The organism is Gymnodinialimonas sp. JB5-7 (assembly GCF_055693405.1).
The window spans coordinates 1,280,753-1,338,423 of sequence record NZ_JBVFUX010000012.1; the positions used below are offsets into that span (position 1 = coordinate 1,280,753).

Annotated in this window: 44 protein-coding genes and 10 pseudogenes (2 of these 54 running past the window's edge); 19 read left to right on the top strand and 35 right to left on the bottom strand. The window is 58.9% G+C overall.

The window, feature by feature from the left end:
- The 16 genes and pseudogenes from ACZ1HK_RS14810 to ACZ1HK_RS14885 form a co-directional block, all read right to left on the bottom strand.
- Window positions 1-1,623: the 5' portion of a bifunctional 2',3'-cyclic-nucleotide 2'-phosphodiesterase/3'-nucleotidase gene (locus ACZ1HK_RS14810; protein ID WP_472629341.1), read on the bottom strand. 333 nt of this gene lie to the left of the window's left edge; 1,623 of the gene's 1,956 nt are visible here — the first part of the coding sequence; it begins with the start codon at window positions 1,621-1,623; its stop codon lies off the left edge, out of view.
- Between the two features lie 167 nt (window positions 1,624-1,790).
- Entirely contained in the window at window positions 1,791-3,767 is a 1,977-nt protein-coding gene (locus ACZ1HK_RS14815) for a thiamine pyrophosphate-binding protein (RefSeq protein ID WP_472629342.1), read from the bottom strand.
- On the bottom strand, window positions 3,760-4,038 hold the full coding sequence (locus ACZ1HK_RS14820; protein ID WP_472629343.1) for a hypothetical protein: 279 nt from the start codon (window positions 4,036-4,038) through the stop codon (window positions 3,760-3,762). The genes ACZ1HK_RS14815 and ACZ1HK_RS14820 overlap by 8 nt, the downstream gene beginning before the upstream one ends.
- On the bottom strand, window positions 4,035-4,802 hold the full coding sequence (locus ACZ1HK_RS14825; protein WP_472629344.1) for a hypothetical protein: 768 nt from the start codon (window positions 4,800-4,802) through the stop codon (window positions 4,035-4,037). The genes ACZ1HK_RS14820 and ACZ1HK_RS14825 overlap by 4 nt, the downstream gene beginning before the upstream one ends.
- A complete protein-coding gene (locus ACZ1HK_RS14830) occupies window positions 4,799-5,110 on the bottom strand; it encodes a Rieske (2Fe-2S) protein (RefSeq protein ID WP_472629345.1) in 312 nt (103 codons plus the stop codon). The genes ACZ1HK_RS14825 and ACZ1HK_RS14830 overlap by 4 nt, the downstream gene beginning before the upstream one ends.
- Window positions 5,088-5,852 (bottom strand): ferric reductase-like transmembrane domain-containing protein, encoded by a 765-nt coding sequence (locus ACZ1HK_RS14835; RefSeq protein ID WP_472629346.1) that lies wholly within the window; start codon window positions 5,850-5,852, stop codon window positions 5,088-5,090. The genes ACZ1HK_RS14830 and ACZ1HK_RS14835 overlap by 23 nt, the downstream gene beginning before the upstream one ends.
- On the bottom strand, window positions 5,849-6,223 hold the full coding sequence (locus tag ACZ1HK_RS14840; protein WP_472629347.1) for a hypothetical protein: 375 nt from the start codon (window positions 6,221-6,223) through the stop codon (window positions 5,849-5,851). Before ACZ1HK_RS14840 ends, ACZ1HK_RS14835 begins: the two co-directional genes overlap by 4 nt.
- Window positions 6,220-7,248, bottom strand: a complete 1,029-nt coding sequence (locus ACZ1HK_RS14845; RefSeq protein ID WP_472629348.1) for an FMN-binding glutamate synthase family protein — start codon at window positions 7,246-7,248, stop codon at window positions 6,220-6,222. Before ACZ1HK_RS14845 ends, ACZ1HK_RS14840 begins: the two co-directional genes overlap by 4 nt.
- Window positions 7,212-7,829, bottom strand: a complete 618-nt coding sequence (locus ACZ1HK_RS14850) for a Rieske (2Fe-2S) protein (protein ID WP_472629349.1) — start codon at window positions 7,827-7,829, stop codon at window positions 7,212-7,214. The genes ACZ1HK_RS14845 and ACZ1HK_RS14850 overlap by 37 nt, the downstream gene beginning before the upstream one ends.
- 123 nt (window positions 7,830-7,952) lie before the next feature.
- A pseudogene (locus ACZ1HK_RS14855) lies at window positions 7,953-9,349 on the bottom strand (TRAP transporter large permease).
- Complete coding sequence (locus ACZ1HK_RS14860; RefSeq protein ID WP_472629350.1) at window positions 9,349-9,978, bottom strand: TRAP transporter small permease subunit; 630 nt, start codon at window positions 9,976-9,978, stop codon at window positions 9,349-9,351. The pseudogene ACZ1HK_RS14855 and the gene ACZ1HK_RS14860 overlap by 1 nt, the downstream one beginning before the upstream one ends.
- 60 nt (window positions 9,979-10,038) lie before the next feature.
- Entirely contained in the window at window positions 10,039-11,049 is a 1,011-nt protein-coding gene (locus tag ACZ1HK_RS14865; protein ID WP_472629351.1) for a C4-dicarboxylate TRAP transporter substrate-binding protein, read from the bottom strand.
- 120 nt (window positions 11,050-11,169) lie between these two features.
- Window positions 11,170-12,510, bottom strand: a complete 1,341-nt coding sequence (locus ACZ1HK_RS14870; RefSeq protein WP_472629352.1) for a sigma-54-dependent transcriptional regulator — start codon at window positions 12,508-12,510, stop codon at window positions 11,170-11,172.
- The gene (locus ACZ1HK_RS14875; protein WP_472629353.1) at window positions 12,507-14,276 is read right to left on the bottom strand and encodes a sensor histidine kinase; all 1,770 of its coding nucleotides are present in this window, start codon (window positions 14,274-14,276) and stop codon (window positions 12,507-12,509) included. Before ACZ1HK_RS14875 ends, ACZ1HK_RS14870 begins: the two co-directional genes overlap by 4 nt.
- 73 nt (window positions 14,277-14,349) lie before the next feature.
- A complete protein-coding gene (locus ACZ1HK_RS14880) occupies window positions 14,350-14,751 on the bottom strand; it encodes a DUF2147 domain-containing protein (protein WP_472629354.1) in 402 nt (133 codons plus the stop codon).
- A complete protein-coding gene (locus ACZ1HK_RS14885; RefSeq protein ID WP_472629355.1) occupies window positions 14,748-16,184 on the bottom strand; it encodes a sensor histidine kinase in 1,437 nt (478 codons plus the stop codon). Before ACZ1HK_RS14885 ends, ACZ1HK_RS14880 begins: the two co-directional genes overlap by 4 nt.
- A 152-nt stretch (window positions 16,185-16,336) precedes the next feature.
- On the opposite strand from ACZ1HK_RS14885, the gene ACZ1HK_RS14890 reads away from it, so the two are divergent.
- The gene (locus ACZ1HK_RS14890; protein ID WP_472629356.1) at window positions 16,337-16,984 is read left to right on the top strand and encodes a response regulator; all 648 of its coding nucleotides are present in this window, start codon (window positions 16,337-16,339) and stop codon (window positions 16,982-16,984) included.
- Window positions 16,985-17,284: 300 nt separating this feature from the next.
- Here the strand turns inward: ACZ1HK_RS14890 and ureG are convergent, their stop codons facing one another.
- From ureG to xylF, 10 genes and pseudogenes are all read right to left on the bottom strand, one after another.
- Window positions 17,285-17,896 (bottom strand): urease accessory protein UreG, encoded by a 612-nt coding sequence (gene ureG, locus ACZ1HK_RS14895; RefSeq protein ID WP_472629357.1) that lies wholly within the window; start codon window positions 17,894-17,896, stop codon window positions 17,285-17,287.
- Window positions 17,893-18,540, bottom strand: a complete 648-nt coding sequence (locus tag ACZ1HK_RS14900; RefSeq protein ID WP_472629358.1) for an urease accessory protein UreF — start codon at window positions 18,538-18,540, stop codon at window positions 17,893-17,895. The genes ureG and ACZ1HK_RS14900 overlap by 4 nt, the downstream gene beginning before the upstream one ends.
- Complete coding sequence (gene ureE / locus ACZ1HK_RS14905) at window positions 18,530-18,961, bottom strand: urease accessory protein UreE (protein ID WP_472629359.1); 432 nt, start codon at window positions 18,959-18,961, stop codon at window positions 18,530-18,532. Before ureE ends, ACZ1HK_RS14900 begins: the two co-directional genes overlap by 11 nt.
- An 18-nt stretch (window positions 18,962-18,979) precedes the next feature.
- Window positions 18,980-20,740, bottom strand: a complete 1,761-nt coding sequence (gene ureC, locus ACZ1HK_RS14910) for an urease subunit alpha (protein ID WP_472629360.1) — start codon at window positions 20,738-20,740, stop codon at window positions 18,980-18,982.
- A gap of 3 nt (window positions 20,741-20,743) precedes the next feature.
- Window positions 20,744-21,049: an urease subunit beta gene (locus ACZ1HK_RS14915; protein ID WP_472629361.1), complete on the bottom strand. Its 306-nt coding sequence runs from the start codon at window positions 21,047-21,049 to the stop codon at window positions 20,744-20,746.
- A 13-nt stretch (window positions 21,050-21,062) separates the two neighbouring features.
- Window positions 21,063-21,353 (bottom strand): annotated as a pseudogene (locus ACZ1HK_RS14920) (urease subunit gamma); the annotation flags it as partial.
- Between the two features lie 12 nt (window positions 21,354-21,365).
- Window positions 21,366-22,157, bottom strand: a complete 792-nt coding sequence (locus ACZ1HK_RS14925; RefSeq protein ID WP_472629362.1) for an urease accessory protein UreD — start codon at window positions 22,155-22,157, stop codon at window positions 21,366-21,368.
- A 256-nt stretch (window positions 22,158-22,413) separates the two neighbouring features.
- Window positions 22,414-23,151: an ATP-binding cassette domain-containing protein gene (locus ACZ1HK_RS14930; protein ID WP_472629363.1), complete on the bottom strand. Its 738-nt coding sequence runs from the start codon at window positions 23,149-23,151 to the stop codon at window positions 22,414-22,416.
- Between the two features lie 30 nt (window positions 23,152-23,181).
- A pseudogene (locus ACZ1HK_RS14935) lies at window positions 23,182-24,479 on the bottom strand (sugar ABC transporter permease).
- A gap of 94 nt (window positions 24,480-24,573) precedes the next feature.
- Window positions 24,574-25,602, bottom strand: a complete 1,029-nt coding sequence (gene xylF, locus ACZ1HK_RS14940) for a D-xylose ABC transporter substrate-binding protein (RefSeq protein WP_472629364.1) — start codon at window positions 25,600-25,602, stop codon at window positions 24,574-24,576.
- A 205-nt stretch (window positions 25,603-25,807) separates the two neighbouring features.
- Here xylF and ACZ1HK_RS14945 point away from each other — a divergent pair, with 205 nt between their 5' ends.
- The 3 genes from ACZ1HK_RS14945 to ACZ1HK_RS14955 are packed head-to-tail and all read left to right on the top strand — an operon-like array spanning window position 25,808 to window position 28,497.
- A complete protein-coding gene (locus ACZ1HK_RS14945; RefSeq protein WP_472629365.1) occupies window positions 25,808-26,998 on the top strand; it encodes an ROK family transcriptional regulator in 1,191 nt (396 codons plus the stop codon).
- Window positions 26,988-28,403 carry an FG-GAP repeat domain-containing protein gene (locus ACZ1HK_RS14950; protein WP_472629366.1) on the top strand — a complete coding sequence of 472 codons (1,416 nt, stop codon included), beginning with the start codon at window positions 26,988-26,990 and terminating at the stop codon, window positions 28,401-28,403. The genes ACZ1HK_RS14945 and ACZ1HK_RS14950 overlap by 11 nt, the downstream gene beginning before the upstream one ends.
- The gene (locus ACZ1HK_RS14955; protein ID WP_472629367.1) at window positions 28,321-28,497 is read left to right on the top strand and encodes an ASPIC/UnbV domain-containing protein; all 177 of its coding nucleotides are present in this window, start codon (window positions 28,321-28,323) and stop codon (window positions 28,495-28,497) included. The genes ACZ1HK_RS14950 and ACZ1HK_RS14955 overlap by 83 nt, the downstream gene beginning before the upstream one ends.
- On the opposite strand, the gene ACZ1HK_RS14960 is transcribed toward ACZ1HK_RS14955, so the two are convergent.
- The 7 genes and pseudogenes from ACZ1HK_RS14960 to ACZ1HK_RS14990 all read right to left on the bottom strand — a co-directional run bounded on the left by ACZ1HK_RS14960 (window position 28,494) and on the right by ACZ1HK_RS14990 (window position 38,809).
- Window positions 28,494-29,726, bottom strand: coding sequence for a cytochrome-c peroxidase (locus ACZ1HK_RS14960; protein WP_472630844.1), 1,233 nt, complete (start codon window positions 29,724-29,726; stop codon window positions 28,494-28,496). The two genes, ACZ1HK_RS14955 and ACZ1HK_RS14960, sit on opposite strands and share 4 nt — an antisense overlap.
- A gap of 111 nt (window positions 29,727-29,837) precedes the next feature.
- Window positions 29,838-31,151, bottom strand: a complete 1,314-nt coding sequence (gene xylA, locus ACZ1HK_RS14965; protein ID WP_472629368.1) for a xylose isomerase — start codon at window positions 31,149-31,151, stop codon at window positions 29,838-29,840.
- Window positions 31,148-32,603, bottom strand: a pseudogene (gene xylB / locus ACZ1HK_RS14970) (xylulokinase). Before xylB ends, xylA begins: the two are co-directional and overlap by 4 nt.
- Window positions 32,604-32,857: 254 nt before the next feature.
- Window positions 32,858-34,360, bottom strand: a complete 1,503-nt coding sequence (locus tag ACZ1HK_RS14975; RefSeq protein WP_472629369.1) for an ABC transporter permease — start codon at window positions 34,358-34,360, stop codon at window positions 32,858-32,860.
- 4 nt (window positions 34,361-34,364) lie between these two features.
- Window positions 34,365-35,415: pseudogene (locus ACZ1HK_RS14980) on the bottom strand (quaternary amine ABC transporter ATP-binding protein).
- An 87-nt stretch (window positions 35,416-35,502) separates the two neighbouring features.
- The gene (locus ACZ1HK_RS14985) at window positions 35,503-36,459 is read right to left on the bottom strand and encodes an ABC transporter substrate-binding protein (RefSeq protein ID WP_472629370.1); all 957 of its coding nucleotides are present in this window, start codon (window positions 36,457-36,459) and stop codon (window positions 35,503-35,505) included.
- 25 nt (window positions 36,460-36,484) lie between these two features.
- Window positions 36,485-38,809, bottom strand: a complete 2,325-nt coding sequence (locus ACZ1HK_RS14990) for a DUF1989 domain-containing protein (RefSeq protein WP_472629371.1) — start codon at window positions 38,807-38,809, stop codon at window positions 36,485-36,487.
- 100 nt (window positions 38,810-38,909) lie between these two features.
- On the opposite strand from ACZ1HK_RS14990, the gene ACZ1HK_RS14995 reads away from it, so the two are divergent.
- Window positions 38,910-39,929, top strand: coding sequence for a LacI family DNA-binding transcriptional regulator (locus tag ACZ1HK_RS14995; RefSeq protein WP_472629372.1), 1,020 nt, complete (start codon window positions 38,910-38,912; stop codon window positions 39,927-39,929).
- A 160-nt stretch (window positions 39,930-40,089) separates the two neighbouring features.
- Here the strand turns inward: ACZ1HK_RS14995 and ACZ1HK_RS15000 are convergent, their stop codons facing one another.
- Complete coding sequence (locus tag ACZ1HK_RS15000; RefSeq protein WP_472629373.1) at window positions 40,090-40,962, bottom strand: LysR family transcriptional regulator; 873 nt, start codon at window positions 40,960-40,962, stop codon at window positions 40,090-40,092.
- A 110-nt stretch (window positions 40,963-41,072) separates the two neighbouring features.
- Here ACZ1HK_RS15000 and ACZ1HK_RS15005 point away from each other — a divergent pair, with 110 nt between their 5' ends.
- On the top strand, window positions 41,073-41,849 hold the full coding sequence (locus tag ACZ1HK_RS15005) for a CmcJ/NvfI family oxidoreductase (protein ID WP_472629374.1): 777 nt from the start codon (window positions 41,073-41,075) through the stop codon (window positions 41,847-41,849).
- Window positions 41,850-41,895: 46 nt separating this feature from the next.
- On the top strand, window positions 41,896-42,678 hold the full coding sequence (locus tag ACZ1HK_RS15010; RefSeq protein WP_472629375.1) for an SDR family NAD(P)-dependent oxidoreductase: 783 nt from the start codon (window positions 41,896-41,898) through the stop codon (window positions 42,676-42,678).
- A gap of 58 nt (window positions 42,679-42,736) precedes the next feature.
- Here the strand turns inward: ACZ1HK_RS15010 and ACZ1HK_RS15015 are convergent, their stop codons facing one another.
- Window positions 42,737-43,402, bottom strand: coding sequence for a lipoate--protein ligase family protein (locus ACZ1HK_RS15015; RefSeq protein WP_472629376.1), 666 nt, complete (start codon window positions 43,400-43,402; stop codon window positions 42,737-42,739).
- Window positions 43,403-43,687: 285 nt separating this feature from the next.
- Between ACZ1HK_RS15015 and ACZ1HK_RS15020 the strand changes: the two genes are divergently transcribed.
- The 12 genes and pseudogenes from ACZ1HK_RS15020 to cysG form a co-directional block, all read left to right on the top strand.
- Entirely contained in the window at window positions 43,688-44,518 is an 831-nt protein-coding gene (locus tag ACZ1HK_RS15020) for a 2OG-Fe(II) oxygenase family protein (protein WP_472629377.1), read from the top strand.
- A 200-nt stretch (window positions 44,519-44,718) separates the two neighbouring features.
- The gene (locus ACZ1HK_RS15025) at window positions 44,719-45,303 is read left to right on the top strand and encodes an ANTAR domain-containing response regulator (RefSeq protein WP_472629378.1); all 585 of its coding nucleotides are present in this window, start codon (window positions 44,719-44,721) and stop codon (window positions 45,301-45,303) included.
- Window positions 45,304-45,329: 26 nt separating this feature from the next.
- Window positions 45,330-45,542, top strand: a pseudogene (locus tag ACZ1HK_RS15030) (ABC transporter substrate-binding protein); the annotation flags it as partial.
- Complete coding sequence (locus ACZ1HK_RS15035; RefSeq protein ID WP_472629379.1) at window positions 45,466-46,305, top strand: ABC transporter substrate-binding protein; 840 nt, start codon at window positions 45,466-45,468, stop codon at window positions 46,303-46,305. The pseudogene ACZ1HK_RS15030 and the gene ACZ1HK_RS15035, both read left to right, overlap by 77 nt.
- A gap of 452 nt (window positions 46,306-46,757) precedes the next feature.
- Window positions 46,758-48,116, top strand: a complete 1,359-nt coding sequence (locus ACZ1HK_RS15040; RefSeq protein WP_472629380.1) for a CmpA/NrtA family ABC transporter substrate-binding protein — start codon at window positions 46,758-46,760, stop codon at window positions 48,114-48,116.
- 207 nt (window positions 48,117-48,323) lie between these two features.
- Window positions 48,324-49,395: pseudogene (locus ACZ1HK_RS15045) on the top strand (ABC transporter permease).
- A gap of 11 nt (window positions 49,396-49,406) precedes the next feature.
- A pseudogene (locus tag ACZ1HK_RS15050) lies at window positions 49,407-51,085 on the top strand (ABC transporter ATP-binding protein).
- 5 nt (window positions 51,086-51,090) lie between these two features.
- Window positions 51,091-53,533, top strand: a pseudogene (nirB, locus tag ACZ1HK_RS15055) (nitrite reductase large subunit NirB).
- 93 nt (window positions 53,534-53,626) lie between these two features.
- Complete coding sequence (gene nirD, locus ACZ1HK_RS15060; RefSeq protein ID WP_472629381.1) at window positions 53,627-53,956, top strand: nitrite reductase small subunit NirD; 330 nt, start codon at window positions 53,627-53,629, stop codon at window positions 53,954-53,956.
- Window positions 53,956-56,580 (top strand): annotated as a pseudogene (locus tag ACZ1HK_RS15065) (molybdopterin-dependent oxidoreductase). Before nirD ends, ACZ1HK_RS15065 begins: the two are co-directional and overlap by 1 nt.
- A 90-nt stretch (window positions 56,581-56,670) precedes the next feature.
- Window positions 56,671-57,540 (top strand): glycosyl transferase family protein, encoded by an 870-nt coding sequence (locus tag ACZ1HK_RS15070; protein ID WP_472630845.1) that lies wholly within the window; start codon window positions 56,671-56,673, stop codon window positions 57,538-57,540.
- A protein-coding gene (gene cysG / locus ACZ1HK_RS15075; RefSeq protein ID WP_472629382.1) for a siroheme synthase CysG crosses the window boundary here: on the top strand, window positions 57,537-57,671 show its 5' end (the start). It continues 1,263 nt past the right edge of the window; the window shows 135 of its 1,398 coding nt (coding positions 1-135); the start codon lies at window positions 57,537-57,539; the stop codon falls past the right edge of the window. Before ACZ1HK_RS15070 ends, cysG begins: the two co-directional genes overlap by 4 nt.

Consider the following 57,671-nt stretch of genomic DNA (forward strand, 5'->3'; position numbering starts at 1 on the left):
GTCATAAGCCAGATCAACGATCCGATGCGTGTCAGATACGACTTCGCCGTCGTTGTTGTAGCGCGACGGCTGGCTCAAATCGATGCGGTAGGTCACTCCGTCAATCACATCGAAATTGTAGGAGGGAAAGTCTGGGTTCAAGAGAACTTGGTCTTCGACGCCCGGTTCGATCTGGTTGAACATGCCTGCACTTCGCTCCAGCCACTCTCTCACCTCGGCCCCGGAGATCCGCACAGCGCGCACCGTATTTGGATAGAGGTAAAGGTCGGCCACGTTGCGGATCGCCACGTCGCCTACGGGAACATCGGTGTAATATTCCGGTCCCCCACGCCCTCCGGCCTTGAAAGGCGCTGCTGCGGACAGAATAGGAAGCCCCTCATGTTCGGTGCCTTCCATCATCTGCTCGATGTACCAAGTCTGTGCATTCGAAACGATCTGTACCGAGGGGTCGTCAGCCACCAGCGCGAAATAGGAATGCAGAGGGGCATCCGTACTGCCAACTGCGCGGCGCACATAGGCTAGGGTCGCGTCGTGTTCTTCTTGCACAGCCGCAAGAATAGTTTCGTCGCTTTCCACAAGCGCCGTGACAGAGCGATCTTCTTCACGACGTGAAATAGGTCGCGCTTCCGAAGCATGGGTCATAACGCGCCAACCCGATCCATCACGTTCCAGCATCAGGTCGATCAATCCCATATGGCTGCCCCAATAACCGCCCATCGCAGCGGGCGTGCCCATAATGGTGCCCGCTTCGACATCGACGCCGGGCGTGTCGGCATAGTCTGGTCCCGGGAAGACACGGTGATGGTGACCGGTCAGGATCGCGTCAACGCCTTCGATAGCGGCCAACGGGATGGACGCGTTTTCCATCAAGTCCACAGCTTCTGCACCACCGATGCCGGAATGGCTCAACGCGATGATAATATCAGCACCCTCTTCGCGCATCTGGGGGATCCATGCCTCAGCCGCCTCAACGATATCGCGGGTTTGCACATTGCCTTCCAGATGGCGGCGATCCCAGACCATGATCTGAGGGGGAACAAAGCCGATCATCCCGATGCGAATTGGATGGGTCTCACCGGCGCCATCCGTGATCTCGCGGTCGAGGATCACATAGGGATCGAAGAGCAGACTGTCTTCAGTTGGGCTGCTGCCCAATTCACGGGCAACATTGGCCAGCACAACAGGGAAATCCGCACCCTGCATGGAATTCATGAGGAAATCGAGGCCGTAGTTGAACTCGTGGTTGCCGATGGTCGCGCCGTCGAAACCGACCGCGTTCATTGCGGTGACGATGGGATGCGCGTCTCCCTCAGACATGCCCCGCTCATAGGCCATATAGTCGCCCATTGGATTGCCTTGGAGGAAGTCACCATTGTCGAGCAGAAGCGAGTTTGTGGATTCAGCGCGGACATCGTTGATCAACGATGCAGTGCGGGCAAGGCCGACTGTATCAACCTCCCGGTCGCCGTAATAATCGTATGGGAAAATGTGAACATGGAGGTCCGTGGTCTCCATGATACGCAAATGTGCTTGTCCAGCCTGCGCCAGGGCCGAGAAAGGGTGAAGGGCGATGAAACCCGCGGTTGAGGCCAGAAAGGCGCGGCGATCTAGTAGCAATGGCATGACAGTCTCCCGTGTTGATCGTTCACCGGATTTATCCGGGTTCGATGACGTTCGAATGTCAGCCAGAGAAAGCGTGGCTGGCGATCCCCAACGCCAGACTCATGAGCCTATCACGGTTTGCCTCGTGCGCAGGTTGTATGTTTTGTGTCGGCGAAAACGGGCCGATCTCAGACCAACTCTGCGTCCGACATCACTTCGACCAATGCAGGCCCATCTACGGCCAATGCCTCAGCAACTGCACTTTCCAGATCATCTCGTTCGGTGACCTTTGTCCCATGGGCCCCGCAAAGTCGCGCGAATGCCGCGAACGACGGGTTTACCAAAGAGGTCTCCCACACTGGCCACTCGCCAGCGCGTTGTTCCTTGGAAATCTTCCCAAGCTCATCGTTGTGCAAAAGGATATGAGTGATATCCATCCCGTACTTCACGGCAGTCGTCAGCTCCATTGCGTACTGCCCAAAGCCGCCGTCTCCGGAAATCGAAATCACCTTACGGCCACGGAACGCCTCGAAATCCTGTGTGGCAGCCCAAGCCCCCATTGCGGCCGGAAGCGAGAACCCGATGGAGCCGAGATAACCTGACATCATGACCCGCTGACCCTTGGTTTCAAAATATCGCCCAAAGGAATAGGTGTTGTTTCCCACATCAACCGCGATAAGCGCGTCTTCCGGAACAAGCTTGGTAAGCGCGTCAAAGATGGCGACCGAATGGATGCCCTTGGAGCCTTCTTCTTTCAAACGGTTCTTCTTTTCGTCACGCCACATCCGCCAACGTTCGGCCAGATCGCTGATCTGATCCTCAGCGTCTGTCGGTCGCGTCAAACGCGGTGCAATGGCATCGCAGAAGGCGCTGATTTCGCCCCAGACAGGCAGCGTGACCGGATGGAACTTACCCAACTGCATCCGCTCGAAATCGACTTGTATGGTCGGTTTCTTCTTTTCGATACCGGTATGGTTGGAGAAGGACGCCCCCAGCACGATCTGAAGGTCGCATTCGTTCATGAACCAACTTGCAATTGGAGTTCCGGAGCGGCCCAGGACACCCGCCGCGTTCGGGTGGTTGTCGGGGATCAAGCCCTTGCCCTTGAAGGTTGTGACAACAGGCGCGCCAAGCGCTTCGGCCATTGCAATGATCTGGTCCCGTGCATCCCAGGCGCCATGGCCGATGATGATCATTGGGCGCTTCGAGTTTGAGATCAGGTCCAGCGCGGCGTCCAAGTCCGTGTCCGACGGTTTCACCACCGGCCCGCTGATGCGACCTTCTGGAGTTGCGGCCTCGGCATCGGATGGGATGGTCTGTACGTCGTCAGGAAAGATCAAATTTGCCACGTCGCGTTCAACAAGCGCTGTTTTCATGGCGAGCGAAACAAGCTCTGTGTGGTTCGACGAATGGAGCACCGGTTGCGAAAAGCGGCTGACCGCCTCAAAGGCTGATTTCAGGTCGATGTCCTGAAAGGCTCCGGGCCCAAACACTTGCGTCTGCACCTGGCCTGTCAACGCCAGAACCGGGGCACGATCTACCTTTGCATCCCACAACCCGGTCAGCAGGTTCGTGGCACCCGGCCCCGCAATCGCGAGGCAGGCGGCAGGCTTGCCGGTTAACTTTCCATAGGCCGATGCTGCGAAGGCGGCCGCCCCTTCGTGGCGAATGCCGACATAGGCCATTTCGCCATCCGCAACGCGTCGCCGGATTGCATCTGCCAATCCAAGGTTGGAATGGCCCACCATCCCGAAGACGCGCTTGAGGCCCCAATTTACCATGGTTTCGGCCATTGCGTCGGTCACGGTACGCTCATGGGGCGGCTCTGCCTCAAGCCCGACAAAAACCTCGCCGTCCCGCACTTCAACAGGATAGGTCTTCTGCCCCGTGTCCTCGTGTCCACCCGGAGGGGCACCCGTTAGCGGATCGAAGTCCCAGCCGTGCCAGGGGCAACGGATCCAACATTGGCCTTCTACGCCCTTTTCGATCGTACCCTCACCCAATGGGCCACCTTGGTGCGGGCAGCGATTGTCCATTGCAGCCCATTGGCCGTCGAAATGCGAAAGACAAAGGGAAGTGGTGCGTGCAGTAACGGTTTTCACACGTCCTTCAGGCAAATCCTCAACGTGACCAACCGAGATCCAGTCCAGTGTTTCATCAGTCATCGTGAGGCTCCTCGGTCGGTGTGAAAAAATCGAAGATTTTCTGCAAGATCGTGAGTGAAAGGAAAAGCGCGACGACCCAAATCAGCAGCTCATAGGGGGCAAGGTCGGTGCCGCGCAGCCATCGGGCTAGCAAACCGCCTTGTGGGCGCAAAGCCTCAATCCCGAACAGGCCTTCGCGGTCCCAAAGGCGAAGATCCCAGAACCGCGAGATGTAGTAGAACCACACACCAAGCGCAGCGCTTAGGCCAAGAAACAGAACGCGGCGGATCATTCGACCACCGTCACAGTGTCAGTATCCACGGTCAGAACAAGAAGATCGCCATGGCGTGACACATTGCCTTCAAGCGTCACATAGAGCCCAACATAATCCAAAAGGGCAGGTGGAGTTGTCTCCTCACCTTCGCCTGCAATCAGAAGAAAATCCTGACCCTCAATGGGCTGCGTGGTTACGAAAACCGGCGGTACGCCACCCAGCAGACACAGGTTTGCGCAAGCGCGATGGGCGATCCCACGACCAGGCCGCATGGCACCCGCCTCGCACTTGCCGTCGCAGATCTCGCCCGTGATTTCCCAGCGCCCCAGGGGCTCAGGCGCAGGAATGTCCGGCACAACACTCTGATCGTCGGCGGCGCGGAAGTTGTTGCCACCATTCAACTGCAACATATCCAGATCACCGCGTTGCAGAAGAATTCCGGTTGCTTGCACCAACTGCCCTTCCAAGGCGAGGGCACGGTCAACCGCGCCGTTTTTGCCTTGGCCGGACAACATCAGTGTATGACCTTCGGGGATGGCGTCGGTGCCTTGCGTCACATGAAGCACCGGCGAAGGTGTCATCTCCAAAACACCGATCACTGTTTGCGGCCCAAAGTCGAACCGCAACCGCCCTTCACCGGGATCATCCTGGGTCGATGCGATGGCATAACCCAGTACCCCCGCGCCCGCAAAAAGGACGAGGCAAGCCGCCAGGAGAAAAAGCCTCAACTCGGGTGGACACGGCAGATATCCCACGAAAAAGGGCCCGTCGCGATTGCTCATGGCATCACCTCTTGCGGAGCTGCAACCGGATCAACCGGAGTGCCGGGTTCATGTGCCACTGGGTCAACGAACACGTCATCGCCCTCCAAACGAAGCCGATAGGTCGGCACTTTCTCGGTGAACGGCGCAGGTGAACGCCCCGTTCGGACGTCATACTGGAACCCGTGCCAGGGGCAGGTAACAAGACAGTCGATAATCCGTCCCTCGCCCAATGGGCCATTTTGGTGTGCGCAGGCATTCGAGATCGCACTCAACTGGCCTTCGTGCCGGAAAACCGCAACGCGCTTACCGTCGGGCAAACGTGCCACAATTGCGCGTCCTTCGGCAATTTCTGAGGCTTGTCCAACCTTGACCCAGCCCCCCTATGGCGCGCGCATCGATCCGCCGTTCTCTCCATGCGGCGGTGATGTGCAATCCTGCAACCAAGAGCGCCCCAGCGCTGGCGACAACAGCCAGTGTTTCGTTGCCACGCGATTGGAACGCGCCGAGCGCAAGATGGCCGACGAGCGCGGCGTAGGCGGGGTAGATCAGAAAATGGATGGCCTTCCAGACGGGTGGCGTCAGAAATTTCAGCCAGAAATCATGGCTGGTTGCGGCAAGGATCAAAAGGCACAACAAGGCGAAGATGCCTAACGCCTCAAAAGGAAATCCTAATGCCTGAGCGTAGCTGGTATTGGCAAAAAGCACGGTCTCCCACCGTTCCGCTCCGTTGAAGAACGCGAAGTACCAGCCAAGGACAAAATAGGCATGGGTCAATGCAACGGCGGAAGTCATCACACCAAAATGGCGCCGGTTGTAAAGCAACGGCAAAAAGCGTCGGTCGAGGCGGGCGAGTGGCCCGATGCACAGGATCACGGTTAGCATCACAAACGCACAAGCTCCGAAAGCGCGCGCGTTCGCGATAGGCGGGTTCACTGGGAATTCATGGTTTAGCGCACCGGGTGCTGCGGAGATAAACACCCACAGGAACACCGCGATCCCGGCCAACATCACGGCATCATAGACCCATTTCGACGTGTTCCATTGTACGGGCGTATACTTGACGCTCATTCGCTCGCCTCAGGCGCTGAGAGCAGAGTTGGATGCAATTCAGCGGGCCACGTCTGCCGTATGCTGAACGCGATCAGAAGCGTTAAGACAATCAACACAGCCATGAATATGGCTGCCAGACCATGTGCTGTGCGAGGCGGGCTATACCTTGCTGCATGATTGGCGCGCCCGGTTTCCTCGCGCAGCCAGCGCCACAACACAAGCGGCCAGATCAGAAGGATTGCAGGGACCAGCAAAGGTCTGAAGGCGTAGGCACCGCGCGCGTCTTCGTCGATGCGATCAATGCCAATTGTCAGAAATCCCAGCGCGACGAGCGCACCGATCATGCAATACCCTTGGGCCAGCCAGATAAGTGTGGCCGCGATTGTCATGCCATCCCGCCATAGTTGACGCCGGACAAGTCAGCCATGTCTCTTTTCCAAGTGGTCAAGTCGTTGGAATTGAAGTCCAACAGATGCGAATGCCCGCATGCCCGCGCCATAACTTGCATCAATTCGACTGACGCGTTGAAGAAATTCGCAAGCTGCTGCGCGGATTTTTCCACGACAATGCGGCTGACCAGGTTGGGTTTTTGCGTGGCGATGCCCACGGGGCAATTGTTTGTGTGGCAAGCACGCATAGCCAGGCAGCCAATGGCTTGCATTGCAGAGTTTGATACAGCAATTGCATCTGCACCCAGGGCCATTGCCTTGATAAAGTCAGCTGGTTTGCGCAGGCCACCTGTAATGACGAGCGTCACGTCCCTGCGCTCCAATCGATCCAAATGCCGCCGTGCCCGCGCCAATGCCGGGATTGTGGGCACACTGATATTGTCGCGAAATAGGATTGGTGCCGCGCCGGTTCCGCCGCCACGTCCGTCGAGAATGATATAATCGACGCCGACCTCCAAAGCCGCGTCGATGTCCTTTTCGATGTGCTGCGCGCTCAATTTGTAACCGATTGGAATTCCGCCTGTGCGATCCCGGACTTCATCAGCGAAGTTCTTGATTTGCGCGGGTTCCGACCATTCCGGAAACCGTGCCGGAGAAATGGCGTCTTCGCCCTCTTTGATGCCACGAACTTCGGCAATCTTGCCTTTGTTCTTGGCACCAGGAAGATGCCCGCCCGTGCCGGTTTTCGCCCCCTGTCCTCCTTTGAAATGAAAGGCCTGAACGTGGTCAAGTTTGTCCCAATCGAAGCCAAACCGGGCTGACGCAAGCTCATAGAAGAAACGTGAATTCGCGGCTTGTTCTTCGGGCAGCATTCCGCCCTCGCCTGAGCAAATTCCGGTGCCTGCCATCTCGGCCCCCTGAGCCAACGCAATCTTGGCAGGTTCGGAAAGTGCGCCAAATGACATGTCGGACACAAAGAGCGGTATCTTCAGTCGCAGCGGTTTTTGTGCGTTCGGGCCAACCACAACATCCGTACCGACTGCGTCGTCTTCGAGAAGGGTGGTTTGTGAAGTTGGGCGGTTAGAAGCTGAATATCGTCCCAACTAGGAAGCTCATCTCGCGGCACCCCCATCGAGTCCATGACGCCATGATGGCCCGTCTTGGACAGCCCATCGCGTGCGTAGCGTTGGATGAGTGCGTTGTGGGGTTCTTCTGCCGTGCCGTGGGACGTGTCCGCATAAAGACCTAGATAGGCATCGCGGTTAAAGGGTTGCGGGTTGTCGTCGGCCCACGCGGCGATCTCCTCTTCATCGACAACGACGGCATCGCCCTCGATCCAGGACGTGAATTTCGGTAATTTCTCTTCATTGGCGTATTCGGAGACACCGGTGTCTAGTCGATAATCCCAATCATGCACCCCACAGATCAGGTTCTTTCCTCGAACGAAGCCGTCGGACATGAGCGCGCCTCGGTGAAGGCAGCGCCCGTAGAATACAGAAACCTCGTCGTCAAAACGCACCACAACCAAATCGACTTCTGCGACCAGCGCATATTGCGGGTCCCGGTCAGGCAAAGTGCCCAACTGCGCGACGACTGCTTTCTTCATACTGTGTCCCTCGGCGATTTTTCTGGGGAACATCCCTTTGTTCCAACTGCATCGTGCATGCCACGGGATCAGCCGTCCACCTGTATGCGGCTAACGGCTGATCACATTTATCGTTTTGGGCATTTAGGCTTGGCTCGGCAGCCAAAGCACAATCCCGGGGAACGCAACGAGCAATGCGATTGTGATCGCATCGGCAATAAAGAATGGCGTTACACCGCGAAACACGTCCTGAACGCTGAGATCATCGCGTACACCAGCCACAACAAAGCAGTTTAGGCCAATCGGTGGTGTGATCAGACAGAACTCCGCCATTTTAACCACAAGGATCCCGAACCACACAGCGCACATCGTCCCCGACATGCCGAAAGTGCTGTCGGCTGCGGACACGTCCAAGCCGCCGTTCAACGCCATGACCGCCGGGAAGACAACCGGCAGTGTCAGCAACAGCATCCCGATTGCATCCATGAACATGCCCAACACCGCATAGGCCAAGAGAATGCAAACGAGGATCAGCATAGGCGCCATCTCAAGGCTTGTGATCCAATCTGAGAACACGCCTGGAAGATCAGCGAACCCTAGGAAGCGCACGTAAATCAGCACGCCCCAAATGATCGAGAAAATCATAACGGATAGTTTCGCTGTTTCGATCAGGGCGCTCTTGAGCTCCGGCCAGCGCATGCCTTTGTAAAGAGCCATGCAGAAGACAATAAATGCTCCTATTGCGCCACCTTCGGTGGGTGTACCCCACGCGTCGCCGAACGGGTTGTAGACGAAGAAAATGATGATCACGACAACGGCAACGATCGGCAAGGCCGGGGAAGTGATGCGAAGCGTTGCCCCCATGTGAAGCCGGTAACAGGCGGGCCAAAGCCCTTGATGGTCAGCGCCATTCCGATAATCAAAAGCGCATAGACGAACGCCGAGAAGATGCCGGGAATGAACCCGGCCAGCAGCAACATGCCAACATCCTGTTCTACAATGATCGCGTAGATCACCAGGATCGCGGAGGGCGGGATCAGCGAGGCGAGCGTTCCACCGGCCGCAACGACACCCGCCGCAAAACGTTTGTCATATCCGACCTTCAACATTTCGGGAATCGCGATGCGCGCAAACACTGCCGCCGTCGCAACGGACGCGCCGGACACCGCCGCAAAGCCAGCAGTCGAGAAAACGGTCGAGACGGCAAGCCCGCCCGGAACCCAAGCGATCCAACGTTTCGCAGCCTCGAACAGCGCACGGGTCAGCCCCGCGTGATAGGCCAGAAAGCCGATCAGAATGAAGGTTGGTATCAGGCTGAGCGCTTGATTGGCGACCTTGGCATGGGGCACTTGCCCGGCAGTCTTCACGGCCACCTCAAGCGCCCACCAGATGTCGTCGCCACCGAAATCGCGCCTTGCCCAGTTGATCAGAAACAAGCCCACCAGACCGGCGATGGCCGTGGCATAGGCCACGCGCATACCAAGGAAAACCATCACCAGCATCCCGCCGGTGACCCAAAGACCGATTGTTGTGCTGTCCATCAGTCCCGCCCTGTCACTTGTTCCGCTTCTGCGGCAGCTTGTTCTTCGATGGTTGGCGTGAACGGTACGGCAGCCGGACGGTCGAGCCCCAGGAACAAGGCGCGTCCATACGCCCAGACTTGCAAGGCTGCGCGAAGTACCAACACTGCAAAAGCGACCACGACTGCAAGCTTCGCAGGCCAGATCGGCAGGTTTATGTCGATAGAGCTATCGCGCGACCAGTTGGGGCGGGAGAAATCAAACGAGCGGTCAAAATGCGCCCATGCGCCCCAAAGCAGAAGCGCGATCAGCAGGAAGATCATGATCGTCATGACTAGTTCGACCGCCCAAAGCGCGCGTCCCTTGAAGAAACCGATCACGATATCCATGCGAATATGGGCGCCTGAACGTTGGACGTAAGAAATGCCGAAAATGGCAATGAACGGCATCGCCATCTCGATCCAGTCCACGTAGCCGCGCAGGGGAGAGCCGAAAAATTCGCGCCCGCCGACGGAGAAAACGGCGAGAAACATCAAACCGAAGGTGAATAGCCCGCTTACGACGATCATCGCCGTCTCAACGGGAAGGAGCATGCGGTCCAAACGGCTGACGAGACTGTCATCCGTGAGTACCGAGGAGGCACTGGCCATGATAAATGTATCCCGAAATTGGGACGGCCCCGACGGTGAGGGTCGGGGCCGTCTTGGGGCTTAGTTGCCCTGTGCTTCGGCGAGGGTGGACAGAACCAGATCGTAGAGTTCCTGGGCCGGCAGCCCCTGAGCATCCATTTCCTCGATCCACGCGGCGTGAAGCGGTGTGGCAGCTTCGCGGAAGGCATCCAGCTCAGCTTGCGGCATCTCGACCCGTGCAACCTCGTTCTCTTCCAAGACACCATCCCAGCGCTCGATCAGTTCGGCGTAGTTGGCAAGGTAATGGTCAAGCGCTTCGCCCACGGCACCGTCCAGTGCGGCGCGGTGTTCGTCGGACAGGTCCTCATAGGCGTCAATGTTTACGACGACGGGGCAATTCACGGTGCCTGGGTTGAGGTTGGCAGTCCACCAATCGGCTTCGTTGATCGTGCCGAAAGATAGGTGCGCGTGCTGCGCGAAAGCGACTGTGTCGACGACACCGCCTTGCATGGCCTGAAACGCTTCTGTCGCGGTCACAGATGTCGGCACACCGCCCACGGCCTCAAATGCACGACCAAGACCGCCAGTCGCGCGCACACGCATACCGTCAAAATCTGCAAGCGTTGCAGGCGGCTCACCCGTGCCGACGAGGTTGTATTGCGGCATGGGCGAGGTCATCAAAAGCATCGCGTTCCACTGCGCCATTTCCTCGGCCACGGCGGGGTGGTTGTAGACGGCGGTTGCGACGGCAACTTCTTCCTCAAGCGTGTTCACGCCGAGAAACGGCAGTTCCAGAACAGTAATCGCCCGGTTCTTGTCGGCGTGGTAGCCCGCGCAGAACTGCGCCATTTCGAACGCACCGATGGAAATGCCATCAAGGTTTTCGCGGTTCGAACTCAGACCACCATACGAAATGTTCAGCGTGAATTCACCACCCGTGCGTTCATCCAGCAGCTCGGCCAAACGCTCGACATGCTCCGTGAAGGCGCGGCGCTGACCCCACAGGGATACGTTCCATTCAACGGCGAAGGCCTCGGAACCAATAGTGATGGCAAGGGTTGCGAGAGCCGTGCGGCTCAGAAGCTTTTGCATGATGTCCTCCCTAGATGTCATGCGATCAAGTTGTGACGCGAAGTATGCGGCCTGTTTCAGGCTCTGTTTATGAAGAAATCCGCGCCGCGTCGGCGTTGTGCCCTGCGGATTTCCGCAAAGCTATAGCAGAGCGTCCTTGTCGAGGCCAAGTTTCACGATTTTTTCGTTCAGGGTCCTACGACCAATGCCAAGCGCCTCGGCCACCTCATCCATTCGCCCGGCATGTGCGGTTATAGATTTTGCGATCATCTCGCGCTCCAGTTCCGCAACAGCCGTACGCAGCGACTCTTGCTTGGGTTTCCCATCAAGCCCGGGTTCAATCGCAAGCGCCAGGCTTCCTGTGCCTCTACGCGCTGCCAGAACCCTGCGTTCCGCAACCGCACGAAGTTCTCGAACATTGCCGGGCCAGTCATGCGCAAGGGCTGCGGCAAGATCGTCGGGTGTCAATTCAGGTGTCGCTACATCATACACAAGAGACAGCTGATCGATAAAATGAGTAAGCAATGGCCGGAGATCCTCCTGCCGAAGGCGCAGCGGCGGAATTTCAAGCGCAAAAGTATTTAGTCGGTAAAGTAGATCGCCGCGAAACCGCCCACTCGCAACGGCATCCGCAACGTCCTCGTTGGTCGCGGAAATCACTCTGAGGTTGACGGGGACAGGCGCGCTCGTGCCTTCCGGCGTGACTGCACCGTCCTCCAGAACACGCAGAAACTGCGCCTGAACATCCGGTGGGCATGCACAAACCTCATCAAGAAATAGCGTGCCCCCATCTGCTTGCAGAATGCGCCCGTTCGAGTGCCCGTCAGCGCCGAACATCTCGGCCACAAACGTATCGGCCGAAAGCAGCGCGCAATTGATGGCGACAAATGGTCTGTCGGGCGACGGACCAAGATCGTGCAAGGCGCGTGCCACCACATCCTTGCCCGTACCCGTTTCGCCTGTAATCAAAACGGGTGCGGCGGTGTCCGCCATATCTGCGATGTCGGCCCGCAACGCGCGGAGCGCGGGAGAATTCCCCACGAGAATGCGATCCAAACCGGACATTTGCACAAGTCGTTGGCGCAGCCGACTGTTGCTGTTGCGCATCCGTGTCCGTTCTGCGGCATGACGCAGAATGTTTAGTAAGCGGCGGGGTTCGTAGGGCTTTTCGACGAAAGAATATGCCCCGTTTTGCATCGCTTCCACAGCCATGGGAATATCGCCATGCGCCGTCACCAGCACAACAGGTATGGTGCGCGGCGATTCCACGGCGGCTAGCAAATCCAGGCCGGACATTCCCGGCATACGGACATCGGTTAGCACAACGTCTGCATTGAACTCATCCAGGGCTTGCAAGGCGAGATCTGCACGGGGCAAATCCCTGACACGCCACCCATCCGCTTCAAGCAAATCCACAACAGATTGGCGCATCGCCCGATCATCCTCGACCACCAGTGCCCGGAGCGGAGTGTCAGACGTCATTGGGCCGCAACTTCCTTGATCGTTCGTTCCGCAAGCACCATTCGGAACACAGCGCCAGGGTTTCCTTGGCGGTTGCGTGCTTCAAGCTTTCCACCGTGGTCGTCCATGATGCCCGATGAAATCGCCAAGCCCAAGCCCATGCCCTGACCGCTGGCCCGAGTTGTGACAAACGGTTCGCGAAGCTCGGCCAAGGTCGCTTCTCCCAAGCCGCTGCCCGTGTCTGATACTTCAACCCAAACCTTGCCATCACCGACCCCGTAGCTGACCAGAAGTGTTGGCGTTTCAGCCTCTTCCATCGCGTCAACTGCATTCCGCAGAATGTTGATCAGAACCTGCTCAAGGCGCAGACGTGCGCCGCGGACGATGATTGGAAGACCGGGCTTATCGTGCACAACAGCGACTTTTAACGCGTCTAGGCTTGGCACCATCAACTCAAGTGCTGCATCTACACAGTCCCTCAGGTCAATGTCTTCGAATGGCTCGACGCGCGGTCTCGCAAAGAACTTCAACTGCCGCGTGATCCCTTCCATCCGATCAACCAGCCCACCAATTGTTTGTGTCAGCTTGCCGGAACTGTGCTTGATTTCGTGGGCCGCGAGTTGATTGCGCATTGCTGCTATGGGTTGGCCCAGTTCATGAGTGACCGAGGCCGACAATTGCCCAAGAGCGGCCAATCGGCTTGCACGCTCCAGCTCGCCCCGTGTCTCTTCAAGCCGTTGTTCGGCGCGACGACGCTCTTCGATTTCCTGCGCCAACGCAGCGTTGGCGCGTCTTAGCTGTGCTTCCTCTTCCTCTGAACGTTTCAGTGCCTGACCCAACCGTTGGCTCCGTTGAAATTGTGCCAGAAAAAGACCCAATCCGGAGATCGCAAGAAAAGCGCCTGTAGCGAGCCATGCGCGCAATACCGCACTGTCGTTGCGACGCAGGTAGTGAAGTCGCCAGCTATGCGGAAGGCCAGCGCTCACAACATGAAGTCGCCATGAACCGTTGATTTCGGCCCATCGCGCGTCCTCGTCCGCGCTCCAGTTTAGCGCCTCCAGGACTTGCCCGGGGAATTGCCGCGCCGTTTCGATCCGCGAACGTTCCTCCTGCGAAAGCGGGTCTAGCGCGCGGTAGCGCCACATCGGATCCGACGCCAACAAGACAACGTCATGCCGGTCTGTCAGAAAGACCTGCTCTCCCGCATCTCGCCAAGCCTGTTCAAACGGGGCCAAACTCAGCTTCAATGCGACAACGCCTATGACCTCTCCGGCGTCGTTTCGGACAGGATCTGCGATGAAGTAGCCCGGAAGGCCGGTTGTGGCACCAATGCCATAGAACGTTCCGGTCTCTCCGTTTAGTGCTGTCTGGAAATAGGGCCGAAACGCGTAGGACTGACCCACAAAGCCGCCGGCATCTTCTACGTTAGAAGCCGCGATTGTGAGGCCGTCAGGTTCCATCAAGTATATGGCGTCCAGACCGGCCGCGCTCGCAAACACGGCAAGACGCGCATTCAAGGTTGCTAGTCCGTCGCCCTGGAGACCTGAAATGACGAACGGATCAACGGCGAGCACTTGCGTGAGATGCTCAAAGCGCTCGACTTCCGATAGAACCGTACTGTGATACAGCGACATCCTTGCTTCTGCGCGCTGAAGCTCTTGTGCTGTGAAATATCGGTAAGTCCCAACCCAAACACCAACGGCGACGCAAAGCGATAGAGCCACGAACAGCAGTGTTGCCGCCCCTCGCCGCGCAGGCTTGGCATTGTGGAAGGCGCTGAGCTTCACGGGATACTCTTTTCCGACACATTCGCACGGCTCGAAAACCTAGCCAAGAAAGACACATCCGCCGCTGCGGCCATCATTCCACCCTGTTCCACGTCTGGCCGCCACATATGACACCACCCAGGACACAACCTGACACCCTTAGTTGATCCGCACCACGAAATCGCATTCGAGAGTGATAGATGCGGCCAGTTTCAACGTCGAGCAGTGTTCCTCCTGCATATTGTGCACCATCCCAAACCATGTCTTGGATCAGAACGGTTCCGAAGAATTGAGGGTCGACGTTTTCTCCGCCACCATCGACGAGTGTGCCGCAATAATGCGTGCCGCAGGGGGCAAAGCTTACAAACCCCCAGGATCCATCACGCGCCCCGGTTTGCCAAAGACCGTCCAAGGAATGTGGCGGCGATGCAGTTTGCGCGAAGGCGGCCTGCAGCTGGAGCAATAGCAGCAACAATGACAGACAGAGGCGGTTCATATTGCGCCCATAGGCGCGGCAGATGGAACCGTGATTGCCACGCAAGTCACGTCTGGCCCGCAATCTGGCGTGCTAACCTGAAGGCCGGCTCGCTTTGCCTGCTCTTCGACGATCGCGAGGCCCAATCCGCTCCCCTTTGAGGCTTCGCCCTTTTGCCATTCCTTGTGCGAAAGATCCGCGCCGCCGGGGTTGCCAATTGTGAAAACGTACCCGTCCGACATTGAAATCCCATTCACCGTAACCTCGCCCGGTGTCCCATGAGCGATTGCATTGGACATCACATTGCAAAGAATGCGCATCAGCGCGAGCGGCTGGGTTGTCAACGCCGATGGGGCAATTGCCATTGCAAGGCGAAGATCGCGCTTCTCCGCATCACCTTCGAACATGCGCTTCAATGTTTCGCCAATCTGCTCGGCCTGGACCTCTTCGTGGCCCTCCGCAGTGATCCGTTCTTGTCTGGCCAGGGGTCGCGCATCACTCGCCGCCTCCTCAATGTAGCTTGAGGCCAACTCGTCGAGGTAGTCCAACGAGTGCTGCAAATGGTCTTTTGTTTCGCTTGGCATGTCTCGTGACAGTGACGCGAACGAAGTTCTGAGCGAAGATAGCGGCTGGCGAATGTCATGGGACGCCGTGGCCAAACGCATATTCCTGATATGTGCCACCTCAACTGCGGCTCGGTGGTTTTCCTGAGCGATCAACAGCTCCTCGTTAATGCGCGCCTTCTCTTCAGCTCGTTCGAGCGCTTCTTGCACGACAAGCTCCCGGTCAGATTTGAGGATGAAGATGTTCCGTATGAAAAGCGCCCCAAATCCAACCGTGATCGCCGCAATCAGAAAACGGTTGATCGCGACTGTCAGCTCCACGCCATCAAACCCGCCTGCGATCATGAATGATCCACCGATCAACACGCATGTCAAAAGCACCCAAATCAAATTTCGGATGATCGTGTCGTACCCCCCTCGCAATTTCGAGAAGGTAGAAACGGGCACGAAGTGCGCCACGGCCACTGAACACCCCGACAAGCTGAACAACAGGTACTGAAGATCTTGGGCCGCTTCCCGTCCCAAAAGCCATAGTGCCCAAATCCCAACAGCGCAGACCCGGTACGGCATTCTTAAATTGGCCCATTTGTGATCTCGCGGAATGGTTTGGGCAGCCACCAGAAAATTGACAGATAGCATTGCATAACCGCCAAGGATCAATTCTGCAGAAGAGACCTCAATGCCGGACCAGGCGATGCCTGTGATGTTTTGCTCGAACAAAGCAATGTAGATCAATCCAAGCAGGACAAGAACTGTGTATGCCGACCAGATCCACTGTCTGAGTGAGACCGCGATTGCGATCAGGACTCCCAAAGCGGATAGGTTTCCCAGAAAGAAGGCAGCCGCAGAAACCGCGCCCTGTGCCGCCTCAGCCAGAGTCTGTGGCGGCATGTCGAAGGTCACAGGGCCTACCGGTGGAGCGACTGAAACCGCGCATGCTAAAATTGCTGCGCCTGAGATTTTATTCAGCTTTGTCATAGGACTCCCGTCCTATACGATTTTGACAAATTCGCACGATCCGTTTGCAACAGGGCCGAACGACGATGAAACGCTATACTGCAATGCTTGCGGATGATCACAGGATTGTTCGAATGGGGCTCAGGGCTGCGATCGAACATGGTGAGATAGTTCACGATACGCCGATCGATATTGTGGCTGAAGCCGAGGATGGTCTCCAAGCCATCGAAGCCGTTAAGGCGCACCGTCCTGATCTGTTGATCCTTGATGTGTCTATGCCGGTGGCTTCTGGGGCCGAGATTGTTGTGGACATTCAGCGTTGGAGCCCTGACACAAAGATCGTTGTCTACTCTGCGGTGACGTCGCCCGGGTTGTTGGCGCATTTGATTGAAGCGGGCGTTCACGGCTTGTTTGCAAAAGGCTCTGATGCGTCTTTGATGCTTGATGCCTTGCCGCTGATTTTGCGAGGCGGGTCCAAAGTTGACCCCTCGATCCTCGATATTGTTCGCGAGGCGCCGGAACCTGCGGTTTTGACGGCACGCGAACGTCAGACACTCAACATGGTCCTTGCGGGGCGAACCAATGCCGAAGTTGCTGAGATGATGGGGATCAGCCCCAAAACTGCGGAGAAACACCGTGCCAGCATGATGGCGAAGCTGGATGTTCGGAGCCTGTCCGAGCTGATGGCCAAAGCCTTGAAGGACGGCCTGATCGAGCAACATGGTTTGATGTAAGGGCAAAGGACGGCTCCTGAATTTCACCCATCAGACCTATCCTTCGTTGCAAGTGGATCATATGGGAGTCCTCCCCATACGACGCAGATCCGATTGCAGATAGGTATGGTGTACCGGGCGCTGAGCCCGACCACATCAAGCCAAACTGACTATCGTGGAACCTCAAAAACGATGCCGCAATCCAGTCGCGGCTGTCCCAAGACCGGTCGCAGCGATCCTTTATTTGGCGATCCAAGTTTCGTCTGGCGCTAAGCCGGACGTTCCCTGCCCGCCGCGCGCTCCGGGGTGGCGGGCAGGGCCCTAAACTCCACCCATTTCACAAATCAGGGCTTTGACGTCCTCAACGCCCTGCCGCGATTTGAGAGACGCAAAGACAGTGGCCCGGTCCGGACGCATTCTTTTGGAATCTCGATCCATGACCGACAAATCAGCCCCGACATGTGGTGCCAGGTCCGTCTTGTTAATCACCAAAACGTCCGACCTTGTGATCGCTGGCCCACCTTTTCGCGGGATTTCTTCGCCTGCGGCCACGTCAATCACATAGATTGTGAAGTCCGCGAGTTCAGGACTGAACGTGGCTGACAAATTGTCACCGCCGCTTTCGATTAGAACCAGATCAAGGTCTGGGTGGCGTTCGGACATCTCGGCAACCGCGGCAAGATTGATGGATGCGTCTTCGCGAATTGCGGTGTGCGGGCATCCACCGGTCTCCACGCCGAGGATTCGATCCGAAGGGAGGATCTGCATCCGCATGAGCGCCTCCGCATCTTCCTGTGTGTAGATATCATTTGTGATAGCGGCGATCGAATGCGTATCCTTGAATACTTCACACAAAGCTGCTGTCAGCGTTGTTTTTCCTGCGCCCACGGGACCGCCTATTCCCACACGCAACGGGCCATTCGGGCTGGTCATGTTCTGAATATCCTTGAGTATTGGGATTCATGCCGCATCGATGCGATGTCGCCAATAAATGCGGATGAGGTCAGGACAGAAAGATCTCCGTCAGAGGCTTCCTGGGCAATCTCACAGCATAATTTGGTCAGGTCGCGAAGTATTTTTTGCGCCTCGGTCTGGCCGATCGGGGCAAGCCGTTGTGCGCAAGATATCAGGTTCGACAGCGTCGCCTGGGTTGCCATGCGGAGTGTGAGGTCCAGGGGTAATTCCTGCAACTTGGCAGCGCGCCCCAGCGCAACTGGATAGGTTAGCGAGGCAGGCTCTTGCTTCCAAATCTCATCGGTCACCAACCCAAACGCGGCCCCAATCTGAACCGTTTCCAGCGCACGTTCTTTTGAAGCTGCAAAAGCGCGAACTTTAGCATCGACCTTGGCCACGTCATCGCTGGTTTCTGCGTGCCATGCCGCTGCGATGAAACGTGCATCGCTTGCCCCGGCTCCAAACCGCAAGATATCCTCCAGCCATGCGCGCAGAGTGTTGGCATCCCGGACATAGCCATCCTCAACCAACGACTCCAAGCCATGGCTATAGGCAAAGGCACCGACCGGATAAGCGGGCGAAAGCCATTGGGTCAGTGTCAGAATTTGGTTTTCAGTGGTCATGGCTGTGCGTTCTTCCATGCCCGTAGGCACCACCTTCCGGGGTGAACGGTTCGTGCACGTCGCGTAGGCATGCACCAAGCTTTTCCAACATGTCCCGGATCACATGGTCGGGTCGGATCAATAGCCGATCCTCTTCGATCTGACATGGCATATGGCGATTGCCGATATGCCAGGCCAGTCGCGTCGTGTCGCCGGTCACTTCAAGCAGATCCTCTGGTGCCGCGACCACTTCGATCAATCGCCCATCTTCGAGCTTAAATGCGTCGCCATGGTTAAGGCTTGTGGTTTGCGCCAGGTCAACAAGAAAGCGTTCCCCCTCGTCCGAAGTCAGAACCTTCCGGCGGAGAAAACGCGCGTCGTAATCGAGGGTGACGCGGCCCGAACCGCCATGCGAATGAGTGATGCTATGACTTTTGATCATGGATATGGGAGGTCTCCTTCAAAACAGGAAATAACGCTGTGCCATAGGTAGGCTTTCCGCAGGCTGGCACGTCAACAATTCCCCATCAGCACGCACTTCGTAGGTTTCAGGGTTCACCTCAATCTCGGGCAGGGCGTCGTTGAGGATGAGGTCCTTTTTGCCGATTCCACGTGTGTTTGCGACGGCCACTGTCTGCTTGGCCAAGCCAAGCGTGTCGCTGATCCCAAGTGAGTGTGCGGCCGCGCTGACAAAGGTTACGGCGGAATGTTCGACGTTCCGTCCATAGGCCGCGAACATTGGCCGGGAATAGACCGGCTGTGGTGTGGGGATAGACGCATTCGGGTCGCCCATTTGCGCGCAAGCGATAGAGCCACCCAGTAAGACCATCTCGGGTTTCACGCCGAAAAAGGTGGGGTTCCAAAGGCAAAGATCTGCCCGTTTACCCACCTCGATACTTCCGATCTCGTGTGCGATGCCGTGGGCAATTGCTGGATTGATTGTGTACTTCGCCACATAGCGTCGCACACGCATATTATCGTTTTCTCCCTTTTCCTCAGGCAGGCGCCCGCGCTGCTTCTTCATCTTATCAGCGGTCTGCCATGTGCGGATGATGACTTCACCTACACGACCCATGGCCTGGCTGTCGGACGCTATTATGGAGAACGCGCCCATGTCATGCAGGATATCCTCGGCGGCGATGGTTTCGCGCCGGATGCGACTTTCCGCGAAAGCCACATCCTCAGGAATGGATTTGTCGAGGTGGTGGCACACCATCAGCATATCCAGATGTTCCTCCACCGTATTCACAGTGAAAGGGCGCGTTGGGTTCGTGGATGAGGGCAGCACGTTCGCATCGCCACAAATCTTGATGATATCTGGGGCATGGCCACCGCCGGCACCTTCGGTGTGGAACGCATGAATCGTGCGACCCTTGATTGCCGCGATCGTATTCTCCACAAAACCGGACTCGTTGAGCGTGTCGGTATGGATCATCACTTGCACGTCCATATCGTCCGCAACCGACAAGCAGCAATCAATGGCGCCCGGGGTGGTTCCCCAATCCTCATGCAACTTCATGGCGCACGCCCCGGCTTTGACCTGCTCTTCCAATGCGCGGGGGAGCGAGGCATTGCCCTTGCCGGCAAATGCGAGGTTCATCGGGAATGCATCAGCAGCCTGCAGCATCCGCCCGATATGCCAAGGACCGGGTGTGCAGGTGGTTGCGAGCGTGCCATGGGCGGGGCCGGTTCCGCCACCAAGCATGGTCGTTAGTCCTGAATGAAGAGCGTCCTCAATCTGTTGCGGGCAGATGAAGTGAATATGGCTATCAAACCCGCCTGCGGTCAGAATACGGCCTTCCCCGGCAATAGCCTCTGTCCCCGGACCTACAATGATGTTCACGCCGGGCTGCGTGTCGGGATTGCCTGCCTTGCCGATGGCCGCGATGCGCCCATCCTTCAAACCGATATCTGCTTTGATGATGCCGGTATGATCCACGATCAAGGCGTTTGTGATGACCGTATCCACCGCACCATCGGCGCGCGAGGTCTGAGCCTGCCCCATACCATCGCGGATCACCTTTCCGCCGCCAAACTTGACCTCTTCGCCATAGCTCAACGCATTTTGGCCTGAACCGCCGGTTACGGCTTGGCCAACGGCCTCGGCCGTCAGATCGCGTTCCACTTCAATGATAAGATCCGTATCGGCCAGCCGCACCTTGTCGCCCACGGTGGGCCCGAACATAGCAGCATAGTCGGCGCGTTTGATTGAAGTTGCCATGGCCTACAGATCTCCCATGATCTTTTGATTGAAGCCAAAGATCCGGCGGGCCCCGGCGATCTGGATCAGGGCGACCTCGCGCCGTTGACCGGGCTCGAACCGCACGGCAGTTCCAGCGGCAATATCCAAACGGTGCCCACGGGCGGCCTCACGGTCAAACTCCAGCGCCGCGTTGGCTTCGGCAAAATGGTAGTGGCTGCCAACCTGAACGGGCCTGTCACCTGTGTTGGCAACCATAAGCGTGATCGCCTGGCGGCTATCATTGAGGGTGATTTCGCCCTCGGCTGGAATGATTTCTCCGGGGATCATCGCACGGCCTCCATCATCGGATCGGTTGGTGGACGGTCACCAGTTTTGTTCCGTCTGGAAAAGTCGCCTCGACTTGCACCTCGTGAATCATCTCGGGCACGCCATCCATGCATTGCTCGCGCGTGATCACCCGCGCGCCCGCCTGCATCATATCCGCGACCGACCGCCCGTCACGCGCGCCTTCGACCACTGCGTCGGTGATCAGCGCAATCGCCTCAGGATGGTTTAGCTTCACGCCGCGGGCCAGACGTTTGCGGGCCACCTCGGCGGCCATGGCCACCAACAATTTGTCTTTTTCTCGGGGGTCAGATTCATCTTACAGCATCCAGCATCGGGGTAAGTCGGGTTGATAGAGTTGGTTCAACACGGGAATAAGGCTTTTGCGAAGCGCGAAGCCGTCAGGGGCCAACAGGCGCAACACAAGTACATCCGGCAAAAGAAGCGAGGCTCCGGCAGTCGCCGGAAGGAGGTCACGGACTGGATCAAACTGGCTTTCTGCATCAGCAGCGATGTAAACTAAAGAGGCCATTGCGCGGGCCGAATTGGCAACGAACGGGCGGTCCAACTGTTGCTGGATGTCACCTTCCAGACGTGTTGCATCCAGGTAAATGGGCGTGCCGTCGCGCACTATCTCAACTCGGTCTGAAAACACCCCAGCGTGCACCTTCTCTTGCATCGCAGTACGGCCAAAAACGACGGGCTCGCAAAAAAGCAGCTCTGCATTGTCTTGAAGGCTTATGTGCGTGCGACGGGTCAATGCGCAGCCGTCGAACAGGATGGTTTCCTGTGGAAGCCAATTCAGGCGCGCCGACGGACCAACGCTAATCCTGTTTGCGATGCGCCCGGGTTCCGATCCGATTGCGCGATAGGCCCGCTCAGCCGCCTGGGTCGTCAATGTACAATCGGAGGCGATTTCTGCAGTGCACGAGTAGGCATCACCGCCGGTCACACCGCCTGCGGTGTTCACAAGTACCGCATCCAGGTGCTTGCCCGAGCGACGGGGGAAGAGGCATTTCAGAGAACCGGATTGGCGGAGGTCCCCAATCTCGGATCGATTGCGCCTTGATTTCACGCCCAGAAATACGTCGCCAATGGCCCGCGGCTGCACGGGTGTCGCAGCAGCTGCGCTGATGTTTTTCGACTGAGTGATACGCGGGCCTCACGAATTCTTCCGCTCCCAATTTCATCGAGTCGCACAGGGATGGCTACTGATTTTGCCATATTCGGCGCGCCCGTCCTTGATCCGCCAACTTTTTAGGCAAAAGCTCACAGTGCGCTCAAAAAGCCATCAAGCAAATGCGACGGTTCGCACGGATCGTTGTACTCTGGTCGTCTCGGTCTGCAATGACTTCGCGGGCTCCGCCTTAAGCCGGCTCACTCACCGAATTTCGCTCATTCGGTGATTTTCCAAGAATGATCATGCCAAGCAGGTCGTCATCCGTGACGTCCGAAGTATTTACCGTTCCGACCAATTTGCCGTTTTTCATCACGCTCGCCCGATCGCAGAGCTTCAGAACTTGGTGCACATCGTGGTCGATCAGAAAGATGCCGATGCCCTCGGCCTTCAGTTGTTCGATCAACTCAGCCACCATCTGGGTTTCCTGAGGGCCAAGTGCGGCTGTCGGTTCGTCCATGATCAAGATGCGCGCATTGAAGTACACGGCACGCGCGATTGCCACGGATTGGCGCTGGCCGCCAGAAAGCGCTGAGACGGGTGCACTGAATTTCTGGAAATTCGGGTTCAGGCGGCCCATGATTTTGCGCGTTTCCGCTTCCATCGCATCGTCGTCGACGAGGCCGAGTTTGGTCGTTAGCTCGCGACCCAGAAACAAGTTAGCAGACGCATCGAGGTTATCGGCCAAAGCCAATGTCTGGTAGATCGTCTCGACGTTGTAGGATCGTGCTTCCCGCGGGTTGGTGATCGTGGCCTTTTTCCCGTCGATATAGATTTCGCCACTGTCGGGCGTGTAGGCCCCGGAAAGCATCTTTATGAGCGTCGATTTACCTGCACCGTTGTGGCCAAGTAGGCCCACAACTTCACCTGGATGGAGATCTACACTGACATCATCCACAGCGCGAACACCGCCGAATGAAATCGACATATTGCGCATTTCCACAAGGGGGTAGTCATCTCAGCGCGCTCCCAGACGTTTGCGGTAGATTGTGTCGATCAGGACAGCCAGCACCAAGACGACACCAACGACGATATTCTGATAGGGCGTCGGCATACCGACCATGGCCATGCCGGATTGCAGGCTCTGCATGATCAGTGCGCCAAGGATCGCACCATAGATCGTACCTGCGCCGCCTGCCAAAGCGGTGCCGCCGATGACAGCGGCGGCGATGACGCGCAATTCGTCCAGCGTGCCAATATCGTTGGTGTGGTTCGCCAGATCGCGCCGAGGCAACGACCGCGGACAAAGCGCATAGCACACCCATTATCGTGAAAATCTTGACGGTCAGTAGGCGTGTATTGATACCCGAAAGCTCGGCAGCATCCGGGTTGCCGCCGGTCGCAAAGATGTAACGCCCCAAGCGGGTTTTGCGCGCGATCACAGTCATGATGATGGCCACGGCGATCAGAATGAAAACGGAGATCGGCAAACCGTATCCTTGCGTGAAGCCCTCTGGCATCACTTCTCCGTTTGCCTCGAACATGCGCTCAAGCCGACGGGTTGGGATCTGGTAGGCGTTCAGGATTGCGATGAATCCGAGGATCGAGGACGCTGCCAAAGTGGACATGACAACTTCGGCCCAGACAGGCTTAACCTCAAAACCATGTCGCAGTTTCGCGCGTCGACCAGCCCACATCGCGGCAACGGCGGCCGTGGCCAGGATGACCCCCACGGCCCAAGACAGGCTTGGGCCGAGGGTGCCATTGGTTCCGCCAAACACCAGGAAGGTCGAGATCGAGCGGACCAATCGTTGCGCCGTTGGTCAGGAACCAGGCGACGTTGCGCCACACAAGGAACCCCCCAAGCGTCACGATGAAAGCCGGAATTGCGAGGTATCCAATCAAATAGCCCTGAAATGCGCCGATCACCGCGCCGGCCAAAAGACCCACAAGGATAGTTATAATCCACGTTGCGGGATGGTTAAGCCCGAAGCCAAGCATCTGAGGCAGAATGTCCGTCTGCGTCATCGCCATGATGGCCGAGCAGGTTGCCAGCAGCGCGCCGACTGACAGATCGATGTGTCGGTTAACAATCACAAACACCATGCCGCAGGCCATGATCGCGACCGAAACCGTCTGGATCGTCAGGTTGAATATGTTGCGGGGCGTCAGGAAACGACCTTCAGTGATCACGTTGAAGAGGATGCACAGCACCACGAAGGCGGCAACCATTCCAAGAAGGCGCGTATCCAATCCGAGCTTCTTGAAGAACGATGTCTCCGCAGGGGGCGGGGACAAGTCGGCGGTGTCAGTCATGGCCAGCTCCGGCGCGTTGTACGTTTGACAATAAAAGACGCCCCATCCCCCTTTGAGATGGGGCGTCTAATTCACTTAGCACCAATCAATGGGATCAGTTACAGGGCGCGGGGCCGTCCGTGACACCTTGGCAGAGTGCATCAAGCTCAATCCAGCCTGCATCCACGACGACCGACAGGTTCTCCGCTGTGATCGGGACAGGCGTCAGGAACATCGAGGTCATGGTCACGCCACCTGGCGAGGTCCATTCCTGTGCACCCTCAATGTCACCCATCGCAGCGCCGCCAGCCAATGCCACGGCGATTTCGGCCGCCGCGCGGCCCAAATCACGGGCATCTTTCCAAACCGAAACGGTCTGCGTGCCAAGAGCCACCCGGTTCAGTGCGGCATGGTCACCGTCCTGACCCGAGACAGGGATGCCGTCCATGCCCTGCGCAGCAAGAGCTGCGACAACGCCGCCAGCGGTGCCGTCGTTTGAGGCGACAACCGCATCAACTTCGTTGTCCACAGCGGTCAGGATCTGTTCCATATTGCGCTGTGCGTTCGCAGGCAGCCAACCATCCGTATAGGCCTCGCCAACAATGGTGATCGCGCCGGACGCAACGGCATCGGCAAGGATTTCATCCTGGCCGCCCCGCAGGAAGTCTGCGTTCGGGTCGGTGGGCGAGCCCATGATCATGACGTAGTTGCCTTCAGGTTGTGCCGCGAAAACCTCGCGTGCCTGCATCCGGCCAACCTCGACATTGTCAAACGTCAGATAGAAGGCGCGGTCATCCTCAATCAGTCGGTCATAGGCAATAACCGGGATACCCTCGTCAGCGGCCAGTTGAACGGCGGGTCCGATGGCTGCGGCGTCTTGAGCTAGGATAATCAGGGCATCAACGCCCTGTGCGATCAGGCTTTCAACGTCAGAAAGCTGACGTGAAGATGAGGATTGGGCGTCCGCCGAAAGGTAACCCGCACCAGCAGCTTCCAGCGCCGCAACAATCGCCGCTTCGTCGGTCTGCCAACGCTCTTCCTGGAAATTCGACCAGCTCACGCCAACGGTGATGTCCTGCGCGAAGACGGCGGTTGTAGCCATAATCGACATGGCCCCTGCGGCCAGAAGTGATTTGATATTCATGATGTCCTCCCATGGTTTTCGCGCAGGCCTTTTCGGCATTTGCCACGATGGGCTTTGCGCTCGCAAAACTTCTAGCATATTTTTTTCATGACACAAATTAAATATGCTACCTTGCGTCAGGCACTCGTGAAATCTCAGGGACTTCCGCATAAAAAGTGTGTATTTCGAGAAGGCTACGGAATGAGAAGGGGAGGGTCCGCAATCGATGCAAGATCAACGAGAAAGCGGTCGCCAGATGGTGTTCGAAGCGATTCGGAACGCCAACCAAATCGCAAGGATTGATATCGCCAAGGCCACCTCGATCAGTCCCGCCACGGTCACGGCGATCACATCGGAGCTCCTGTCAGCCGGTCTGATCACTGAGTTGCATTCTGATCCAGTTCCCGGGGTCGCAAAGCGTGGACGCCCGCGCGTCGCTTTGTCCGTGCGGGGCGATGCTTTTCTCATTGCCGGTATGAAGATTGCAGATCGGCATGCTTCCGTTGTGTTGCTCGATTTCGTCGGCGAGACGATTGGCGAATACTCGCAACCCATTCCGAATGGTCAGATGGGTGCGGATGAGTTCGCGGCGGTCATTCACGACGTTCTCCATGCTGCTTGCAACGAATGCGGAAGACGTCTTGAGGATGTTACCGGCCTTGGCCTCGGTATGGCTGGTCTGATCGATGCTGCGCGAAATTTCGTCTATTGGTCCCCGAGCCTGAAGGCCCGCAACGTTGAGTTTGGCGAAGCGTTGTCCAGCGTTCTGCCAATGCCGGTCTTTCTTGATAATGACGCGAACCTTGTCGCCAAGGCCGAACAGCATTTCGGTGAAGGGCAGGGTGAGACCGATTTCATCGTCATCACGATCGAACAAGGTGTCGGAATGGGCATCGTGATCGGCAACGAAATCTACCGCGGGGAGCGGGGCTGTGGCGCGGAACTGGGACACACCAAAGTCCAACTTGAAGGGGCGATGTGCCGCTGTGGTCAGCGCGGATGTCTTGAAGCCTATGTTGGTGACTATGCCTTGCTACGAGAGGCCTCGGTACACGGGCAAGGCATCCCGCACGATAGTGTCGCAGCCCTATACGCCCATGCGAAGGCCGGCGATGCGACTGCGCTGAGCATCTTTGAGCGCGCCGGTCGTATGCTGGGAATGGGATTGGTCAACGTGATCAACATCTTCGACCCCAAATTGGTCATTTTGTCAGGTGAGCAAGCTTCGCTGGATTTCTTTGACGGTGATCGTTTGCTGGAGTGGGTGAAATCCAGCGTGGTGCAAGTCGATGCCCCTCTGCCCGAGATCCGCGTGCACCGTTGGGGCGACCTTATGTGGGCCAAAGGTGCAGCCGCCTATGCGATTGAAGCCGTGACCCGGCAGAAAATTAAGGGGCTGTCGCGTGATGCGGCCTAAGATTGCGGCATTCGGTCTTTGCATCGCGCTGCCGGTATCGGCCGATCCGATTTTTGAGCCGCGAGAAATTGCGCCGCATATCTACACTGGCGGCTGGGAATTCTTTGTCGGTGGCGGGCTTTCAAGTTTTGACTGCAATGGTGACGCCTTGCCCGAACTCTTGGCGGCAGGGGGCGAAAACCCAGCACAGCTTTTCTTGAACCAAAGCGACGAGGATTTGCGTTTCGAAGCCATCGACAGCGCCCTGTCTGTTACGCAAGTGATCGGAACCTATCCGCTCGACATCGATAGTGATGGACACATGGACCTTGTGGTTCTGCGTGTTGGGCAGAACCAGATCTTTCGCGGTGTCGGCAACTGTGCATTCGAACTTTGGGACGGGGTTCCTTTGCCGGACGACGAAAGCTGGACAACCGCCTTTTCCGCCACGTGGGAACGCGACAATTTCATGCCCACACTCGCCTTTGGAAACTACGTAGATAGATCCGACCCAAGTGGCCCGTTTGGCACCTGCACCCCCAATCAGCTCTATCGCCCTGATGGAGATACCTATTTCGCTCCGGTGTTTTTGGAGCCAGGGTTCTGCGCCTTGTCCATGTTGTTTTCAGATTGGGCACGCCAGGGTCATTCGGACCTACGTGTTTCAAACGATCGGCACTACTACGTGCGTGATGGGGCTGAGCAATTGTGGGCGATGGAGGCTGAACCGCGCCTCTACTCTGAAGACGACGGCTGGATGCGCCATCAGCTTTGGGGCATGGGCATTGCTTCGCATGACATTAACGGCGACGGATGGTCGGAAGTTTATCTGACCTCCATGGGCGATCAGCGCTTGCAGCTGCGCGACCCCGAGGTCGGTACGCCGACCTACACGGATGCGCCCTTTGACCGAGGCGCGACCGCGCATCGTCCCTATACGGGCGGCGATGGACGCCCATCCACCGGATGGCACCCTGCCTTTGGGGACGTCGACAACGACGGCTTGATCGATCTGTTTGTCACCAAAGGTAACGTGGAGCAAATGCCTGGCAGCGCGATGGACGACCCGAACAACCTGCTGCGTGGACTGCCAGATGGTTCCTTTGTTGAGGTGGGACTTCAGGCTGGAATTGCCACGATGGAGCGCTCGCGCGGTGCGGTGCTGACTGATCTGAACAGCGATGGGTTGCTTGACATTGCTGTCGTCAATCGTGGTGCGCCGATGGAACTCTACCAAAACGTCACCGAAAATGTGGGAGCATGGCTTTCGATTGACCTTCGGCAAACCGGCGCCAACGCGAGAGCTGTGGGCGCTTATGTTGAACTTCGGGCGAGAGGAGCGTTTGTGGACCCAAGAACTAACCGTCGGTGGCGGCCATGCAGGGGGCAGTGCAGGACCGCTGCATTTCGGATTGGGTTCGTCTGAACTTGTCGACGTGACGGTGTTTTGGCCGGACGGATCAACAAGCGAGCATCCCGACGTAATGGCCAATCAGCGCGTCACGTTAGAGCGCCCCTAGCGCGGCACGTCTAACCCGCTGGGAACGTTGTTGGGTACGCCATACCGTCCAATCAAAGAGGTTTCGTCCGTCAGGGCCTGTAGAAAGGCGATCAAGTCGGAAATCTCAACCTCACTGAGCGTTTGAGGCGCAAGCTCGTTTGCCGCAGCGATTTCTGCCATTGCTTCCGGATCGTCCAGTACCCGCCAATCGTCCGAGCCCGGAAGGTTCGGAAGAATGGCTTGCGTGCGATCATATGCGTACAGTGAGGCAACCGGATCAAGATGATGGCGGATCACGGCCTCTAGCGTCGCGTACGCGCCGGAATGACCATAAGGTGCAGTCTCGGCCACATTGCGTAAGGATGGCGTGCGGAACGCATAGGCATCCTCAGGATTACCCGTCACGCGCATTCGCCCAATGTCGAGAGCATGGTCCTCAAACCGGGCTGCCTTTCCGGGCCCAAGTTGCGGCATCGCTATGGCATGGAAATCGTGATCAGTCTGGAATTGCCCGGAATGGCACGCCGCGCACCCTGCGGCGCCATAGAACAGATTCATGCCACGCATTGCGGCTGCGCTTAACGAACTTTCGCCACGCAGATACCGATCGAACGGGCTGTCATCCGCCCGCCATTCCACGGCGATGAACTCTGCCAAAAGATCAGAGATATCTGTGAAACCGATCTGATGACCTTCACCGTAGATCGCATCGATCCGGGCTTGATATTCCGGCACAGCCCCAACGCGGGCAGAGATTTGGTCCCATGCACCTCCTTCAAGCGAAAGGTGTCCCAAACGCACGGATTGGGCGATCGGGTTCTCGGAATAGTGCCCGGCCATCTCGTCGGCGGACAAAACCGGGAACATGGCCTGTGCCGAAAGTACAGACGCAAACCCGTCGGTCATCGCATCGCCCAAGGGCGTACGAATACCGTTTGGACGTGTCGGATCGGCTTCCAATCGCCCATCGTGAAACATTACGCTGAATTCCTCGGCGCCCAGATTGAACAGGGCAGGGGAGTGCCTTGGGATGCGTTGCTCCGGAAGATTGTCCGGATCGACTCGCCGCTCCGGCCCTAAGCCGAAGGCTCCATCGCCAAGCCCCAATGATAGCCCGTCAGATGTTGCGAAACGCGGGTGGTGGCATGTCGCGCAAGCCACGCTTTCGTTGCCGGACAGGATCGGGTCAAAGAACAGGAGCTGCCCTAGCTCCACGCGCTCAGGTGCGAATTCGCCAAATTCGGCCATCTCAAAGCGCAGAAGGTCGGCCGGGTCAGCGAGCAGGGGGAAAGGCAATGCCAGCACGGCGATGCCCAAACCGCGTGTGATGAGCTGCTTCCTTGACCCAGAAGGCATGGGTCAAACGTACCCGTTGACGATGTTCTCCAGCAACTCCTGCCGACCGGATTTGACGACAGGTTGGATATCCTTCGCCAGAACCTCGGCCTCAATCTCTTCAAAGGACCGCTTGCCTGCCAGCATGTCTTGCGCTTCAGGCGTGTCCCAACCGGCATATCGCGCGTCCAAGGGGGCAGACAAAGCGCCATCTTCAATCATCGCCGCCGCCGCTTTCACAGCACGGGCGCACACGTCCATCCCACCGATGTGCGCGATCAAAAGATCTTCCGGTTCGATCGATTGGCGGCGGAGCTTGGCATCAAAATTGGTACCGCCACTGGTGAAGCCACCGCCTTGCAGGATGTGGTAATAGGCAAGTGCGACTTCAGGAACTGAGTTCGGGAACTGATCCGTATCCCAACCGGACTGGTAGTCGTTCCGGTTCATGTCGATGGACCCGAAAATTCCAAGCGCCTGAGCCATCGCAATCTCATGCTCGAACGTGTGTCCCGCCAGAATCGCATGGCCTTGCTCGATGTTCACTTTGATTTCATTCTCAAGCCCATGGCGCTTCAGAAAGCCATATACCGTCGCAACGTCGAAATCGTATTGATGCTTCGACGGTTCTTGTGGCTTGGGTTCGATCAGGATGGTGCCCTTGAACCCGATCCTATGCTTGTGCTCGACCACCAAATTCATGAACCGACCCATCTGCGCATCTTCGCGGCCAAGATCCGTGTTCAGAAGGGTCTCATACCCTTCGCGGCCGCCCCAAAGCACGTAGTTCTCTCCGTTCAAAGCATGCGTGGCATCCATGCACGCTTTCACAGTGGCCGCCGCGAAGGCGAAGACTTCGGGGTCAGGGTTCGTCGAGGCACCGCCCATGAAACGGCGATTTGACGTCATATTGGCCGTGCCCCACAGCAGCTTTGTGCCCGTTTCCTCCATCTTGCCGGCGAAATATTCAGTCATCACCTGCAGATCGCGCAGATTGTCGGCGTGACTGTCGTGGTCAGGTCGCACGTCGTAGTCGTGGAAACAGAAGTACGGCGCCTTCAACAGTTGGAACATGTCGAACGCGGCATCTGCTTTCATGCGGCACAAATCCATCGTGTCGCCGGGGAACCATGGGCGATCAAACGTCTGGGCGCCAAACGGGTCCGTGCCGGGCCATACGAAACTGTGCCAATAACAGACTGCGACGCGCAGGTGCTCTTCCATGCGCTTGCCCATGACAACCTCATCAGGGTTGTAGTGCCGGAACGCGAGCGCCGAGGTGCTTGCGGGCCCTTCGAATGGAATGGAGTCGATGCCGGCAAAAAAACGTGAGCTCATGAGAGGGCTGCCTTTATGTTGGGATAGAGGGCCTGATATTGAGCGTAAGAGGCTTCGTACGCCGCGCTCAAAGAGCGATCAGGTTCAATGATATGGTCAATTTCGGGTTGGACCATTGTGTCGGTGATGCTGTGCCCATCACCCACCATCGCAAGCCGCACCGCGCCCAACGCGGCTCCGAACTCACCGTCAGCAGGGCGGGCAAGCGGAACGTCGAGGATCGTGGCAAGGGCGTGGAGCCAGTAGCTTGACTTCGTGCCGCCACCCACCGCGATTAACTGGTCAACCTGTGCGCCCGTTGACCTTAGGGCCCCGAGCGAGTCCCGTAGCGCAAAGCCTACGCCCTGCATGACCGCTGCTGTCAGGTCGCTTCGATCCTGGGCGATGTCCAATCCTATGAACCCGCCGCGTATTTCCGCGTCGTTGTGCGGCGTGCGTTCACCGGAAAGGTACGGCAGGAAATGTGTGGCGCTCGGCGCTGTCGGGCAATCCGGCAATTGGCTAGCCAAATTGGCAGGGTCTTCACCAACGAGGCGCCCAAGCCAATTCAGGGCGTCCGTTGCCGCGAGAATGACACCCATCTGATACCACCGATCTGGAAGCGCGTGGCAGAAAGTGTGAACCGCAGTGTCCGGATCCGGGCGTGCAGGCGTCGCGTGCCGCGAGGATGACACCGGATGTTCCAAGCGACACGAAGGCCTGCCTCTCCTCCACGCAACCGGATCCGCAGGCTGCGGCCGCATTGTCAGCTGCGCCTCCGACAACTATTGCGGAGTGAGGGATACCAAACTCTTCAGCGACGGATGCACGCAACGCGCCGGAAATCTCTGACCCCTCTACAAGATGGGGCATCTGCCCTAGGCGCATCCCACCTTTTGCTAGAAGAACCTCTGACCATTTGCGGCCCTGCAACGTCACACCATGATGTGCCAGCCGCGTCTGACAAATCCGTTGCGTGCTGACCCGTAAGGTAGAGCCGCAAGTAATCCTTTGGCAGAATGACCTTAACGATCCGGTCAAACAGGTCCGCTTCCTGCGCGGCCATCCAAGCAAGCTTGGGCGCAGTGAATCCGGGAAACACAATATTCCCCGAAATTCTGCGAAACTGTGGATCGGAATCCAGCGCAGCGGCTTCGTTTGCTGAACGTGTATCATTCCAAAGAATGCACGGGCGAAGCGCTTTGTCTGATCCATCAAGGGCGACTGCGCCGTGCATTTGGCCGGAAAGCCCGATCGCACGCACATGGGACAAGGCAGCACGGCTTCTGGGCCCGCAATGCTGACTAGACAAGACCGCAGGCCGTCGATCCAGGCGTCAGGGTCTTGTTCGCTCCAACCCTGATGCGGGTTCTGAACAGTGAACGAAGCCGATGCAGAGTCCATAGTTCGACCGGCATCATCAGTGAGCAAGGCGCGCAGACCCGACGTCCCAAGATCCAGACCGAGATACATATTCCTCCCAACGCGCTCGTTATGGCTAATTATTTTTTCTACAAAAATAAATCAGCGAAAATGCGTTGAGTGTCAAGCCCGTGCCGCATGACACGCCGAGCGGAAGGGCATGCATTGTGGAGCGAGCGGGCCTGGGCCGCACAAGATCTTTGGCTTTGACCCGCCCAAATGAATGGGCGCCCATAACATTGGGCGCCCTCAATTCTCGCTTTGCTGAAACGGCCAAGTTTCCGTCTTTTGGCCCAGAAATGGCTCTAGCTCCCTCGGCCTGCGACGATCCGGTCGAGGATCATAGCACAGAAGAGGATGGCCAGGCCCGCCAGAAGCCCTTGGCCGGCGGCAGCAAATTGCAGCGCTTCCAGGACATCTTCGCCGAGGCCTTGCGCCCCGATCAGGGAGGCAACCACAACCATCGCCAGCGACATGAGGATCGTCTGGTTCACACCAGCCATGATGGTCTTGGCAGCCAGTGGCAACTCAACCCGCCACAGCAAATACCGGGGCGTGGCGCCGAACGCTAAGGCGGCTTCACGCACCGTCTCGGGCACCTGTTGCAAGCCCAGAACCGTGAATCGGATCACGGGTGGCGAGCCGAAGATCATCGTCGCGACCACGCCCGCTGGCTTGCCAGAGCCGATAAAGGCCACGACCGGGATCAGATAGACGAATGACGGCATCGACTGCATGAAGTCGAGGATCGGGCGGACAATCGAATACGCCCGTGGCCGCCGCGCGCAGTAGATGCCAAAGGGAATGCCGAGTGTGATCGAGATCAGAGCAGCTGCGCCCAGAAGCGCGACGGTTGTCATCGCCTTTTCCCAGAAGTCGAGCAGGCCCAAATAGGCAAGCGCGACACCGGTGAAGATCGCCAGACGCGGACCCGCGCTAAGATAGGCGAGCATCAGGATCACGAAGGCCACGACGGGCCAAGGTGTATCCACAAGGATGACCTCGATCGCATCAAGGAGGTTTCGCATGCCAGCCGTAATTGTATCAAACACACCGCGCCCGGCGCGGCGAAGCCAATCGAACCCGTCCTGAATCCAGTCACCCACAGCCAAGCGCCAGTTCCCGTCAGTTGGAAACTCTGCAAGCAGGGCAAACGCTGTTGGCTGCGCAAATTGCATAGCTGACAAAATCACGGTGGCCACAAACATGATGGTTGCAAGGGCCATGCGCGGCATGGACCAACCCGACGCGAGCGAGCGGTCTGAGCGCCACTTCGCAAACTGATGTTCCAAGGTCGAATTCGCCAGCGCAGCTTGGATGAATTTAACGATGCCAAGGGCTACCAAGCCACCGCCGATGAACCAAAGACCGGTTGCATCCGCTGCCGTCGCCGCCGCTTCGGCGTCGGCCAAGGCCCCTTCCAAGGCTTCAGCTGCGTTTCTGAGGCTTTGAACGGTTGAGGTGTTTCCAGAACTCTCCGCCGCTTCAATCTGCTGATAGCGCAGATCCAGCGTGGCCTGGATGCTTTCGGCCCGCGTCCGCTGGTCCGAGCCCAGATCACCAAACAAGCCCATGCCGATCTGGATAAAGGCCGCAGTTTCAAGGATCAGGAAGCCCAGGAACCAGTTCCACAAGCCCCGTGCGCCGAACCAGATCGGGCCGAGGATGGCCGCAACCCAATTGAGCGTGAATTTGTAGCCGGGCGCTTGAAGGATGCTGCCGAAAACACGCCGGTAGTAGGGCTGCGACTGGCCAACAAATTCGTCAATCAGTGGCTCGAGGCGGGTGATGTCGTTTTCTGTGTTCATGACCTTACCCCTGATTTTCCTTGATCGCCCGGATCAGACCCGAGCGATTGATGACGCCGACGGTTTTGTCGTCTGCCACAACTTTCACGATGCCCGAGCCATCCATGCACAAATCCATCAGCGCGCTGAGGTCCATATCGGGAGCGGCTTCCTTGGCATCTTTTGGGACGTCACCGTGTTCGGATTTGAACCGGTCCACCGGCGTCATAACCGAATGCGCAAAGATCATGTTGAGTTTGGATATCCCTGCCACAAAGTCGCTGACATACTCATCTGCGGGATTGAGGATGATCTCCTCCGGCGTACCGATCTGTACGATACGCCCGTCTTTCATGATCGCGATGCGATTGCCGATGCGGATCGCCTCGTCCAGGTCATGCGTGATGAACATCGTGGTCTTTTTGAGCTCCTTGGACAGAGCCATGAACTGATCCTGCAATTGCTTGCGGATCAACGGGTCCAACGCTGAGAAAGGCTCATCCATCAGAAGGATGTGTGGATCCGAAGCGATGGCGCGGGCGAGGCCCACGCGCTGTTGCATGCCGCCCGAAAGCTCATGGGCGTATTTGTCTTCCCATCCTGTCAATTCCACCAGGTCCAGCACGCGGTCGGCCTCTGCCCATCGCCGCGCTTTGCCGGCCCCGCGGATTTCCAGCGGCATCGCAACATTGTCGCGCACAGTACGGTGCGGCATCAGCCCGAAGTTCTGGAAAGACCATCGCAACCTTATGGTTGCGCAATTCGCGCAACTCGGCGTCGTTGAGGCCCATCACGTCGCGTCCGTCGATGCGGATCTCGCCCGCTGTCGGCTCAAGAAGCCGGTTCACATGTCGCACCAGCGTGGACTTGCCCGAGCCCGACAGGCCCATGATGCAAAACAGCTCCCCTTCTTCGATCTCGAAGCTCGCATCGGCAACGCCAACGACACACCCAAACCGACTAAGGACTTCGGCCTTTCCAAGCCCTTCGGCGTGAATCGCGGCCAAGGCTTCCTTGGAGCGGTCGCCAAAGACCTTCCAGACACCGCGCGCGTCAATTGCGATTTCCTTGGACAAGGCATCGCCCCCCGTAACTCGATCTGCAGAAAATAGATTGACCCCGGCAAGACCATGCCTGCCGGGGTCGGGCTTACCAAACAGGGATCAGTTCAGCCCAAGCCAGCCGTCGATCATGTCGGAATTGGCTTCCATCCAGGTGGCAACGGCTTCATCGATCTCAACGCCATTCTCCACGACCTGGAAGGTCAGCTCCGACAGCTCGGATGCTTCCATGTCGATCGCGCTCAGGAACGCTGCGGCGGCAGGGTTCCGCTCCAGAAGCGAGTTGGAATATGCCACGCGGATTGTCTTGACCGGCTCGCCCGTCATGATCGAGCTCTCTTCGAACCAGTTTGCAGACTGATCCGCTGCAACCATGGTGTACATGGACTCGTCATAGGGCGGCTCTTCCAGCATGGTCACATCGTAAAGCGCATGCACGTAGTGCGGGGCATAACAGTAGAATACTGCGCCTTCCTGCGCCTCGATCAGATCACGCAGACGGCTGTAGAACACCGTCTCGTCCTCGGTGGTGGGTGTCAGAAACGTGCTGATGCCGTAGTCCCGCACACGAACGCTGAACGTGTTGGTTGATGCCCAACCGGATGCACCGACCCAAACTTCACCCATGCCGTCTCCGTCGCTGTCGAACAGCTCCTGCGCGGCGGGCGTTGCAAGATCGTAGATGGTGCGAATGTTGTGCTCTTCGGCCATGTAAGTCGGCACGCATAGGCCCGAGCTTCCTTCATAGGACCCTTCCGAAAGCGATACGGTTTCGGTGTATTCATCAACGAAGCTCTGCTGGTTCGGAAGCCACACATCGGGGTGCACGTCAATGTCGCCACGGCCGCCATCCATGGCGGCAAAGATCACTGCGTTGGCGCCGGGCGCGTAACCCACTTCGCCGCCGAGGCGTGTCTCGATGACCTGACCAATCAGGTTTGCCATGATACGTGCGCCGGGCCAGGATGGCTCGCCGATCATCACGGTCTCCTGCGCGGTTGCGGCACCGGCGGTGATCGCCATGCCAAGCGCAGCAGCGCTAAGTGTCAGTTTTTTCATTAGATCTTCCTCCTGTTGGATCCGATTAAGCCCGAGCTCTGGATCGGCTCGGGTCGATGAATGGAATGTTCGTGACACACGCGTCGACACGTTTCATGCGACCATCAAGCATTCCGATTTCCAGCCTGGTTCCGGGTTCTGAGTGCTCAACGGCAAGGCGTGCCATGGCAATGCCGCGCTCAAGCGAAGGTGAGTGGGTTGCAGACGTGACGATGCCAACAGGTCGCTCACCGGCAAAGACCTGTGCGCCGTGATGGACGAGGTCATCACTGTCCATCAGCAAACCCTTCAACACGCGCCGAGGCGCGCCGGCATTCCGTTCCAGCGCGTCTTTGCCAACAAAGTCTGCTTTCTTGAAATCCACGGCAAAGCCAAGCCCGGCCTCCAATGCATCAACGCCCGGCGCAAACTCAGCGCCCTGCGCGGCGAGCCCGGCTTCGATGCGAATGATTTCCAATGCGGCTCCGCCCATGGGTTTCAGGCCGTGGTCCTCACCGGCCTTCATGACAATGTCCCAAAGCTTGGGGGCATCACTGGTCGCGCAGAACAGTTCGTACCCAAGCTCGCCGGTATAGCCAGAGCGCGCCAACATGAACGGAAGCCCCTCACGATCCCGGACACGTGCCATCGTGACGCCGAACCATTTCAACTCATCCAGCGCGGGAACATGCGGCTGCGTGAAAACAATCTCGCGTAGAATGTCGCGCGACTTCGGCCCCTGAAGCGCGAGGTTCGGCAACACGTCGCTCGAGGCATTGATGCGAACCTGCAGCCCGTATTCAGTTGCCAAAGCCGACAGGTGCCGCCCGCTTTCCTCTGAGCCGCAGCACCAGCGGAACCGCTGCTCTGCGATCCGAAACAGGGTGCCGTCGTCGATGACTTCGCCTTGCGTGTCACACATCAACGCGTAAGTGCCGCGCCACACGGCCAGCTTGGCCACATCGCGGGTCATGGCTTTTTGCAGCAGCCGTTCGGCATCTGGGCCCACGACCTCATATTTCCGCAAACCGCTCATATCCTGCAGCGTGGCGGCGGTCCGACACGCCCAGTATTCTGCAATGGTCCCAACCGTCGAGAACGAGTTCGGGACCCACAAATTGCGAGCAGGCTGGAAGTCGCGGGTGAGCTTGCTGGTTGCCGGGTGAAAGGCCGATTCCTGGCTTAAGGTCACAGGCGCGCTCTCTTTCTCTCGATATGCAACGGCCCGTCGCACCGGGGCGTCGGAACGATAGATCCGGACGTGAATGTCAGTGGGGTTCCAGCCATTTATCGGATCTATTTCGTCCGGGCAGGCCGTGCTGACACACACCAGGGCCTGGATTGCGCGCAAGGTCACGTAGTCGCCTGGCCGGGACCAGCTTTCTTCCGTTTGAATCCGATGCGTTCCGGCATCGATCCAAGTGTTCCAGAAAAAATTGATGGCGGGCCAAGCCGTACGTCGCGCCACACCAAAGGGTTCAACAGCATTCGAAATATTGTCCGAGCAATTCACATGCCCCGGATAGCCGGCCTCTTCATAGCCGCGCGCCGTGCAAGCCATCCCGAACGTGTCATGGCGCCCGCAAGTGTCCTGCACCACATTCAGGAGCGGTGCCATATCGGCATCATAGAATTTGTCGAACAATCCAGGCCCCGGATAGGCCCGCCGCAGCATCGACCGTGTGGCGGTGCTGTCGATCAGACGTTCCTGCCCGGCCTGCAACGCCTCTGCAGAAAAGGCCATGAAGTCAGAGCATTGCTGACCCTCAACATCGATGACCTGCAGGTACTCACCGGGCTGCAATTCATACGCTTTTGCCGTGCCGCGGAGAATGGTGAACTCGTCTCGGACCTCCCCCAACGGAGGTGGAAGAAGCGGGCTGTTGCGTGAAATGGAGCGGACGGAAACGCGCAGCGCATCCGGCAAAAGCCCGTCCGTCAACAGGGTGCGGTCAAGGCAATTCAAGACCCAGAGTGTGACAGACGAGCGGGCTTTCAGGATTAGCGCTTCGTCGCCGCCACGCAGAGGTGCGACGGGCATGTCATCATCAGGGTTGAGGCCCCGAGCCATAAGCCAACCCGCGATCTCGGCCCGATCAAATCCATCTGGCAACAGGCCCGTGCGGGCATCAAGCCCAAGCGCATCATTTGCAAACCGACCGTCCGCGCCCAAAGCGGAAACAAACGCAGCATGCGTATCCGTCAGGCCCTCGATGCAGATGACGTCATCTGCACAAAGCTCGAAGCGAACCGCTTGCCGTGGATGGACATAGCCTTCTTGCCCCGCCATCGGCGCAGCAAGACCGGGAAAGTGCCGTCCGTTCGGGGCAGGCACTCGGTTTTCGATCAAGTGGATGGGCAGCGCATCCATAGCGTCCACTCTTCATTGTAACCGGTTACAATTGGGTAGAGTTGGCATGCCGCTGAGTCAACAGTTTGCTTTATCGTAGCCGATCTGAGACAGATTAATCGTGAACTCGTCCTTCCCTCCCAAGCGTGCGACATTGCGCGATGTCGCCAGAAATGCCGGCGTTTCAGTGGCAACGGTGTCCCGTGTCTTGAACGGATCAACCCTGGTCACGGACGACACGCGCACCCGCGTGACCCAAGCAATCGAACTGCTTGGGTTTGTGCCAAGTGCAGCGGCGCGGACGCTGAATTCCGGCCGGTCCCGCACCGTGGGTGCGCTCGTGCCGACATTGGACCACTCGATCTTTGCCCGATATCTCGACTCCCTTGAAAACCGGTTGTCTGAACGGGGATATGCCCTCGTTGTTGCGGTCACCGGCGGCCAACCAGAGGTCGAAGAGCGCAAGGCCATGGGCTTGATCGACATGGGGGTCGATGGGCTGATCGTGTCGGGAAAGACCCATACGCAAGGTTTTGATGCGCTGGTCGACCGCTTTCATGTACCAACGTTGATTACGTCGTACTACGACCCTGATGCACGCTATCCGACCGTTGGCTACGACAACGGTGCAATCGCCATGAAGGCCATTGAATTCCTGAAGGCACTTGGACATCGGCGCATCTTTGTGGCCCACGGCCCGGTGGACACCAACGACCGGATTGTCGCGCGGGTGGAGGCGATACGGCGCCACACACGCGACATGGAAGCGGAGTTTCTTTCGGTGTCGATGAACGTGGCTGGCGGCGCGGACGCGGTGCGCCAAATGGCGGGTGCCACTGTCAAACCGTCAGCGCTGCTGTGCCTTTCCGATGTTCAGGCTTTGGGTGCGTTGTTTGAGTTGCAGCGATTGGAGATTCCTGTGCCTGATCAGATCTCGCTCATGGGCTTTGACGATCTCGAATGGTCTGCGGTCAGCCAGCCCGGCATTACGAGTATTCATTTGCCGGCGGAAGCGATGGGTGATGCCGCAGGCGATGCAATTGTCGATTGGATAAAATCTGGCCAGCCTGCGCTGCCCGTCTCGCTTGAGGCCGCCATCAAACAGCGCGCCTCCACCCGAAGCGTATCATCTGAAACGTAGTGGTCGGAAAATAAGCGAAAGAGCGCCCTCAGCCGATTGGGAGAGCCTCATTGTCTCGTTGTGACGTCCGCAATCCCCAAAGAGCCAAAAGACCGCTGGATCGACCAAACGAGACGAACTGCTAGTTTACCCGACTTCCCAGGAGCGGGCACTGCACCGCTCAATCAGGAAATCCAGAAAGACGCGCACCTTGGGCGATAGGACGTTCGATTTTGGGTACACCAGCCAAAGCGCATTCGCCGCTTCCGCTGACCATTCCGGAAGAACTCTGTCGCAAAGCGCCCCGTTGCAAGTCGTCGGAAACGCTCCACGCGGAATTGAGCGAGATGCCCGCGCCATGGACCGTTGCAATCCTCTGACTTGTGCCATCGTCCACAGCCATGCGTGCTTTCGCCTTGCGCGGGTCGAAGTGGCGTTGCTGCCCTTCGGGTCCAATCAGAGTGCGCGGCAACAGATCCTTGAACCCGATAAGAGTATGGCTCTGCAAATCCGAGATTGCGTGCGGCGACCCGTGAGCGTCTAGATAGGATGGAGCCGCACAAAGGATACGCGTGTCATTGGCCAGCTTGCGTCCTTTCAAGCTGGAATCGTCCAGCACCATGTTGCGAAGGGCCAAGTCATAGCTCCCCTCAATCAAGTCGAATTCAGCGTCCGACAATCGCAGGTCCAGGGTGACGTCCGGTTGTAAGTCCAGGAATTCGGGAATAATCGGCGCAATGTACATTTGCGCAAACGTACTTGGTGCGGTGAAACGCAACGTGCCCGACGGCTTGGAATTTCCCTGCCCCAACGCGGCAAGTGCGGCGTCTTCCTGTGCCAAGATCTCGCGCGCGAAGGGGAGGAACTCTGCCCCTTCCAGCGACAGCGAGACCTTCCGCGTTGATCGGTGCAACAAGTCCGCACCGACAATCTGTTCCAGTTTCGCCAACCGAGCACTAGAGACGGCCGGCGCGAGGCCCAAGGCACGACCAGCCGCGCTGATGTTCAGTTTTTCGGCGGCCAACACAAAAAGCCGCAGAGCGTTAGTATCCATCAGATTATATCCAAAATGCGAATTAACAACTCTGTTCTGGGCCGTTTATATGCGGCAATCAATGCCGGATATCTGGTTGAAGGGAACAAAGCTGCGTCCGGAGAACACAGATGCCACGTACTGGAACGGTCAATTACCACGTCCACAAATCTGAGCGTCAGGCCTTTGAGATTGATGCAGATGGGGTCGTCGGCAAACTCGTCTCGCCTGAACTAGCGTCGACTGAGGTTCAGTTGCACGACATCAGGGCAAGCGACGCATGCGTTTCATTTGAAAAAGATGGGATCGCTTTCGCGACCTTTCCGTCGTCCGTCACACATTTTGAAGGCGACACGTGGCAAGCCAACTACGACACGGAATTGACCCGATTTCTGTCCGACATGCTGGGTGCAAAGGAAGTGGTCATCTTTGATCACACAATCCGCGAGGATGATCCCGCGTCCAACCGGAAGCCGGCTCGAAACGTACACAGTGATTACAGTGAGGAAGGCGCCAAGATCCGACTTGTCGATATCTTGGGTGCAGACCGCGCGCAGGCATGGTCTGACGGGCACTATGCGTTCATCAACGTCTGGCGGCCTGTGCTTCATCCAATCAACTCAGCGCCTTTGGCTTTTCTGAAGCCCGACACCGTCGAGGACGAAGACTGGATCTTGATCGACCTGATCTATCCCGATCGGCGGGGCCATATCATGGGACTGGCGGCGAACGACGCCCATCAGTGGATCTACCAATCGAAGATGACACCGGATGAGGTCGCAATTTTCAACATCTACGACAATCAGGGCCTGCACTCCGTGGGCCATAGCGCTGTGGACATGGCCGAAGATCCGACGATCGAAACCATCCGCACCAGCATCGAAAGCCGCACGATCATTCGTTACTAGCGCGGGCGGCTCCACTTACCGACGCGCAAGACCAAAGGGCTAGAACATGACAAAGACAATTCTGATCACGGGCGCCACCGACGGCATTGGCCTGCTAACAGCACAGAAACTTGCCGGCGAAGGCCATAAGGTGCTTCTGCACGGACGCAGCGCCGAGAAGCTCGCTAGAGCCGCGGCGCAGGTTGGCGGCACATCAATGACTTATCAGGCGGACCTTTCCAAAATGGGTGAGGTTCAAGCGATGGCTGACGCGATACTGTCGGACCACGACACGCTGGACGTACTCATAAACAATGCCGGCGTGCTGAAAGCGCCCCATATCAAGACCGAAGCAGGGCGAGATATCCGGTTCGACGTCAACACGATCGCTCCGTATATCCTGACGCGAGCGTTGATGCCGATCATGACGAAAGATGGTCGCGTGGTGAATTTGTCGTCCGCGGCGCAAGCCCCCGTTGACGTTGAGGCTATGACCTCCTTCCGCCCGATGGGCGATATGGAGGCCTATGCGCAAAGCAAACTGGCCATCACAATCTGGAGTGCCGAGATCGCCAAAGAGGTTCCCGACGGTCCTGTCGTCGTCTCAGTCAACCCAGGGTCCTTGCTTGCCTCGAAGATGGTCAAGGAAGGTTTTGGCGTGGCTGGCAACGATCTGAGCATTGGGGCAGATATTCTGGTCGCCGCTGCAACCGGAGTGGACTTCGCCAACGCCTCTGGAAAGTACTTTGACAACGACAGCGGCCGTTTTGCCCCGCCCCACGGCGCCGCGAGCGATCCAAATCAGGTGGCGGCCGTGATGTCAGCCTTGAAAGAGATCACCGGGACCTAACGCACAAGGCCTCCTACACGCAGAGCTCCATTGTTGCGGAAAAATCGCAACTGGTGGGCTACGGATCCAACCCGCTCAATGCGTTTTGTGCGGCGTCCAGAAGAGCGTTGGAGGGAAAGTCGCCAAACCCGAATGCGGTAGACAAACTGGTATGCACGCTCTTCTCAATAGGATGAAGCTCAAGGCACTCGTGAAAGGTGGCAACCGCGTCCGCGCCGGGCGTGTAGCTTTCGTCGGCAAGGATCAGGGCGTGGGCCAAAACGCGCTGACGGCCTCCGCCGATGGGGCGAAGTCTTTGGGCCGTGCCAACAAGTTTGCGTCCGTCGACCGATAGGTTCCAGGCGCCGTCGCAAAAGCTGCCCGGGGTGTCTCCGGTTTTCAGCCGGGAACCATGCGGGCCAAGCCCATCGATGATGATCTGCGTCAGCAACCGGTAGCCCGCTTCGATCGTAAAGCCATTCGGCGCGTCAAACGCGAGAGCAATGTTTACGCTCCCGGGCCCTTGCGGCACAGCACCGCCGCCGGTGGGACGCAGATGAACAGGGTATCCAAGCCCCTCCAAGTCCCGCGCCGCCGCGTCAAAGCCCGCCTTCTTCTCAAAGCGTCTTGGGCAGACCACGGCGCGGGACGCTGCTGACCAAAGCCCAACCTGCTGCCCGCCTGACTCAAACAACCCATGCTCGAAAGCCAGACCTTCGGCCGCGGTTTCTACTTTTGTGATCATGGCTCCGGGCTCACGGGTGTTCGACCTTCTACGGCTCAGGTTCAGTAAGCCACCAACCCGTTCGTCGTCCAGCACGCGATTATCCATCGAAGTCGATCGCGACTTAAGTCGAGATCGGGGCATTTATATCCACAAACCGAATTCTGATTTCGATACGGGCTTCTTTATTGGCCCAAAGGAAGAAAATACATCTTCCCCAAGGCACAGATGAGCGCCATTCGGGAGACGAGACAATGACACTCACACCGCTGCAGCACGCGCGCACCGTCGAACGCCCTTCGCGCGATGCCGTGCTGCAAAGACATCCCATCCGTCCAACACTTCTGGAACACCAACAAAGCCGAATTCGAGAAAGCCTGGGCGGAATGGGAATCAGGTCTGAATGGCAGTAGCCCGAAGCTCGATAGCTCCGTTTTCGATCCGCGCCTGCGCAGCGCTGTCGAGGCCGCGTGGGCCGATCCCACCACCGAGGCTGCAGTACGCGACCTCTGGCAGGAAGTGTTCCCTGGCGTCTATCGCGCACAATTTTTCGATATCGAAAGAATTTCGACCCTGCGCACCCATATGGACGCCGTTTCCAATGCTGAGATCCCCCTGCGTCCGCCTTACGGAATCTCGTTGAACCGCGGTGGCGCCATGCTGGACCCCAGGTCCGAAGGGTATTTGGCCGCGCCAACCTTCCAGACGTTTTACCAAGACCTGATGAACCGCTACATGCGCCCGATTTCGCGGCTGCTGTTCCCGGATGTGATGGGGTACGACACCCAGACGTTTGGCTTCTCGATCCAGTGGCAGGCGAACAAGGATACGTCCCTGCGCCCGCATACCGACGCGTCCGCTGTGACGCTCAACATCAACTTCAACTTGCCGGGTGAGGATTACGACGGCTCCGCGGTCAGCTTCATTGATCCTGTGTCGCGCCGGGTCGAGAAACTCTCATTTGAACCCGGCACGGCCCTGATCCACCATGGCAGCGTCCCCCATGCGTCAGAACCGATCACCAAGGGCGAGCGTTTCAATTTCGTGCTGTGGCTTCATCGGCGACCACGGGCAGATTCCGCCATCAGGTGGGCCTGTGAAGGCCGCAAGTGCCAAGGAACGCTGGTCGATGCCTGACGCAAAAAACGACGGCTTCGCGCCGTTCTAACACGCATGGGCCTCCGTCTAGGGCGGCCCTTTCACATCGTGCGGGTGATCGAATTTGAACCCATAGCAGCACGTTAAGCCTAACTTTTCGGCAGGGTTCGCCCCGGCGCAGGGTGGGTGCTGGAAACCAGTTGAAGTTCCCGCCCGTTGCGCCAATCCACGGCGTCACCATGCGCACCGCTCTCACAATTGTTGTCGTCGAAGAAGATCGTGATCGCGCGATTGCAATTGTCGACGCCCTCAAAGATGAGGGCGAGAATGACGTGCATGTGATTGGAAACATGACAGGCCTGGCGCGCCGGATCGCCGCCTATAGCCCCGACATCGTCCTGATAGACATTGATCACCCGACCCGCGACGTCATCGAGGAATTGACCCTCGCGTCGGGCCCGCTGGAACGACCGGTTGCCATGTTCGTGTCAGGTGCGGCAGGGGGCCTTGCAAGGGCTGCGGTTGAGGCGGGCGTAACAGCTTACGTCGTGGATGGGTTGCACCCTGATCGCCTCAAACCGGTCATTGACGCGGCCATCGCTCGGTTTCAGATCATGCGCCAGATGAGGACCGAACTGGATGAAACCCGTCGCGCCCTCGAAGAACGCAAGGTGATCGATCGTGCCAAGGGCCTTGTGATGAAGGCAAGGCAAGTCGACGAGGAAGAGGCCTATGCCATCCTTCGCAGAGCAGCCATGGATCAGGGAATGCGGGTGGCCGAGGTTGCGCAGTCATTGGTCACAACGGCAGGATTGCTCCGATGAAGTCGGTCTCGGTCTCCGTTGCGTATATGCCGCTGGTTGACGCCGCTCCGTTAATCGTTGCCCAGGAAATGGGGTTTGCAGAGGCCGAGGGCCTCGCCCTCGATTTAATCCCGGCCCCGTCATGGTCTTCGGTACGCGATATGCTGGCCTTCGGGCGCGTTGATGTGGCGCATCTGTTGTCGGTGGTTCCGGTCGCCATGGCTTTGGGCTTGGGTGGGGTTAGTACGGCCCTCTCCGCCGTCTCGGTTCTGTCGGTCAACGGAAACGCCATCGGGGTCAGCCGCAGCGTTAGAGGCCAACTTACGAGACATTGGGTATCTTTTCGATTTCGAGGACGCTCATGGCGCCGGGGCCGCCCTCGCAAAGGTGGCCCCGCACGGGCTGACTATTGGCGTGCCGTTTCCCTTCTCGATGCATATCGAGTTGATCGAGATCTGGCGCGAGGCGACCCCGTTGCGTGGCATACCGTTGAAGATCCGAACTGTTCCGCCGCCGATGATGGCGCAGGCTCTGGCCGAGGGCGAGATCGATGCATTCTGCGTTGGGGAGCCATGGGGATCGATGGCTGTGGAAGGCCATGTCGGCGCGCTCCTTTTGCCGGGCCGGGCGATTTGGAATTTCGCCCCCGAAAAGGTCTTGGCCACACGCGCCGAATGGGCGGAAACCGAACCGCATCTGTTGGGCCGTCTGATCCGCTCCGTCTGGCGCGCAAGCCGGTGGCTGGCCGATCCGGCAAGCCGAACCGCGGCGGCAGAGCTCTTGAGCCGTCCGCAATGGCTGGATGTTCCTTCCGAAATCGTCGACCGGGCCTTGACGGGAAAGCTGGCAATTTCACCGGGCGGAGAGCTTCGGGACGTGCCCGCGTTCCTCGAATTCCACAACAGCGCCGCGACCTTCCCTTGGCGAAGCCAGGGCAAGTGGATCGCACATCGCCTTGCGCTACGAACAGGATTGGATGTGCCTGCTGCAATGATCCAGCGCAGCGGATGTCTTCCGAAGTGATCAATACCGTTTTGCGCTGGATGGAATTGGCGCAGACATGCCAGGCGCCTCTGAAAAAGTAGAAGGCTCTCTCTACAGTCCCATGGCGGTGGGGTCGACTCGGGGGAGATTGTTTTGGGGCCGGATGCTTTTTTTGACGGACGCATTTTTGATCCGTTTGAGGCGTGACGCACAAGTTTTGGGCAAATTCGCCCGAAAGTTGCGGCAGTGCAGCATTTACAACTGACCAAAACGCAAACGGGCTTGCGTGCCCACACAGCACTCGCAATCCTAGGCGTGTCGAAGGCAATGGCGTCTTCACACACCCTTTCTTCCCACCGACCGGGATGTCTGAGCAAAGCCGCTCGATGCCGCTGCGATCTGTGCAGCGTGTGTCAGCGGCTTTTGTCATTTTTCGCCCTTCGCGCCTCCTCCCAAAAAATGCGCGTCGGGCATCAGGTAGGAGACCATCCATGAAACGCCTTTTTGCAGCGCTCGCTGCGACCACAGCCCTCAGCGCGCCGTTGGCGGCGCAGGAGCTGGAGATTGACGAGCTGACCTTCGGCTTCATCAAACTGACCGACATGGCGCCGCTCGCTGTGGCCTACGAACTGGGCTACTTCGAGGACGAGGGTCTTTTCGTCACCCTCGAAGCGCAGGCCAATTGGCGCGTTCTGCTGGATGGCGTCATCGACGGCACGCTCGACGGTGCCCACATGCTGGCAGGTCAGCCCATCGCGGCTACAATCGGTTACGGCACGCAGGCCAATATCATCACGCCGTTCTCGATGGATCTGAACGGCAACGGCATCACCGTATCGAACGAGGTTTGGGATCTGATGCGCCCGCATATCCCGTCGATGGACGATGGCCGCCCGCAGCACCCGATCAGCGCCGAGGCGCTGGTTCCGGTGGTCGAGCAATACCGCGATGAGGGCACGCGCTTCGACATGGGCATGGTTTTCCCGGTCTCCACGCACAACTACGAAATCCGCTTCTGGCTGGCGGCTGGCGGGCTGAACCCGGGCTTCTACAGCCCTGACGACATTACAGGAACCATCGATGCGGACGTCTTCCTGTCGGTGACGCCTCCGCCGCAGATGCCTGCCACTTTGGAGGCCGGCACGATTTTCGGTTACGCCGTGGGCGAGCCGTGGAACCAGCAGGCGGTGCAGCGCGGGATCGGCGTACCGGTGATCACCGACTACCAGCTGTGGCCGAACAATCCTGAGAAGGTCTTCGGCATCACCGAAGAGTTCGCGGAAGAGAACCCCAACACCACACGAGCCATCGTTCGCGCCCTGATCCGGGCCGGCATGTGGCTTGACGAGAACGACAATGCCAACCGGGAAGAAGCGGTAGAGATGCTGTCCTGGCCCGAATATGTGGGCGCGGATGCCGAGGTGATCGCGGCCTCGATGACCGGCACGTTTGAGTTCGAGCCGGGCGATGTGCGCGAGATCCCCGACTTCAATGTCTTCTTCCGCTACTACGCGACCTACCCGTATTATTCCGACGCGGTGTGGTACCTGACGCAGATGCGTCGCTGGGGCCAGATTGCCGAGCCGCAGACGGACGAGTGGTATCATGAGGTCGCGGCACAGGTGTATCGCCCGGACATCTATCTGGAGGCCGCGCGGTCGCTGGTGGATGACGGTCTGGCGCTTGAAGCCGACTTCCCCTGGGACACCGATGGCTTCCGGGAGCCGGTATCCGAGATGATTGACGGCATTACATATGATGGCCGCTTCCCCAACGCCTATATCGACGCGTTCCCGATTGGTCTGACCGGCGATGAGGTGGTGGTCGACGGTGCCGTGACAGGCGGCTGATCTCAGCCAATCGGTGGGTTTCGCCCACCCTACGCTGCGGGCGCGAACACATAGCGCCCGTGGCAATGCCAAAAAACAGGCGACGAAACCGGCGTAATGAAGCTGTAGTGAATCTGTAGTTTTTTTGTAACTACAATTGTAGTTACACGCCCCTTCGCCGCCTTTTCCAGCTGCCCACGCTGCGATGCAGAAAAGGACGCGAGAGACATGACGACGGTAGACCCGAATTTCGACGCAGACCGCGAGGCGCGCCGCGAGCGGACCTTCACCCGGATCAACAAGGCCGACACCTGGTTCAAGGTTCTGGGGCTGGCCTGGATCACGCCGATGCTGCGGATTGCGGCGGGCGATAACCCCAAAGCGCAAGGCGGCGAGATCTGGCGTTTGTTGGGGGTGCCGTTGCTGGCCATTGCAGGGTTCCTTTTGCTGTGGGCAACTCTGGCGCCGCAGGTTCAAACCTCGCTCGGCGCGATCCCCGGCCCGGCGCAAGTCTGGGAACAGGTGGGCAACCTGAACGAAGACGCGCAGCGCACCCGCGACCGGGCCGCCGATTTCTACGAACGGCAGGAGCAGCGCAATGCCGACCGGATCGCCGCCGGAGAAGAGCCGCGCCCAATCCGCGATTTCACCGGCGCGCCGACCTACTATCAGCAGATTTGGACCTCCATTAAGACGGTCTTCTTCGGCTTCCTGATCGCCACCATCGTCGCCGTCCCGCTGGGCATTGCCGCCGGTCTTTCGGCCACAGCAAATGCCGCGCTGAACCCGATCATCCAGGTCTTCAAACCGGTCAGCCCGCTGGCCTGGTTGCCGATTGTGTCCATCGTTGTCTCGGCGCTGGCTGCTGATGATGGGTTGTTCGAGAAATCGTTTATCGTGTCGGCCATTACTGTGACGCTCTGTTCGCTTTGGCCCACGTTGATCAACACGGCGCTGGGTGTGGCGAGCATCGACAAGGATCTGGTCAACGTCTCGAAGGTTCTGAAGATGGGAACCTGGACGAAGATCCAGAAGCTGGTTCTGCCCTCGGCCTTGCCGCTGATCTTCACGGGTCTTCGCCTGAGCCTCGGCGTCGGCTGGATGGTTCTGATCGCGGCGGAGATGCTGGCGCAGAACCCGGGCCTTGGCAAATTTGTTTGGGACGAGTTCCAGAATGGGTCGAGCCAGTCGCCTGGCCAAGATCATGGTGGCGGTTCTGACCATCGGTATCATCGGCTTCCTGCTGGATCGCCTGATGTACACGATCCAGTCGCTTTTCACCTTCACCAACAATCGCTGAGGTCTGGCAGCATGGCATTTCTGGAGCTGAAGAATGTGTCCAAGAGCTTTGGCGAAACGCCGGTGCTGAAGGACATCAACCTCGAGGTCGCGGAAGGGGAGTTTCTGGTGCTGCTGGGCTTCTCGGGCACCGGCAAGACCACGCTGATCAACCTGATGGCGGGCCTTGAGATGCCCACAAAGGGAGAGGTCCTGTTCAAGGGCGACGCCCGTGACGGAGCCGGGGCCGGAGCGCGGTGTGATCTTCCAGAACTATTCGCTGATGCCGTGGCTGACGGTGAACGGCAATGTGAGCCTGGCGGTTGATACGATGTTCCCGGATCTCAGCAAGGCTGAGAAGGCCGCAAAGGTTTCGAAATATGTTGAGATGGTCGGTTTGGGGCACGCGGCTGCGCGGCGTCCCGCAGAGCTCTCGGGGGGCATGCGTCAGCGCGTTAACGTCGCGCGTGCACTGGCCATGGACCCCGAGATGCTTCTTCTGGATGAGCCGTTGAGCGCCTTGGATGCGCTGACGCGGGGCAATCTGGCCGAAGAGATCGAGCGGATCTGGGAGGCAGACAAAAAGACCTGTGTGCTGATCACCAATGATGTGGATGAGGCGATCTTGCTGGCGGATCGGATCATTCCGCTAAACCCCGACGGGACGCTGGCGGACCCGATTGAGGTGGGCATTGCGCGGCCGCGGGACCGGTCGGCGATGAACAACGATGCGGAGTTCAAGCGGCTGCGGGCCGAGGTGACGACGTACCTGATGGATGTGGGGATCGAGGCGAAGGTCGAGGGCTACGCGTGTGTTGCCCGAGGTGACGCCGATCCATGGCGTGCCGGTGGCGGTGAAGAACGCCGCGCAGTCGTGCGCTGGAGGACCGGTATCTGGAGTTCTCCAAGGTGCATAAGGTGTATCCGACGCCGAAGGGTCCGCTGACGGTGGTGGAGGATTTCGACCTGAAGCTGCGGAAGGGCGAGTTCATCACGCCTCATCGGGCATTCGGGGTGTGGCAAGTCCACGGCGCTGACGATGGTGGCGGGTTTGAACGAGATCAGCAAAGGCGCGATCAAGCTGGATGGTGTCGGCGTGGAAGGCGCGGATCCGGAGCGCGCGGTGGTGTTCCAGTCGCCCTCGCTGTTCCCGTGGCTGACGGCACGGGAGAACTGCGCGATTGGGGTGGACAAGGTCTATCCGAAGGCGAGCCGGGCTGAGCGCCAGGATGTGGTGGAATACTACCTTGAGCGGGTGGGTCTGGCCGATGCGATGGACAAGGCCGGCCGTGGATCTGTCGAACGGGATGAAGCAGCGGGTCGGCATCGCGCGGGCCTTTGCGTTGTCGCCGAAGCTGCTGCTGCTGGATGAGCCGTTTGGGATGTTGGACAGCCTGACCCGGTGGGAATTGCAGGAAGTGCTGATGGAAGTGTGGAGCCGCACCAAGGTGACGGCGATCTGCGTGACGCATGACGTGGATGAGGCGATCTTGCTGGCCGACCGTGTCGTGATGATGACCAACGGGCCGCAGGCCACGATTGGCAAGATCACCGAAGTCGACCTGCCGCGCCCGCGCACGCGCAAGGCGCTGTTGGAGCATCCGGATTACTACACCTACCGGCAGGATGTGCTCGATTTCCTTGAGGAATATGAGCATGGCGCCAAACCCAAACCGAAGGCCAAAGCGGCCCCGGCGATTGCGGCGGAGTAGCTGACATGACCAAGCAGAAACTCGTTGTGATTGGCGCGGGGATGGCCTCGGGTCGGGTGCTGGAGCACCTGACCGATGCCGCACCCGACGCCTTCGACATCACGCTGTTCAACGCGGAGCCGCGCGGGAATTATAACCGCATCATGCTGTCGCCCGTCTTGGCGGGCGACCAGACCTATGCCGACATCGTCACCCATGACGACGCCTGGTACGCCGAGAGGGGCATTTCCACGCGGTTCGGCGAGAAGGTTCTGGAGATTGACCGCGATGCAAAGGTTGTCGTGGGCGAGAACGGCCACGTTCCGTATGACAAACTGATCTTCGGCACGGGATCGAACCCGTTCATGATCCCGCTTCCGGGCCATGATCTGGAGGGTGTCATTGCCTACCGCGATCTGGAAGACACCGAGCGGATGATGGGCCTGACTGCCGGTCAGAAATGCGTTGTGATTGGTGGCGGGTTGTTGGGCCTTGAAGCTGCCGCGGGCATGGCCGCGCGGGGTGTCGCTGTGACGGTCGTGCACATCATGGGCCACCTGATGGAGCGGCAGTTGGACGAGGCGGCGGGCTATCTTCTGCGCAAGTCGCTGGAAGACAAGGGCATCACGATCAAGTTGCAGGCGAACTCGAAGGAGATTGTCGGCGAAAACGGTCAAGGTGCAGCGCGCTGACTGCTGGACGATGGCACGGAACTGCCCTGTGACCTGTTGGTCATGGCGGTGGGCATTCGGCCCAATGTCGCGTTGGCACAAGCCGCCGGACTGGCGGTGGGCAAGGGCATCCACGTGGATGACCAGCTCTGCACGTCTGACGAAGATATCTTCGCGGTTGGCGAATGTGTGGAGCATCGGGGTGCGATCTTTGGCCTTGTCGCTCCGCTCTACGACCAAGCCAAGGTGCTCGCCCAAACCCTGCTGGGGGAAGAGGCTGCCTTTGTGCAAAAATCACTTTCGACCAAGCTGAAGGTGACGGGCTGCGACCTGTTCAGCGCGGGCGATTTCGCCGATGGCGAGGGCCGTGAAGACATCGTGTTCCGCGACCCGTCGCGGGGCGTCTACAAGCGACTTGTTATAGAAGATAACAAGCTGGTCGGGGCCGTCATGTATGGTGACACAGCCGATGGCAGCTGGTTCTTTGGCCTGATCCGTGACGGCACGGACATTGAGGAGATGCGGGAGACGCTGATCTTCGGGCCTGCCTATCAGGGGGCGACACTGCGGACCCTCTCTCAGCCGTTGCAGCCTTGCCGCTTGATGCGGAGATCTGTGGCTGTAACGGCGTTTGCAAAGGCACCATTGTTGAGGCGATCGAGGGTGGCGCGGGTGATCTTGGGGCCGTTCGTGCGTCTACCAAGGCCAGCGCATCCTGCGGGACGTGCACGGGGCTGGTCGAACAGCTTCTGCAAGTCACCTTGGGCGAAGACTTCCAGATGCCCGCGGCGCAGCCGGTGTGCGGCTGCACCGACCACACCCATGAAGACGTGCGGCGGCTGATCAAGACGATGCCGCTGAAATCGCAGGAAGCGGTCTGGCAGGAATTGGGGTGGAATACCCGCAACGGCTGCCATGTCTGCCGCCCGGCGATCAACTTCTACCTGCTGGCCGATTGGCCGCTGGAGTATCAGGACGACCCGCAAAGCCGGTTCATCAACGAACGCAAGCACGCGAATATCCAGAAGGACGGCACGTTTTCAGCGTCGTGCCGCGCATGTGGGGCGGGATCACCAACCCCCGCGAATTGCGCGCGATTGCAGATGCGGCGGACAAATACAACGTGCCGACCGTGAAGGTGACGGGCGGGCCAGCGGATCGACCTGCTGGGTGTGAAGGGCGAGGATTTGCCCGCGATCTGGGCCGATTTGAACAAGGCCGGGCTGGTCTCGGGCCACGCCTATTCGAAGGGGCTTCGCACGGTGAAGACCTGCGTTGGCACGGATCATTGCCGGTTCGGCACGCAGGACAGCACCGGCCTTGGGCATCAAGCTGGAGCAGGCGCTTGTGGGGGTCGTGGACACCGCACAAGGTGAAGCTGGGTGTCTCGGGCTGCCCGCGCAATTGCGCGGAGGCGACATGCAAGGATGTGGGCATCATCTGTGTCGATAGCGGCTATCAGGTGGGTGTTGCGGGGGCCGCTGGCATGGATGTGAAGGAGACCGAGCGGCTGATTGATGTGGCCACTGAGGCGGAGGCGATCGATGTGACGGTCGCGTTTGTGCAGCTTTACCGTGAAAACGCGAAGTATCTGGATCGGCCCTACAAGTGGGTGGCGAAGGTGGGCCTCGACTGGGTGAAAGAGCGGATCGAGGATCTGGACGAGCGCGCGCGCCTGATCGAAGCGTTCGAGCTGTCGCAAAGCATTTATCGCAAGGACCCTTGGGCCGAGCATGCCGCGGAGAAAGCGGAGCGCTATCAGCCGCTGGCCGACCTGACCTTGGAGGCGGCGGAATGAGCCGGGTTTTCGCCGCCTTCGGCGTCGACCGATGCGAGGGGCCAGCCCCTCGCGCTCCCCGAGGTATTTTTGAAACAAGGAAGGGGCAGTCCGATGGCGTGGGTTGATATCGGGGCGCTGGACGACGTGCCATTGCGCGGCGCGCGCAAGTTGAAGACCGCACTGGGCTGCGTCGCGGTGTTTCGCACGGATGCGGCCGAGGTGTTTGCCGCATCGAACACCTGCCCCCACAAGGGCGGGCCGTTGGTCGAAGGGATCGTGCACGGGCAGTCGGTGACCTGCCCGCTGCACAACTGGGTCTTTGATCTGAACACCGGCCAGGCGAAGGGCGAGGATGGGCAGATTTCGACCTATCCGGTGCGGGTCGAGGCGGGTCGCATCCTTATTGACGGCACGGCGTTGAGCGCGCGGAGTGCGGCGTGATGGACGGCCATGCGCCAGTAGGTGAGGTGCGCTCCACCTGTCCCTATTGCGGCGTTGGTTGCGGGGTGCTGTTGCGCCCGGACGGGGCCGGGGGGCTGGCGGTGCGGGGTGACCCGGAGCATCCGGCGAACCATGGGCGGCTGTGTTCCAAGGGCACGGCTTTGGGTGAGACCGTGGGGCTGGGGCACCGCTTGCGCGCGCCGGTGGTGGATGGGGCGGAGGCCAGTTGGGATGAGGCCCTGCAACATGTGGCGGATCGGTTTTCGCAGGTTGTGGCCGAGCATGGCCAGGATGCGACGGCGTTTTATGTGTCGGGGCAATTGCTGACCGAGGATTACTATGTCGCCAACAAGTTGATGAAGGGATTCATCGGCTCGGCGAATATCGATACGAATTCAAGGCTGTGCATGGCGTCCACGGTGGCGGGGCACAAGCGGGCATTTGGCACCGATACGGTGCCGGGGACCTATGAAGATCTGGATCAGGCGGAGTTGGTGGTGCTCGTCGGCTCAAACCTGGCGTGGTGCCATCCGGTGCTGTTTCAGCGGGTGAAGGCCTCGGGCGCGAAGATCGTGGTGATTGATCCACGGCGGACGGCGTCGTGCGATGGTGCCGCGCTGCATCTGGCGATTGAGCCTGGCGCGGACGTGGCCGTGTTCAACGGCCTGCTGCGCGCGATTGCTGCGGGTGGCGCGGTGGATGCGGGGTATGCGGCGCATGTCGAGGGGCTGGACGCAGCGCTTTGCGGCTGCGCGCGCGGAGACTGCGCGGACGGGCCTGAGCCCGGAGGAAGAGCGCGCCTTTCACGATCTGTGGATCGGGACGGACAAGGTCGTCACGATCTTCAGCCAAGGGGTGAACCAGTCGACCAGCGGGTCCGACAAGGTCAACGCGATCCTCAACTGCCATCTTGCGACGGGCCGGATCGGGAGGCCGGGTATGGGACCATTCACGCGTGACCGGGCAGCCCAATGCGATGGGTGGCCGCGAGGCTGGGGGGTTGGCCAATATGCTGGCCTGCCATCTGGATCTTGAGAACGCAGATCACCGTGCGGCGGTGCGCGGGTTCTGGAACGCAGACACTTTGCCTGAGGCGCCAGGTCTGAAGGCCGTCGACATGTTTCGGGCGGTGGGCGATGGACGCATCAAGGCGTTGTGGATCATCCACACCAACCCGGCCGTGTCGATGCCCGACGCGGATGCGGTACGAGATGCGATCAAAGGGTGCGAGTTCGTGGTTGTCAGCGACGTCACATGGTGCCACGGATACCGCGCGTCTGGCCGATGTACTGCTGCCCGCCACCGCCTGGGCCGAGAAGGAGGGGACCGTCACGAACTCCGACCGGACGATCAGCCGCCAGCGCGCTGTTCTGCCCGCACCGGGCCATGCACGGCCCGACTGGGATATCCTGGCGGAGGTTGGGCGCCGGATGGGGTTCGGCACCGCCTTCGACTATGAGACCCCCGCCGAGATTTTCCGCGAACATGCCGCCCTGTCGGGCATCGCGGGAGGCCGTTTCGGGCGGGATTTCGACATATCGGGCCTCGCCGATCTGAGCGATGCCGAATATGACGCCCTGTCTCCGACACGCTGGCCCGTCACCAGCAGCGGCACGGGTGAGCGCTTCTTTGCGGATGGTCGCTTTTTCCATCCGAACGGCAAGGCGCGACTTCTGCCTGTCACCACGCGTCCACCCGCAGCGATGCCGACACCGGAATTTCCCTATCGCCTCAACACCGGGCGGGTGCGGGACCAATGGCATACGATGACGCGCACGGGCCTGAGCCCGAGGCTGTCCGGCCATCTGGCGGAGCCCTATCTTGATCTGCATCCCCAGGACGCGGCAGCCTTGCAGGTGACACATGCCGACCTGGTCGAAGTCACCAGCCCCTATGGTCGTGCCATCTTGCGGGCGCGCCTCAGTGACGCCGTTCAACCCGGCCAGCCTTTGCACCGATGCACTGGACGGCGGAAACGGCCCCAACGGGCCGGGTCGACGCGCTGGTCGCGCCCGCGACGGACCCCGTCTCAGGCCAGCCGGAAAGCAAGGCCTCCCTCGTGTCGATCAAGCGGATGGAGGCGGCGTGGTATGGCTTTGCGGTCGCAACGGAAAAGATGAACCCCGATTGCGATTATTGGGCCGTTGCGTCGACCAGCGCCGGGTTTCGCATGGAACTGGCGGGCTACAAGGCCCCGGAAGATTGGGACGCCACCGCGCGCGCCTTGTTTGGGATATCCGATGCTGCTGCAATTTCGGTCAGTGACCCGGCGCGCGGCACGGCCCGCATCGCGTTTGAACAGGATGGGCATATCAAAGCTGCTCTGTTCGTCGGGCCGACGCCCATCGCGATCATGCGTGACTATATCGCCGGCCTACCCGGAACTGCCGCCCCCGCCAACCTGACAGGCCGCCCCCCTGCCGATGTCGTCGATGCGGGTGCCATCCTGTGTGCCTGCTTTGGCGTCGGGATCAACACCATCGTGACGGCCATCGAAAACGATGGCCTGATGAGTGTGGAGGCCATTGGCGAAGCGCTGCAGGCGGGGACCAACTGCGGCTCCTGCCGGCCCGAATTGGCGAGCCTGATCATGCGCAGTCAGCATCAAGGAGGCGGCGGAATGAGCCTTGCGCCTTTTGTCGCCACGTTGGGCCGTGGACCGGGCCGCGCGCGGTCGCTGACACAAACCGAAGCCGCCTCAGGCGATGGACATCATGCTGTCAGGCCGCGCGGCGCCCGAAGCAGTTGGGGCGATCCTGATGTTGATGCGGATGAAGGGTGAGACCGCGGATGAGATTGCGGGGTTTGCCAAGGCCGCACAATCCGCTTGCCCGGACCTGCCGCTGGCTGACCTCGATTGGCCATCTTACGCAGCGGGTCGGACACGCGGCCTGCCCTGGTTCCTTTTGTCGGCACGGCTGGTGGCCATGGCGGGGCACCGAGTGGTGTTGCACGGATGGAACGGCCGCGATGATGCGGTGCGCGCCCATCTGGGTGCGGCAGGTGTCCCGATTGCGCGCACATCTGATGAGATCGCCCGGGCGTTGGACGCGAAGCGGATTGTCTATCTGCCGTTGGACGAGCTGCACCCTGCGCTGTTTCACCTACTGGCACTACGCCCGGTCGTTGGCCTTAGATCGTGCGTCAACACGGTCGCCCGGATGCTGAACCCGTGTCGTGCGAAGGCCAGCGTGCAAGGGGTATTCCATCCCTCTTATCGGTTGTTGCAGTCCGATGCCGCAGCGCGTCTTGGGTGGCAGGCGCTGAGCGTCATCAAGGGCGGCGGTGGCGAGTTTGAGCGTCACCCGGGCAAGACGATTGCCGGATTTGGGCTGCGCGATGGCGCGGCTTGGGAGGCCTCGTTTGAGGCTCTTGGTGGCGATACACGCCGCCTGGCGGAGGTGGCTGAGGGCGTTGATCTGGACGCGCTTTGGAGCGGTAGGGCGACGGATGACTTTGCCGAGGCCATCGTAATCGGCACGGCGGCTTTGGCCTTGGGGACCCTGGGGGAGACAAAGGCGGACGCCTTGGCACAGGATCTTTGGCGCGCCCGCCTCAGTTCGATCGCGGAGGTGGCCGCATGAAGAGTTTCCCAATGTTTTTCCGCACAAGCGGGCGGCGCATTGTCATCGCTGGCGGGGGCGAGCAGGCGGCGCAGAAGGCGCGACTGATCCTGAAAACCGATGCCCAGATCGTGCTTGCCGCGCAAACGCTG

Bases quoted from the DNA above. Each gene is read 5' to 3' on its own strand.
- ACZ1HK_RS14990 (WP_472629371.1), bottom strand. From the start codon at position 38,809: ATGGATGCGCTGCCCATCCACTTGATCGAAAACCGAGTGCCTGCCCCG.
- ACZ1HK_RS14985 (WP_472629370.1), bottom strand. From the start codon at position 36,459: ATGAAAAAACTGACACTTAGCGCTGCTGCGCTTGGCATGGCGATCACC.
- ACZ1HK_RS14960 (WP_472630844.1), bottom strand. From the start codon at position 29,726: ATGGCCGAATTTGGCGAATTCGCACCTGAGCGCGTGGAGCTAGGGCAG.
- ACZ1HK_RS14930 (WP_472629363.1), bottom strand. From the start codon at position 23,151: ATGTCGATTTCATTCGGCGGTGTTCGCGCTGTGGATGATGTCAGTGTA.
- ACZ1HK_RS14815 (WP_472629342.1), bottom strand. From the start codon at position 3,767: ATGACTGATGAAACACTGGACTGGATCTCGGTTGGTCACGTTGAGGAT.
- xylF (WP_472629364.1), bottom strand. From the start codon at position 25,602: ATGAATATCAAATCACTTCTGGCCGCAGGGGCCATGTCGATTATGGCT.
- nirD (WP_472629381.1), top strand. From the start codon at position 53,627: ATGGCGTGGGTTGATATCGGGGCGCTGGACGACGTGCCATTGCGCGGC.
- ACZ1HK_RS15005 (WP_472629374.1), top strand. From the start codon at position 41,073: ATGCCACGTACTGGAACGGTCAATTACCACGTCCACAAATCTGAGCGT.
- ACZ1HK_RS14870 (WP_472629352.1), bottom strand. From the start codon at position 12,510: ATGACGTCTGACACTCCGCTCCGGGCACTGGTGGTCGAGGATGATCGG.
- ureC (WP_472629360.1), bottom strand. From the start codon at position 20,740: ATGGCAACTTCAATCAAACGCGCCGACTATGCTGCTATGTTCGGGCCC.
- ACZ1HK_RS14975 (WP_472629369.1), bottom strand. From the start codon at position 34,360: ATGAACACAGAAAACGACATCACCCGCCTCGAGCCACTGATTGACGAA.
- ACZ1HK_RS15040 (WP_472629380.1), top strand. From the start codon at position 46,758: ATGAAACGCCTTTTTGCAGCGCTCGCTGCGACCACAGCCCTCAGCGCG.
- ACZ1HK_RS15035 (WP_472629379.1), top strand. From the start codon at position 45,466: ATGTGGCGCATCTGTTGTCGGTGGTTCCGGTCGCCATGGCTTTGGGCT.
- xylA (WP_472629368.1), bottom strand. From the start codon at position 31,151: ATGAGCTCACGTTTTTTTGCCGGCATCGACTCCATTCCATTCGAAGGG.
- ureE (WP_472629359.1), bottom strand. From the start codon at position 18,961: ATGATCAAAAGTCATAGCATCACTCATTCGCATGGCGGTTCGGGCCGC.
- ACZ1HK_RS14850 (WP_472629349.1), bottom strand. From the start codon at position 7,829: ATGAAGAAAGCAGTCGTCGCGCAGTTGGGCACTTTGCCTGACCGGGAC.
- ACZ1HK_RS14900 (WP_472629358.1), bottom strand. From the start codon at position 18,540: ATGACCACTGAAAACCAAATTCTGACACTGACCCAATGGCTTTCGCCC.
- ACZ1HK_RS14840 (WP_472629347.1), bottom strand. From the start codon at position 6,223: ATGACAATCGCGGCCACACTTATCTGGCTGGCCCAAGGGTATTGCATG.
- ureG (WP_472629357.1), bottom strand. From the start codon at position 17,896: ATGACCAGCCCGAATGGCCCGTTGCGTGTGGGAATAGGCGGTCCCGTG.
- ACZ1HK_RS14945 (WP_472629365.1), top strand. From the start codon at position 25,808: ATGCAAGATCAACGAGAAAGCGGTCGCCAGATGGTGTTCGAAGCGATT.
- ACZ1HK_RS14885 (WP_472629355.1), bottom strand. From the start codon at position 16,184: ATGCCGCCACAGACTCTGGCTGAGGCGGCACAGGGCGCGGTTTCTGCG.
- ACZ1HK_RS15015 (WP_472629376.1), bottom strand. From the start codon at position 43,402: ATGATCACAAAAGTAGAAACCGCGGCCGAAGGTCTGGCTTTCGAGCAT.
- ACZ1HK_RS14890 (WP_472629356.1), top strand. From the start codon at position 16,337: ATGAAACGCTATACTGCAATGCTTGCGGATGATCACAGGATTGTTCGA.
- ACZ1HK_RS14825 (WP_472629344.1), bottom strand. From the start codon at position 4,802: ATGAGCAATCGCGACGGGCCCTTTTTCGTGGGATATCTGCCGTGTCCA.
- ACZ1HK_RS15025 (WP_472629378.1), top strand. From the start codon at position 44,719: ATGCGCACCGCTCTCACAATTGTTGTCGTCGAAGAAGATCGTGATCGC.
- ACZ1HK_RS14880 (WP_472629354.1), bottom strand. From the start codon at position 14,751: ATGAACCGCCTCTGTCTGTCATTGTTGCTGCTATTGCTCCAGCTGCAG.
- ACZ1HK_RS14860 (WP_472629350.1), bottom strand. From the start codon at position 9,978: ATGGCCAGTGCCTCCTCGGTACTCACGGATGACAGTCTCGTCAGCCGT.
- ACZ1HK_RS15000 (WP_472629373.1), bottom strand. From the start codon at position 40,962: ATGGATACTAACGCTCTGCGGCTTTTTGTGTTGGCCGCCGAAAAACTG.
- ACZ1HK_RS15070 (WP_472630845.1), top strand. From the start codon at position 56,671: ATGCTGTCAGGCCGCGCGGCGCCCGAAGCAGTTGGGGCGATCCTGATG.
- ACZ1HK_RS15010 (WP_472629375.1), top strand. From the start codon at position 41,896: ATGACAAAGACAATTCTGATCACGGGCGCCACCGACGGCATTGGCCTG.
- ACZ1HK_RS14835 (WP_472629346.1), bottom strand. From the start codon at position 5,852: ATGAGCGTCAAGTATACGCCCGTACAATGGAACACGTCGAAATGGGTC.
- ACZ1HK_RS15020 (WP_472629377.1), top strand. From the start codon at position 43,688: ATGCCGTGCTGCAAAGACATCCCATCCGTCCAACACTTCTGGAACACC.
- ACZ1HK_RS14865 (WP_472629351.1), bottom strand. From the start codon at position 11,049: ATGCAAAAGCTTCTGAGCCGCACGGCTCTCGCAACCCTTGCCATCACT.
- ACZ1HK_RS14915 (WP_472629361.1), bottom strand. From the start codon at position 21,049: ATGATCCCCGGAGAAATCATTCCAGCCGAGGGCGAAATCACCCTCAAT.
- ACZ1HK_RS14950 (WP_472629366.1), top strand. From the start codon at position 26,988: ATGCGGCCTAAGATTGCGGCATTCGGTCTTTGCATCGCGCTGCCGGTA.
- ACZ1HK_RS14820 (WP_472629343.1), bottom strand. From the start codon at position 4,038: ATGATCCGCCGCGTTCTGTTTCTTGGCCTAAGCGCTGCGCTTGGTGTG.